General features: G+C 39.2%; 71 protein-coding genes, 1 rRNA gene and 2 other annotated features (1 of these 74 only partly in view). Of the genes, 71 read left to right on the plus strand and 1 reads right to left on the minus strand.

Features of this window, described 5'->3' with window-relative positions:
- The first annotated feature begins 29 nt into the window (after window positions 1–29).
- The 71 genes from rrf to salA all read left to right on the plus strand — a co-directional run bounded on the left by rrf (window position 30) and on the right by salA (window position 55,531).
- Window positions 30–145, plus strand: a 5S ribosomal RNA gene (gene rrf / locus KI369_RS07640).
- Between the two features lie 209 nt (window positions 146–354).
- Window positions 355–816 carry a transcriptional regulator CtsR gene (gene ctsR / locus KI369_RS07645; protein WP_001244563.1) on the plus strand — a complete coding sequence of 154 codons (462 nt, stop codon included), beginning with the start codon at window positions 355–357 and terminating at the stop codon, window positions 814–816.
- 173 nt (window positions 817–989) lie between these two features.
- On the plus strand, window positions 990–1,538 hold the full coding sequence (gene mcsA / locus KI369_RS07650) for a protein-arginine kinase activator protein McsA (RefSeq protein ID WP_144616193.1): 549 nt from the start codon (window positions 990–992) through the stop codon (window positions 1,536–1,538).
- A gap of 4 nt (window positions 1,539–1,542) precedes the next feature.
- Entirely contained in the window at window positions 1,543–2,607 is a 1,065-nt protein-coding gene (gene mcsB, locus KI369_RS07655) for a protein-arginine kinase McsB (protein WP_212955585.1), read from the plus strand.
- Window positions 2,608–2,629: 22 nt separating this feature from the next.
- Window positions 2,630–5,065 carry an ATP-dependent protease ATP-binding subunit ClpC gene (gene clpC, locus KI369_RS07660; protein WP_061678382.1) on the plus strand — a complete coding sequence of 812 codons (2,436 nt, stop codon included), beginning with the start codon at window positions 2,630–2,632 and terminating at the stop codon, window positions 5,063–5,065.
- Window positions 5,066–5,161: 96 nt separating this feature from the next.
- Window positions 5,162–6,538: a DNA repair protein RadA gene (gene radA / locus KI369_RS07665; RefSeq protein WP_212955586.1), complete on the plus strand. Its 1,377-nt coding sequence runs from the start codon at window positions 5,162–5,164 to the stop codon at window positions 6,536–6,538.
- Between the two features lie 3 nt (window positions 6,539–6,541).
- Window positions 6,542–7,615: a DNA integrity scanning diadenylate cyclase DisA gene (gene disA, locus KI369_RS07670; RefSeq protein ID WP_061678380.1), complete on the plus strand. Its 1,074-nt coding sequence runs from the start codon at window positions 6,542–6,544 to the stop codon at window positions 7,613–7,615.
- 160 nt (window positions 7,616–7,775) lie between these two features.
- Window positions 7,776–8,885, plus strand: a complete 1,110-nt coding sequence (locus KI369_RS07675; protein WP_016089677.1) for a PIN/TRAM domain-containing protein — start codon at window positions 7,776–7,778, stop codon at window positions 8,883–8,885.
- Window positions 8,886–8,901: 16 nt separating this feature from the next.
- On the plus strand, window positions 8,902–9,582 hold the full coding sequence (ispD, locus tag KI369_RS07680) for a 2-C-methyl-D-erythritol 4-phosphate cytidylyltransferase (protein ID WP_212955587.1): 681 nt from the start codon (window positions 8,902–8,904) through the stop codon (window positions 9,580–9,582).
- A gap of 115 nt (window positions 9,583–9,697) precedes the next feature.
- Window positions 9,698–10,174, plus strand: a complete 477-nt coding sequence (gene ispF, locus KI369_RS07685) for a 2-C-methyl-D-erythritol 2,4-cyclodiphosphate synthase (RefSeq protein ID WP_000488386.1) — start codon at window positions 9,698–9,700, stop codon at window positions 10,172–10,174.
- An 89-nt stretch (window positions 10,175–10,263) separates the two neighbouring features.
- Window positions 10,264–11,721 carry a glutamate--tRNA ligase gene (gltX, locus tag KI369_RS07690; protein WP_212955588.1) on the plus strand — a complete coding sequence of 486 codons (1,458 nt, stop codon included), beginning with the start codon at window positions 10,264–10,266 and terminating at the stop codon, window positions 11,719–11,721.
- A 47-nt stretch (window positions 11,722–11,768) separates the two neighbouring features.
- Window positions 11,769–12,015, plus strand: a binding site (T-box leader).
- A 138-nt stretch (window positions 12,016–12,153) separates the two neighbouring features.
- On the plus strand, window positions 12,154–12,819 hold the full coding sequence (cysE, locus tag KI369_RS07695; RefSeq protein WP_212955589.1) for a serine O-acetyltransferase: 666 nt from the start codon (window positions 12,154–12,156) through the stop codon (window positions 12,817–12,819).
- Window positions 12,800–14,197: a cysteine--tRNA ligase gene (cysS, locus tag KI369_RS07700; protein WP_212955590.1), complete on the plus strand. Its 1,398-nt coding sequence runs from the start codon at window positions 12,800–12,802 to the stop codon at window positions 14,195–14,197. Before cysE ends, cysS begins: the two co-directional genes overlap by 20 nt.
- Before the next feature lie 2 nt (window positions 14,198–14,199).
- Complete coding sequence (locus KI369_RS07705) at window positions 14,200–14,607, plus strand: Mini-ribonuclease 3 (protein ID WP_087955353.1); 408 nt, start codon at window positions 14,200–14,202, stop codon at window positions 14,605–14,607.
- Window positions 14,604–15,347 (plus strand): 23S rRNA (guanosine(2251)-2'-O)-methyltransferase RlmB, encoded by a 744-nt coding sequence (gene rlmB / locus KI369_RS07710; protein WP_098759797.1) that lies wholly within the window; start codon window positions 14,604–14,606, stop codon window positions 15,345–15,347. Before KI369_RS07705 ends, rlmB begins: the two co-directional genes overlap by 4 nt.
- 3 nt (window positions 15,348–15,350) lie before the next feature.
- On the plus strand, window positions 15,351–15,863 hold the full coding sequence (locus tag KI369_RS07715; protein WP_000997883.1) for an NYN domain-containing protein: 513 nt from the start codon (window positions 15,351–15,353) through the stop codon (window positions 15,861–15,863).
- Window positions 15,864–15,930: 67 nt separating this feature from the next.
- Window positions 15,931–16,590, plus strand: coding sequence for an RNA polymerase factor sigma-70 (locus KI369_RS07720; protein ID WP_000387198.1), 660 nt, complete (start codon window positions 15,931–15,933; stop codon window positions 16,588–16,590).
- Window positions 16,591–16,718: 128 nt separating this feature from the next.
- Window positions 16,719–16,865: a 50S ribosomal protein L33 gene (gene rpmG / locus KI369_RS07725; RefSeq protein WP_002070160.1), complete on the plus strand. Its 147-nt coding sequence runs from the start codon at window positions 16,719–16,721 to the stop codon at window positions 16,863–16,865.
- Window positions 16,866–16,897: 32 nt separating this feature from the next.
- Window positions 16,898–17,077 carry a preprotein translocase subunit SecE gene (gene secE / locus KI369_RS07730; RefSeq protein WP_001241321.1) on the plus strand — a complete coding sequence of 60 codons (180 nt, stop codon included), beginning with the start codon at window positions 16,898–16,900 and terminating at the stop codon, window positions 17,075–17,077.
- A gap of 131 nt (window positions 17,078–17,208) precedes the next feature.
- Window positions 17,209–17,742, plus strand: a complete 534-nt coding sequence (gene nusG / locus KI369_RS07735; protein WP_000415794.1) for a transcription termination/antitermination protein NusG — start codon at window positions 17,209–17,211, stop codon at window positions 17,740–17,742.
- A gap of 167 nt (window positions 17,743–17,909) precedes the next feature.
- Window positions 17,910–18,335, plus strand: coding sequence for a 50S ribosomal protein L11 (gene rplK / locus KI369_RS07740; protein WP_001085872.1), 426 nt, complete (start codon window positions 17,910–17,912; stop codon window positions 18,333–18,335).
- Between the two features lie 177 nt (window positions 18,336–18,512).
- Window positions 18,513–19,205 (plus strand): 50S ribosomal protein L1, encoded by a 693-nt coding sequence (gene rplA / locus KI369_RS07745; protein WP_002070162.1) that lies wholly within the window; start codon window positions 18,513–18,515, stop codon window positions 19,203–19,205.
- A gap of 49 nt (window positions 19,206–19,254) precedes the next feature.
- Window positions 19,255–19,398: a sequence feature (ribosomal protein L10 leader region), on the plus strand.
- A gap of 39 nt (window positions 19,399–19,437) precedes the next feature.
- Window positions 19,438–19,938, plus strand: coding sequence for a 50S ribosomal protein L10 (gene rplJ / locus KI369_RS07750; protein ID WP_144616205.1), 501 nt, complete (start codon window positions 19,438–19,440; stop codon window positions 19,936–19,938).
- 67 nt (window positions 19,939–20,005) lie between these two features.
- A complete protein-coding gene (gene rplL, locus KI369_RS07755; RefSeq protein WP_000159736.1) occupies window positions 20,006–20,365 on the plus strand; it encodes a 50S ribosomal protein L7/L12 in 360 nt (119 codons plus the stop codon).
- A 76-nt stretch (window positions 20,366–20,441) separates the two neighbouring features.
- Window positions 20,442–21,041, plus strand: coding sequence for a class I SAM-dependent methyltransferase (locus KI369_RS07760; protein WP_212955591.1), 600 nt, complete (start codon window positions 20,442–20,444; stop codon window positions 21,039–21,041).
- A gap of 291 nt (window positions 21,042–21,332) precedes the next feature.
- Window positions 21,333–24,866, plus strand: coding sequence for a DNA-directed RNA polymerase subunit beta (rpoB, locus tag KI369_RS07765; protein WP_212955592.1), 3,534 nt, complete (start codon window positions 21,333–21,335; stop codon window positions 24,864–24,866).
- Between the two features lie 37 nt (window positions 24,867–24,903).
- The gene (rpoC, locus tag KI369_RS07770) at window positions 24,904–28,515 is read left to right on the plus strand and encodes a DNA-directed RNA polymerase subunit beta' (RefSeq protein WP_212955593.1); all 3,612 of its coding nucleotides are present in this window, start codon (window positions 24,904–24,906) and stop codon (window positions 28,513–28,515) included.
- A 113-nt stretch (window positions 28,516–28,628) separates the two neighbouring features.
- Window positions 28,629–28,877, plus strand: a complete 249-nt coding sequence (locus tag KI369_RS07775) for a ribosomal L7Ae/L30e/S12e/Gadd45 family protein (RefSeq protein WP_144616209.1) — start codon at window positions 28,629–28,631, stop codon at window positions 28,875–28,877.
- Between the two features lie 114 nt (window positions 28,878–28,991).
- A complete protein-coding gene (rpsL, locus tag KI369_RS07780) occupies window positions 28,992–29,414 on the plus strand; it encodes a 30S ribosomal protein S12 (RefSeq protein WP_001142341.1) in 423 nt (140 codons plus the stop codon).
- A gap of 29 nt (window positions 29,415–29,443) precedes the next feature.
- Window positions 29,444–29,914: a 30S ribosomal protein S7 gene (gene rpsG, locus KI369_RS07785; protein ID WP_001137491.1), complete on the plus strand. Its 471-nt coding sequence runs from the start codon at window positions 29,444–29,446 to the stop codon at window positions 29,912–29,914.
- Window positions 29,915–30,122: 208 nt separating this feature from the next.
- Window positions 30,123–32,201, plus strand: coding sequence for an elongation factor G (gene fusA, locus KI369_RS07790; protein WP_000090370.1), 2,079 nt, complete (start codon window positions 30,123–30,125; stop codon window positions 32,199–32,201).
- Window positions 32,202–32,318: 117 nt separating this feature from the next.
- The gene (tuf, locus tag KI369_RS07795) at window positions 32,319–33,509 is read left to right on the plus strand and encodes an elongation factor Tu (protein WP_001029613.1); all 1,191 of its coding nucleotides are present in this window, start codon (window positions 32,319–32,321) and stop codon (window positions 33,507–33,509) included.
- Between the two features lie 401 nt (window positions 33,510–33,910).
- Window positions 33,911–34,219 carry a 30S ribosomal protein S10 gene (gene rpsJ, locus KI369_RS07800; protein WP_001040596.1) on the plus strand — a complete coding sequence of 103 codons (309 nt, stop codon included), beginning with the start codon at window positions 33,911–33,913 and terminating at the stop codon, window positions 34,217–34,219.
- Window positions 34,220–34,253: 34 nt separating this feature from the next.
- A complete protein-coding gene (gene rplC / locus KI369_RS07805) occupies window positions 34,254–34,886 on the plus strand; it encodes a 50S ribosomal protein L3 (protein WP_048526367.1) in 633 nt (210 codons plus the stop codon).
- Between the two features lie 25 nt (window positions 34,887–34,911).
- Window positions 34,912–35,535 carry a 50S ribosomal protein L4 gene (gene rplD / locus KI369_RS07810; protein ID WP_001127258.1) on the plus strand — a complete coding sequence of 208 codons (624 nt, stop codon included), beginning with the start codon at window positions 34,912–34,914 and terminating at the stop codon, window positions 35,533–35,535.
- Window positions 35,535–35,825: a 50S ribosomal protein L23 gene (gene rplW / locus KI369_RS07815; protein ID WP_001205558.1), complete on the plus strand. Its 291-nt coding sequence runs from the start codon at window positions 35,535–35,537 to the stop codon at window positions 35,823–35,825. Before rplD ends, rplW begins: the two co-directional genes overlap by 1 nt.
- 28 nt (window positions 35,826–35,853) lie before the next feature.
- Entirely contained in the window at window positions 35,854–36,684 is an 831-nt protein-coding gene (gene rplB / locus KI369_RS07820; protein WP_000511582.1) for a 50S ribosomal protein L2, read from the plus strand.
- Between the two features lie 60 nt (window positions 36,685–36,744).
- Window positions 36,745–37,023: a 30S ribosomal protein S19 gene (gene rpsS / locus KI369_RS07825; protein ID WP_000124454.1), complete on the plus strand. Its 279-nt coding sequence runs from the start codon at window positions 36,745–36,747 to the stop codon at window positions 37,021–37,023.
- A gap of 17 nt (window positions 37,024–37,040) precedes the next feature.
- Window positions 37,041–37,382: a 50S ribosomal protein L22 gene (gene rplV, locus KI369_RS07830; protein WP_001148024.1), complete on the plus strand. Its 342-nt coding sequence runs from the start codon at window positions 37,041–37,043 to the stop codon at window positions 37,380–37,382.
- A 3-nt stretch (window positions 37,383–37,385) separates the two neighbouring features.
- Entirely contained in the window at window positions 37,386–38,045 is a 660-nt protein-coding gene (gene rpsC, locus KI369_RS07835) for a 30S ribosomal protein S3 (protein ID WP_000529956.1), read from the plus strand.
- A gap of 1 nt (window position 38,046) precedes the next feature.
- A complete protein-coding gene (gene rplP, locus KI369_RS07840; protein WP_000928969.1) occupies window positions 38,047–38,481 on the plus strand; it encodes a 50S ribosomal protein L16 in 435 nt (144 codons plus the stop codon).
- Window positions 38,471–38,671 carry a 50S ribosomal protein L29 gene (rpmC, locus tag KI369_RS07845; RefSeq protein WP_000855718.1) on the plus strand — a complete coding sequence of 67 codons (201 nt, stop codon included), beginning with the start codon at window positions 38,471–38,473 and terminating at the stop codon, window positions 38,669–38,671. Before rplP ends, rpmC begins: the two co-directional genes overlap by 11 nt.
- Before the next feature lie 20 nt (window positions 38,672–38,691).
- On the plus strand, window positions 38,692–38,955 hold the full coding sequence (gene rpsQ / locus KI369_RS07850; protein ID WP_000004106.1) for a 30S ribosomal protein S17: 264 nt from the start codon (window positions 38,692–38,694) through the stop codon (window positions 38,953–38,955).
- A 43-nt stretch (window positions 38,956–38,998) separates the two neighbouring features.
- Window positions 38,999–39,367, plus strand: coding sequence for a 50S ribosomal protein L14 (gene rplN / locus KI369_RS07855; RefSeq protein ID WP_000615912.1), 369 nt, complete (start codon window positions 38,999–39,001; stop codon window positions 39,365–39,367).
- Window positions 39,368–39,405: 38 nt separating this feature from the next.
- Window positions 39,406–39,717, plus strand: coding sequence for a 50S ribosomal protein L24 (rplX, locus tag KI369_RS07860; RefSeq protein ID WP_000558200.1), 312 nt, complete (start codon window positions 39,406–39,408; stop codon window positions 39,715–39,717).
- A gap of 26 nt (window positions 39,718–39,743) precedes the next feature.
- The gene (gene rplE, locus KI369_RS07865) at window positions 39,744–40,283 is read left to right on the plus strand and encodes a 50S ribosomal protein L5 (RefSeq protein WP_001080829.1); all 540 of its coding nucleotides are present in this window, start codon (window positions 39,744–39,746) and stop codon (window positions 40,281–40,283) included.
- Window positions 40,284–40,316: 33 nt separating this feature from the next.
- Window positions 40,317–40,502 (plus strand): 30S ribosomal protein S14, encoded by a 186-nt coding sequence (gene rpsN / locus KI369_RS07870; RefSeq protein ID WP_001085700.1) that lies wholly within the window; start codon window positions 40,317–40,319, stop codon window positions 40,500–40,502.
- Window positions 40,503–40,531: 29 nt separating this feature from the next.
- On the plus strand, window positions 40,532–40,930 hold the full coding sequence (gene rpsH, locus KI369_RS07875; protein WP_000245511.1) for a 30S ribosomal protein S8: 399 nt from the start codon (window positions 40,532–40,534) through the stop codon (window positions 40,928–40,930).
- Window positions 40,931–40,962: 32 nt separating this feature from the next.
- Complete coding sequence (gene rplF, locus KI369_RS07880) at window positions 40,963–41,502, plus strand: 50S ribosomal protein L6 (RefSeq protein WP_000086556.1); 540 nt, start codon at window positions 40,963–40,965, stop codon at window positions 41,500–41,502.
- Window positions 41,503–41,535: 33 nt separating this feature from the next.
- Entirely contained in the window at window positions 41,536–41,898 is a 363-nt protein-coding gene (gene rplR / locus KI369_RS07885; protein WP_000628818.1) for a 50S ribosomal protein L18, read from the plus strand.
- Between the two features lie 21 nt (window positions 41,899–41,919).
- On the plus strand, window positions 41,920–42,420 hold the full coding sequence (gene rpsE / locus KI369_RS07890) for a 30S ribosomal protein S5 (protein ID WP_000554646.1): 501 nt from the start codon (window positions 41,920–41,922) through the stop codon (window positions 42,418–42,420).
- Between the two features lie 13 nt (window positions 42,421–42,433).
- Window positions 42,434–42,616 (plus strand): 50S ribosomal protein L30, encoded by a 183-nt coding sequence (gene rpmD, locus KI369_RS07895; protein ID WP_001085231.1) that lies wholly within the window; start codon window positions 42,434–42,436, stop codon window positions 42,614–42,616.
- Between the two features lie 33 nt (window positions 42,617–42,649).
- On the plus strand, window positions 42,650–43,090 hold the full coding sequence (gene rplO, locus KI369_RS07900) for a 50S ribosomal protein L15 (RefSeq protein ID WP_212955594.1): 441 nt from the start codon (window positions 42,650–42,652) through the stop codon (window positions 43,088–43,090).
- The gene (secY, locus tag KI369_RS07905) at window positions 43,090–44,391 is read left to right on the plus strand and encodes a preprotein translocase subunit SecY (protein WP_000490117.1); all 1,302 of its coding nucleotides are present in this window, start codon (window positions 43,090–43,092) and stop codon (window positions 44,389–44,391) included. Before rplO ends, secY begins: the two co-directional genes overlap by 1 nt.
- A 56-nt stretch (window positions 44,392–44,447) precedes the next feature.
- The gene (locus tag KI369_RS07910; RefSeq protein ID WP_048526368.1) at window positions 44,448–45,098 is read left to right on the plus strand and encodes an adenylate kinase; all 651 of its coding nucleotides are present in this window, start codon (window positions 44,448–44,450) and stop codon (window positions 45,096–45,098) included.
- The gene (gene map, locus KI369_RS07915) at window positions 45,098–45,844 is read left to right on the plus strand and encodes a type I methionyl aminopeptidase (RefSeq protein WP_000582539.1); all 747 of its coding nucleotides are present in this window, start codon (window positions 45,098–45,100) and stop codon (window positions 45,842–45,844) included. The genes KI369_RS07910 and map overlap by 1 nt, the downstream gene beginning before the upstream one ends.
- A 68-nt stretch (window positions 45,845–45,912) precedes the next feature.
- The gene (infA, locus tag KI369_RS07920) at window positions 45,913–46,131 is read left to right on the plus strand and encodes a translation initiation factor IF-1 (RefSeq protein WP_001029884.1); all 219 of its coding nucleotides are present in this window, start codon (window positions 45,913–45,915) and stop codon (window positions 46,129–46,131) included.
- A 35-nt stretch (window positions 46,132–46,166) separates the two neighbouring features.
- Window positions 46,167–46,280: a 50S ribosomal protein L36 gene (gene rpmJ / locus KI369_RS07925; protein ID WP_000868344.1), complete on the plus strand. Its 114-nt coding sequence runs from the start codon at window positions 46,167–46,169 to the stop codon at window positions 46,278–46,280.
- Window positions 46,281–46,301: 21 nt separating this feature from the next.
- Window positions 46,302–46,667, plus strand: a complete 366-nt coding sequence (gene rpsM / locus KI369_RS07930) for a 30S ribosomal protein S13 (RefSeq protein WP_000090788.1) — start codon at window positions 46,302–46,304, stop codon at window positions 46,665–46,667.
- A 24-nt stretch (window positions 46,668–46,691) separates the two neighbouring features.
- The gene (gene rpsK, locus KI369_RS07935; protein ID WP_000101798.1) at window positions 46,692–47,081 is read left to right on the plus strand and encodes a 30S ribosomal protein S11; all 390 of its coding nucleotides are present in this window, start codon (window positions 46,692–46,694) and stop codon (window positions 47,079–47,081) included.
- 180 nt (window positions 47,082–47,261) lie between these two features.
- On the plus strand, window positions 47,262–48,206 hold the full coding sequence (locus tag KI369_RS07940) for a DNA-directed RNA polymerase subunit alpha (protein ID WP_000569643.1): 945 nt from the start codon (window positions 47,262–47,264) through the stop codon (window positions 48,204–48,206).
- A gap of 35 nt (window positions 48,207–48,241) precedes the next feature.
- On the plus strand, window positions 48,242–48,604 hold the full coding sequence (gene rplQ / locus KI369_RS07945; RefSeq protein ID WP_000331490.1) for a 50S ribosomal protein L17: 363 nt from the start codon (window positions 48,242–48,244) through the stop codon (window positions 48,602–48,604).
- A gap of 103 nt (window positions 48,605–48,707) precedes the next feature.
- Window positions 48,708–49,550, plus strand: a complete 843-nt coding sequence (locus KI369_RS07950; RefSeq protein ID WP_212955595.1) for an energy-coupling factor ABC transporter ATP-binding protein — start codon at window positions 48,708–48,710, stop codon at window positions 49,548–49,550.
- On the plus strand, window positions 49,526–50,407 hold the full coding sequence (locus KI369_RS07955) for an energy-coupling factor ABC transporter ATP-binding protein (RefSeq protein ID WP_212955596.1): 882 nt from the start codon (window positions 49,526–49,528) through the stop codon (window positions 50,405–50,407). The genes KI369_RS07950 and KI369_RS07955 overlap by 25 nt, the downstream gene beginning before the upstream one ends.
- Window positions 50,395–51,189: an energy-coupling factor transporter transmembrane component T family protein gene (locus KI369_RS07960; protein ID WP_212955597.1), complete on the plus strand. Its 795-nt coding sequence runs from the start codon at window positions 50,395–50,397 to the stop codon at window positions 51,187–51,189. Before KI369_RS07955 ends, KI369_RS07960 begins: the two co-directional genes overlap by 13 nt.
- Window positions 51,190–51,203: 14 nt before the next feature.
- Window positions 51,204–51,947, plus strand: coding sequence for a tRNA pseudouridine(38-40) synthase TruA (gene truA, locus KI369_RS07965; RefSeq protein ID WP_060633077.1), 744 nt, complete (start codon window positions 51,204–51,206; stop codon window positions 51,945–51,947).
- 152 nt (window positions 51,948–52,099) lie between these two features.
- The gene (gene rplM, locus KI369_RS07970; protein ID WP_001260795.1) at window positions 52,100–52,537 is read left to right on the plus strand and encodes a 50S ribosomal protein L13; all 438 of its coding nucleotides are present in this window, start codon (window positions 52,100–52,102) and stop codon (window positions 52,535–52,537) included.
- Window positions 52,538–52,558: 21 nt separating this feature from the next.
- Window positions 52,559–52,951 carry a 30S ribosomal protein S9 gene (rpsI, locus tag KI369_RS07975; RefSeq protein ID WP_000079986.1) on the plus strand — a complete coding sequence of 131 codons (393 nt, stop codon included), beginning with the start codon at window positions 52,559–52,561 and terminating at the stop codon, window positions 52,949–52,951.
- Between the two features lie 162 nt (window positions 52,952–53,113).
- Window positions 53,114–53,542, plus strand: coding sequence for a DUF2521 family protein (locus KI369_RS07980; RefSeq protein ID WP_048526371.1), 429 nt, complete (start codon window positions 53,114–53,116; stop codon window positions 53,540–53,542).
- Between the two features lie 66 nt (window positions 53,543–53,608).
- On the plus strand, window positions 53,609–54,322 hold the full coding sequence (gene cwlD, locus KI369_RS07985; protein ID WP_000822445.1) for an N-acetylmuramoyl-L-alanine amidase CwlD: 714 nt from the start codon (window positions 53,609–53,611) through the stop codon (window positions 54,320–54,322).
- 141 nt (window positions 54,323–54,463) lie between these two features.
- Window positions 54,464–55,531 carry an iron-sulfur carrier protein/transcriptional regulator SalA gene (gene salA, locus KI369_RS07990; protein ID WP_212955599.1) on the plus strand — a complete coding sequence of 356 codons (1,068 nt, stop codon included), beginning with the start codon at window positions 54,464–54,466 and terminating at the stop codon, window positions 55,529–55,531.
- 56 nt (window positions 55,532–55,587) lie between these two features.
- On the opposite strand, the gene gerD is transcribed toward salA, so the two are convergent.
- Window positions 55,588–55,983, minus strand: the 3' portion of a protein-coding gene (gene gerD / locus KI369_RS07995) for a spore germination protein GerD (RefSeq protein ID WP_166705278.1). The gene runs 222 nt beyond the window's last position; the window shows 396 of its 618 coding nt (coding positions 223–618); its start codon lies beyond the right edge, outside the window — the gene reads right to left on this strand; it ends in the stop codon at window positions 55,588–55,590.

Below are 55,983 nucleotides of genomic sequence, written 5' to 3' on the forward strand. Positions count from 1 at the left end.
TCTAGTTTTGAAGGAATATGCCTTCATAGTTTGGTGATGATGGCAGAGAGGTCACACCCGTTCCCATACCGAACACGGAAGTTAAGCTCTCTAGCGCCGATGGTAGTTGGGACCTTGTCCCTGTGAGAGTAGGACGTCGCCAAGCAACCTAAACACGAGTCAAATGACTCGTGTTTTTTTGTGTTTTCTTTTATAAGCCATAGTAATTAAAAAAATGTGTTTAAATAATTATTATTTTGATTAAATACAGGGTAATGTGGCTAGGATAGTGAATAAGCAAAAGAGTTGCAAATTTTATTAATACGTATATAATTAAAGTCAAAGATAGTCAAAGTCAATAAAGGTGGCGGATAAATGAGAAATATATCTGATATCATTGAGCAATATCTAAAGCAAGTTATTGACTTAAGTAATAATAATGTGATTGAAATCAAAAGAAATGAGATTGCGGATCGATTCGAGTGCGTACCATCTCAAATCAATTATGTAATCAATACCCGTTTTACGTTAGAAAGAGGATTTGTAGTAGAAAGTAAACGTGGTGGAGGAGGTTACATTCGCATTATAAAAGTCAAACTGCATGACGATATAGACATTATTGATCAAATGCTTCATATGATTGATCATAGCGTTGCGCAAGGGAATGCAGAGAGTATGATTATACGTTTAATAGAAGAGGGAATCATAACAAATCGTGAGGCTAAACTTATGTTAAGTGTACTAGATCGTTCTGTATTATCAATGGATGTTCCTTCTCGAGATGAACTTAGGGCTCGAATATTATGCGCAATGTTAAGAACACTGAAATATAAATAAATACAGCTTTTGTAAAAGAATAATAACTAAGAGATAGGGCAGTTCAGTATTGTAGAGGTTTTGAAAAAAGAACACGCACTTTTATTTAAACGAATAAAGGAAAGCGAACAATCTAGTAATGTATGAAAAGTACTATGAGATAGATCGTTCCTGTTGTAAAGGTGGGGATAGTGATGACTTGTCAAAACTGTAATATAAGACCAGCAACTTTACATTATACAAAAGTAATCAACGAAAAGAAGACGGAAGTTCATCTTTGTGAGCATTGTGCAGAACAAAGTGGCTACACGTCTTTCTTTCAATCATCGCAGTCTAACTTTTCATTCCATGATTTATTTGCTGGGTTATTACACGGTGAATCAACAATGTTTGAAGAAGGACAAAGCGGGCTTTCGAATACAAGCATATTAAGGTGTCCAGATTGTAAGATGACATACGAGCAATTTACAAAGGTGGGACGCTTTGGATGTGCTTCTTGTTACGATACATTTAAGGAACATTTAAAGCCATTGTTAAAACGTCTTCACGGCGGGCATACAGATCATTGTGGAAAAATTCCGGAACGTATAGAAGGAAATATTCACTTAAAGAAAGAATTAGATGAACTAAAACTCATTCTGAAACAATACGTACAGAAAGAGGAGTTTGAGAAAGCTGCTGAAGTAAGGGATAAAATTCGAGGTCTTGAAAATCAGCTTAGTGAGCATAGAGAGGGGGAATAGTTCTATGTCACTGGACAAAATTATGAATGAAGCGATTAGTCCATGGATGAAGGGGGATGGCCCTGATTCTGATATTGTTTTAAGTAGTCGAATTCGTTTGGCTCGTAATTTTAAAAAATATCAATTCTCTACTATGCAAAACGAAGAAGAAGCTAAACAGATTCATGAATTATTTAAAAAGGAATTTATAAATAAAACAGTAGAACCTTTTGGAGAGTTTGGACTATTAAAAATGAATGAATTGACGCCTCTTCAAAGGAGAGTATTAGTTGAAAAGCATTTAATAAGCCCCAACCTTGCAGGCACAGAATATGGAGCATGTCTATTGTCAGAAAGCGAACATATTAGTGTTATGCTGAATGAAGAAGACCACATTAGGATTCAGTGCTTATTTTCAGGGTTGCAGTTATCAGAGGCCCTTCAAAGTGCCAATCAAATAGATAATTGGATAGAGGAAGAGGTTGAATATGCTTTTGATGAATCACTTGGATATATAACGAGCTGTCCTACTAACGTTGGTACAGGATTGAGGGCTTCCGTAATGATTCACTTGCCGGGACTCGTTTTAACGAAAAGAATTAGCCGTATTATACAAGTAATTCAAAAATTAGGGTTAGTAGTAAGAGGAATATACGGTGAAGGTAGCGAAGCGTTAGGTAATATATTTCAAGTGTCAAACCAAATGACGCTAGGAAAATCTGAAGAAGATATTATTTCAGATTTAAAGAGTGTCATTCAACAAATCATACAGCAAGAAAAAATGGCTAGAGAATTAATTGTACAAAATTCAAGTATTGAGCTTGAAGATAAAGTTTATCGCTCTTATGGCATACTAGCAAACAGTCGGTTAATTCAATCTGCGGAAGCGGCCACTTGCTTATCCGATGTACGACTTGGTATTGATTTAGGATATATAAAAGGTGTATCGAGAAATATTTTGACTGAGCTAATGGTTCTTACACAACCGGGCATTTTACAACAATATGCCGGTGGACCTTTAGGACCAGAAGAAAGAGATTATCGAAGAGCAACCTTAATCCGTGAGCGATTACGTATTGAAAAAAACTAAGCGCAAGTAGGAGGCGATTTCTATGATGTTTGGAAGATTTACAGAAAGAGCACAGAAAGTATTAGCTTTATCTCAAGAGGAAGCAATTCGTATTGGGCATAATAATATTGGAACAGAACATATTTTACTTGGGCTTGTACGCGAAGGGGAAGGAATTGCAGCAAAAGCGTTAATTGCTCTTGGATTAAGCCCAGAGAAAGTGCAAAAAGAGGTAGAAGCGTTAATTGGACGCGGAACAGAAGCTTCTCAAACTGTACATTATACACCGCGTGCTAAAAAAGTTATTGAGTTGTCTATGGATGAAGCGCGTAAATTAGGTCATTCTTACGTTGGAACAGAACATATCTTACTTGGTTTAATCCGTGAAGGTGAAGGCGTAGCAGCACGTGTTTTAAATAACTTAGGTGTTAGCCTAAATAAGGCAAGACAACAAGTATTGCAACTTCTTGGAAGTAATGAAGCAAGTTCAGGTCACCAAGGTGGTTCTTCAACAAATGCAAATACACCGACACTGGATAGCTTAGCACGTGATTTAACAGTTGTTGCACGTGAAAACCGTCTAGATCCTGTTATTGGGCGTGGTAAAGAAATTCAACGTGTAATTGAAGTGTTAAGCCGTAGAACAAAAAACAATCCTGTATTAATTGGAGAGCCTGGTGTAGGTAAAACAGCAATTGCTGAAGGATTGGCACAACAAATCGTAAATAATGAAGTTCCCGAAACTTTAAGAGATAAGCGCGTTATGACACTAGATATGGGTACAGTGGTAGCTGGAACGAAGTATCGTGGTGAATTTGAAGATCGTTTAAAGAAAGTAATGGATGAGATTCGTCAAGCTGGCAACATTATTCTATTTATTGATGAACTTCATACATTAATTGGTGCAGGTGGAGCAGAAGGTGCCATTGATGCATCGAACATTTTAAAACCATCTTTAGCACGCGGAGAGTTACAATGTATTGGGGCGACAACTTTAGATGAATATCGTAAATATATTGAAAAAGACGCGGCTTTAGAGAGACGTTTCCAACCAATTCACGTTGATGAGCCAAGTTTAGACGAATCAACTCAAATCTTGAAAGGTTTACGTGATCGTTACGAGGCACATCACCGTGTATCTATTACAGATGATGCAATTGATGCAGCTGTAAAGCTTTCAGACCGTTATATTACAGATCGTTTCTTACCAGATAAAGCAATTGACTTAATTGATGAAGCTGCTTCAAAGGTTCGCTTACGTTCTTATACAACACCACCAAATCTAAAAGAGCTTGAAGTGAAGCTTGAGGAAATTAGAAAAGAAAAAGATGCAGCTGTACAAAGTCAAGAATTTGAAAAAGCTGCTTCCTTACGTGATATGGAACAACGCTTACGTGAGAAGTTAGAAGATACGAAGCGTCAATGGAAAGAGCAACAAGGAAAAGAAAACTCAGAAGTGACAGTAGAAGATATTGCAAATGTCGTTTCTACGTGGACTCGTATACCGGTTTCTAAACTTGCACAAACAGAGACTGATAAATTATTAAACTTAGAATCCATTCTTCACGATCGTGTTATTGGTCAAGATGAAGCCGTAGTGGCTGTAGCGAAAGCGGTTCGTCGTGCTAGAGCAGGATTGAAAGATCCGAAACGTCCGATTGGTTCATTTATTTTCTTAGGACCAACAGGTGTAGGTAAAACCGAACTAGCAAGAGCACTAGCAGAATCTATGTTCGGTGATGAGGATGCAATGATTCGCATCGATATGTCTGAGTACATGGAGAAGCATTCTACTTCTCGTTTAGTTGGATCTCCTCCAGGATATGTTGGATATGAAGAAGGTGGACAATTAACAGAAAAGGTTCGCCGTAAGCCGTATTCAGTTGTCCTATTAGATGAAGTAGAGAAAGCTCACCCTGATGTGTTTAACATTTTACTACAAGTATTAGAAGATGGTCGCTTAACTGATTCTAAAGGGCGTACAGTTGATTTCCGTAATACAATTGTTATTATGACATCTAACGTTGGTGCAGACGCGTTAAAACGTAATAAACATCTTGGATTTAACGTACAAGATGAGAGCCGCGATTATTCAGATATGAAAGGTAAAGTAATGGATGAACTGAAAAAGGCGTTTCGTCCAGAATTCTTAAACCGTATTGATGAAATTATCGTGTTCCATATGCTTGAGAAAAAACATATTCAAGAGATTGTAACACTTATGGTAAATCAGTTAGTGAATCGCTTAAAAGAGCAAGAAATTGAATTGCATTTAACAGAAGGAGCAATTTCAGCCATTGCTGATAAAGGATTTGACCGAGAATACGGTGCTCGTCCGCTTCGTAGAGCAATTCAGAAACATGTAGAAGATAGACTATCGGAAGAACTTTTAAAAGGTGCTATTGAGAAAGGACAAAAAGTTATCTTTGATGTTGAAGGGGAAACATTTGTCATTCATAGTGCTGAAAAGGTAAAATAAGTATAGACAAACTAAGAGGGCTACGAGATAGCCCTCTTTCTTGTACGAGAAGGATAAACTGTTTATAGATGAAAGTGAAGTGAAATATAAAACGATATGGCTAAAAAGAAAACAAAATTCACATGTCAAGAGTGTGGTTATCAGTCACCAAAATATATGGGGAAATGCCCTGGTTGTGGTCAATGGAATACGCTTGTTGAAGAGATGGAACCTGTTGTATCATCAAGACGCCTTAATTATGCCAATGCAATTCAATCGGAAGTAACAAAACCAAGACGCCTAACAGAAGTAGAAACAAAATCTGAGGCGCGTATTGAAGCAAAATTCCAAGAGTTTAACCGTGTGCTCGGTGGTGGGATTGTAGATGGATCCTTAGTACTTATTGGTGGAGATCCTGGTATTGGAAAATCAACATTGCTATTACAGATTTCATCGCAATTAGCAGATTCTTCATATGATGTACTATATATATCCGGTGAAGAGTCGGCAAAACAGATTAAACTTCGTGCAGATCGTTTACATGTAAATGGTAGTAATCTATTTGTAGTATCAGAGACGGACTTGCAACGAATTGCAGCACACATTGAAGAGATGAATCCAGCTTTTGTTGTTATTGATTCCATTCAAACGATACATTTACCTGAGGTAACATCAGCGCCGGGAAGTGTGGCACAAGTACGTGAATGTACAGCAGAATTAATGAAACTTGCAAAAACAAAAGGAATCCCTATTTTTATCGTCGGACATGTAACTAAAGAGGGGGCAATTGCAGGACCTCGTATGCTAGAACATATGGTCGATGCAGTGCTTTACTTTGAAGGAGATCGTCATCATACATATCGTATTTTACGAGCTGTGAAGAATCGTTTTGGTTCCACGAATGAAATGGGTATTTTTGAAATGAAAGAGCTTGGTCTTGCGGAAGTTTTAAATCCTTCTGAAATTTTTCTTGAGGAAAGACCCGTTGGAGTCGCAGGATCAACAGTAGTTGCCTCAATGGAAGGAACAAGACCTGTTTTAGTAGAAATACAAGCATTAATCTCCCCTACTAGTTTTGGAAATCCTCGAAGAATGGCGACGGGAATTGATCATAACCGTGTATCACTTATTATGGCAGTGTTAGAAAAAAGAACAGGTTTATTATTACAAAATCAAGATGCATATTTAAAAGTAGCAGGTGGTTTGAAATTAGATGAACCAGCAATTGATTTAGCTGTGGCTTTAAGTATCGCTTCAAGTTTTAGGGATAAATCTACGGCACCAACTGATGCAGTAATAGGAGAAGTAGGACTAACTGGAGAAATAAGAAGAGTATCAAGAATTGAACAACGTGTACAAGAAGCAGCTAAATTAGGATTTCAACGTGCTATTATTCCTAGAAAAAACTTGGGAGGATGGACAATTCCGGATGGGATTGAGGTAGTAGGTGTATCTAATTTAGGGGAAGCGCTTCGTTTGACATTAGGAGGCTAGGCTATGGAAGAAAACAAGCAACGTGTCAAAAGTATGATTAATATTTTACAACTCGTGGCCCCAGGAACACCACTGCGCGAAGGGATAGATAATGTGCTTCGCGCACAAACAGGGGGATTAATTGTTCTTGGATATAATGAACAAATTAAAAGTATTGTAGATGGAGGCTTTCATATTAATTGCGCATTCTCTCCTGCTAGTTTATACGAATTAGCAAAAATGGATGGGGCACTTATTTTAAATGAAACTGGAAGTAAAATTTTAATTGCAAATGCACAGTTAGTTCCAGAGGCATCTATTGATTCTATTGAAACAGGTATGCGCCACCGGACGGCAGAGCGTGTAGCAAAGCAGACAGGTAGTCTCGTTGTGGCTATTTCACAAAGACGTAACGTAATTACACTATATCAAGGGAATTTACGTTATACACTAAAGGATATAGGTGTTATTTTAACAAAGGCAAACCAAGCTATTCAAACGTTAGAAAAATATAAGGCTGTATGGAATGATGGTATTACGAATTTGGGCATTCTAGAATTTGAAGAAGTCGTTACAATGTCCGAGGTGGTTCATGTGTTACATAGTGTTGAAATGGTACTGCGTATTAAAAATGAAATATTGAGTTATATTCATGAGCTAGGAACAGAAGGTAGGTTAATTCGTTTACAACTTACAGAGCTACTAGCTGATTTAGAGGCAGAGGCAGCGTTATTAATTAAAGATTATTACCAAGAAAAAACACAAGACCATCATCAAATTTTGAAAAAGTTACAAGATCTTGCGAACACACAACTTCTAGAGGATAGCGATTTAGTTAAATTGCTTGGTTACCCAGGACAAACGAGTTTAGAAGAAAGTGTGACGCCGAGAGGATACCGAATCACAAGCAAAATTTCGCGCGTTCCGCCACTTATCATTGAAAATTTAATTAATCGATTTAAGACTTTGCAAGGTGTTTGTCGAGCAACTATTAATGAATTGGATGATGTGGAAGGAATTGGAGAAGTCAGAGCGAAGAAAATACGTGAAGGTCTAAAAAGAATTCAAGAGCATCTCTATATGAGTAGACACAATTAAGAATATTACATTGATTCTATAATATAACGACACTAGAACATTTTTGGTATATGATATGGTATATTGGTAAATAAAACTATTTATAAAAAAACACGTCCGCTTTTGCATTCGGCGTTTTGATTAGCGAAACAATGGTTAATAATGAGTAGGAGGTGGTTGGATGTTAAAACGGATTGTACAGCTCTTCTTTCTAGTAATTGGGGGAGCGTTAGGGATTTACTTAATCCCAAAGGTTATTAATGTATTAGACATCGGTGCCGTTCCTTTATTGGAAGGATCGTATGTTCGTGCAATTATTGGTGCAATTATTTTATTCCTAACAACATTTTGGCTTGTAGATTATATTGTTCAACTTATTAAGCATATTGAAGAGGCTCTTGTAAAGGCGCCTGTAGCGGATGTTTTATTTGGTACATTAGGTTTAATCTCTGGGCTTATTGTTGCATATTTAATTTTAATACCAATTCGTGAATTTACAATTCCAGTTATTAGTACAGTGTTGCAAGTGTTCTTTACTCTTTTACTTGGATACTTAGGATTCCAAGTAGGGTTTAAAAAGAGGAATGAATTACTAGGATTATTTACATTACCACAACGTGGGAAGAAGAAAAATAATAATAGTGAGAATGAAGAAACTGAAACAGAGGTAGAAGAATCTACAACACATTGGAAAATTCTCGATACGAGTGTAATTATTGATGGACGTATTGCTGATATTTGCCAAACAAAGTTTTTAGAAGGAACAATTGTGATACCACAATTCGTGTTAGAAGAACTTCAGCACATTGCCGATTCTTCTGATGCTTTAAAACGTAATCGTGGTCGCAGAGGATTAGATATTTTAAATCGTATTCAAAAAGAGATGCCGATACCGGTAGAAATTTATGAAGGCGATTTCGATGATATTCAAGAAGTGGATAGCAAGCTTGTAAAGTTGGCGAAAATCACTGGTGGAACGGTAGTAACGAATGATTTCAACTTAAATAAAGTTTCTGAATTACAAGGGGTAACGGTGTTAAACATTAACGATTTAGCTAATGCAATTAAACCTGTTGTACTCCCAGGGGAAGAACTAAGTGTTTATGTTGTAAAAGATGGAAAAGAACAAAATCAAGGTGTTGCATATTTAGATGACGGCACGATGATTGTAGTAGAAGATGGTAGAGAATATGTCGGTTCACAACTCGATGTACTTGTTACGAGTGTGTTGCAAACATCGGCTGGTCGTATGATTTTCGCCAAACGTAAATTATTAGAAAAAGCATTATAAGTAGAGGATTATTAATATGTATACATTGATTATTCCAGCAGCTGGTCAAGGGAAGCGGATGGGTGCTGGCAAAAATAAGTTGTTCTTACTTATTAATGAAGTGCCGATTATTGTGCATACGTTACGTGCTTTTGAAAAGGATAAAGCGTGCAAAAGTATTATTATGGCAATTAACGAAGAAGAGCGCTTATATTTTGAAGAGCTAATGCAGAAGTATCCAATTAAAAAGCCAGTACAATTTATTCAAGGTGGAGCTGAAAGACAAGATAGTGTGTATAACGCGATTCAGCATACGAGTGAGGTTGAGTATGTTCTTGTACATGACGGTGCACGCCCGTTCGTAACGAATAAAGTGATTCAAGATGTATTAACTGCAGCAGAAAAACATGGGGCTTCCATTTGTGCAGTGCCAGTGAAAGATACCGTTAAGAAAGTAGAGCAGGGTGTTGTTGTCGAAACGGTAGAAAGATCTCAGCTTAAAGCTGTACAAACACCGCAAGGGTTTGCTGTTTCTCTTTTATTAGAAGCTCATAGAAGCGCGAAGCAGAGCTGTTTCCTTGGTACAGATGATGCAAGTCTTGTAGAACGTATCGGGAAGCAAGTAGGTGTAGTAGAGGGTAGTTACTATAATATTAAAGTGACGACTCCAGAGGATTTACTAATTGCTGAAAGTTTTCTTCAAGTTCAAAAGAAATGATAGCAATGATTATAGCGAAGAAAAGCTCGGCAACGGCCGGGCTTTTCTTTATAAGGATAGCAATATAATATAGAATCATAAAGCTCAGTAGTTTAGCTCGAGGAGGATGTAAAGAATGTTTCGAATTGGACAAGGTTTTGATGTGCATGAATTCGCGGAAGGTAGACCGTTAATTATTGGCGGGATTACAATTCCTCATGAGAAAGGATTAATTGGTCACTCTGATGCAGACGTATTGTTACATACGATCGCGGACGCATGTTTAGGTGCAATTGCAGCAGGAGATATCGGAAAACATTTCCCTGATACAGATCCTGCCTTTAAGGATGCTGATTCAGCTGTATTGCTGCAAAAGGTTTGGGAATTTGTACGTGAACAAGGTTACGAGTTAGGGAATCTAGATTGTACAATTATTGCTCAAAAGCCAAAGATGGCACCACATATTGAAAGTATGCGTAAACGCATTAGTGAGCTATTAGAAACGTCTATTGATAATATCAATGTAAAGGCAACAACAACAGAAAAATTAGGATTTACAGGTAGAGAAGAAGGAATTGCTTCTCAAGCAGTTGTTTTATTACAGAAAAAATAATGGTTTTTAATTCGTAAGATGGATAATCACATTTGTTTGGTGTACAATTATAGAATGTGTTGACATTAAGAATGGAAGGTGTACCAATTATGGAAAAGCAAGTGAGAGTGCGCTATGCGCCAAGTCCAACAGGACACTTACATATCGGAAATGCGCGTACGGCATTATTTAATTATTTATTTGCTCGTCATCAAGATGGTAAGTTTATTATTCGTATTGAAGATACTGATGTAAAACGTAATGTTGCTGGTGGAGAAGAAAGCCAATTAAAATACTTGAAATGGCTCGGTATGGACTGGGATGAAGGTGTTGATGTTGGTGGTGAATTTGGACCATATCGTCAAACAGAGCGTTTAGATATTTATAGAAAGTTATATGAAGATTTACTAGAGCGTGGTTTAGCTTACAAATGTTATATGACAGAAGAAGAGCTAGAAGCAGAACGTGAAGGACAAATCTCTCGTGGTGAAACACCTCGTTACGCAGGTAACCACCGTGATTTAACTGAAGCACAAGTGAAAGAATTTGAAGCTGAGGGACGTATTCCAAGTATTCGTTTCCGTGTACCAGCTGACCGTGATTACACATTTAAAGATATCGTAAAAGATGAAGTAGCATTCCATTCAAATGATTTTGGTGATTTCGTTATCGTGAAAAAAGATGGAATTCCAACTTATAACTTTGCGGTAGCAGTAGATGATCACTTAATGGAAATTACACACGTACTTCGTGGTGATGATCATATTTCAAATACGCCAAAACAAATGATGATTTATGAAGCTTTCGGTTGGGATATTCCGCAATTTGGTCATATGACTTTAATTGTAAATGAAAGCCGTAAAAAATTAAGTAAGCGTGATGAGTCTATTATTCAATTTATTGAGCAATATAAAGAGCTTGGATATCTTCCAGAAGCAATCTTTAACTTTATTGCACTACTAGGTTGGTCACCGGTAGGAGAAGAAGAAATCTTCTCTCAAGAAGAGTTTATCAAAATGTTCGATGCAGCTCGTTTATCAAAATCACCTGCATTATTTGATTCTCAAAAATTAAAATGGATGAACAACCAATATATGAAAAAGCAAGATTTAGATACGGTGGTAGAATTAAGCTTACCGCATTTAGTGAAAGCTGGACGTATAGGTGAAACTTTAAGTGAACAAGAGCAAGATTGGATTCGTGATGTAATTGCGTTATATCATGAACAAATGAGTTTTGGAGCTGAAATTGTAGAGCTTTCTGAAATGTTCTTCAAAGATCATGTTGATCATGAAGAAGAAGGACAAGAAGTATTAAAAGGTGAACAAGTACCAGAAGTACTTCGTGCGTTTGCTGGTCAAGTAGAAGCACTAGAAGCGATGGAACCAGCAGCAATTAAGGCGGCTATTAAAGCAGTCCAAAAGGAAACAGGTCATAAAGGTAAAAACTTATTTATGCCAATCCGTGTTGCAACTACTGGTCAAACACATGGCCCAGAGCTTCCTAATGCTATTGCGCTTCTTGGGAAAGAAAAAGTTTTAAATCGTCTTCAAAAAGTAATTGGTTAACATTTTCTAGGTTTAGAAATATAATAAGTATACTTAAAACCTAATAAGGAAAAGCGACGAGAAGGAGAAGTAGAAAATCAGGCTTTTTACAGAGAGAACCACCTTTAGGCTGGAAGTGGTTTATAAGCGGGTTTTTGAAATGCCCCTTCGAGTCTTCTGCTGAACAGCAAAATGTTTTGTGAAACGTCTTAGGGCGTTAAAGTAAGCAGAAGCGGTGTACACCGTTATCAGAGATGAGTTTGAGGCTTTTTTAGCCTAAACAGAGTGGAACCGCGCTTATAAGGCGTCTCTGTCAATATGACAGAGGCGTCTTTTTTTATACCGTAAAACTGGGTGTGAGTATAAGTTTTATCTACGTGTATAAAGATTTAGGGAGATAAGTAGGGAGTTAGTTCACTCGAAAAAGCAGCCCATAAAGGGGAGGGAACGTCGATGTTTAAGAGGCTTCGGGAAGATATTGAAGTCGTTTTTGAACAGGATCCAGCGGCAAGAAGTTATTTCGAAGTCATTTTGACTTACTCTGGATTACATGCAGTTTGGGCCCATCGAATTGCACATGCTTTTTATAAAAAGAATTTCTTCTTTATTGCACGTTGGATCTCACAAGTTAGTCGTTTCTTTACTGGCATCGAGATTCATCCAGGAGCAACAATTGGTCGTCGTTTTTTCATAGACCATGGAATGGGGGTTGTAATTGGAGAAACGTGCGAAATTGGTGATAATGTAACGATCTATCAAGGGGTTACATTAGGTGGTACGGGTAAAGAAAAGGGAAAGAGGCACCCTACAATTCAGGATAATGTATTAATTGCTACAGGTGCGAAAGTACTAGGTTCTATTACAGTTGGAGAGAATTCTAAAATTGGAGCAGGGTCTGTCGTATTAAAAGAAGTCCCTGCACATTCTACAGTTGTAGGTATACCTGGCCGAGTCGTTATTCAAAATGGAGTAAAGATCGGTCAAGAATTAAATCACTCTGATCTTCCAGACCCGATTTTTGATAAATTAAAGGTTATGGAATTAGAACTTGATAAATTGAAAAAACAACTTGAAGTAAAGGTAGAAAGGAAGGATAAAAATGACTATTCACATTTATAATACGTTAACGCGTCAAAAGGAAGAGTTTATTCCATTAGAAGAAAATAAGGTAAAGATGTATGTGTGTGGACCTACAGTTTATAACTACATTCACATTGGGAATGCAAGACCACCTATGGTATTTGATACGGTACGCCGTTATTTAGAATATAAAGGGTATGATGTGCAGTATGTATCCAACTTTACTGACGTAGATGATAAATTAATTAAAGCAGCGAATGAATTAGGTGAAGATGTGCCGACAATTGCTGACCGTTTCGTTGAAGCGTACTTTGAGGATGTAACGGCACTAGGTTGCAAACATGCAACAGTACATCCGCGTGTAACGGAAAATATGGATATCATTATTGAATTTATTCAAGAACTTGTGAATAAAGGATATGCATATGAATCAGAAGGAGATGTATACTTTAGAACGAAGGAATTCGAAGGGTACGGTAAATTATCTCATCAACCAATCGCAGACTTACGTCACGGTGCGCGCATTGAAGTGGGAGAGAAGAAACAAGATCCGCTTGATTTTGCTTTATGGAAAGCTGCGAAAGAAGGAGAAATCTTCTGGGAGAGCCCTTGGGGGCAAGGTCGTCCAGGCTGGCATATCGAATGCTCGGCAATGGCGCGTAAATACTTAGGAGATACAATCGATATTCATGCTGGTGGTCAAGACTTGGCATTTCCTCATCATGAGAATGAAATTGCGCAGTCTGAGGCGTTAACGGGAAAAACATTTGCACGTTATTGGATGCACAATGGATATATTAATATTAATAATGAGAAGATGTCTAAGTCACTAGGGAACTTCATTTTAGTTCACGATATCATTAAGCAATATGATCCACAGTTAATCAGATTCTTTATGCTATCGGTGCATTACCGTCACCCAATTAATTTCAGTGAAGAGTTATTACAAAGCACAAATAACGGACTGGAAAGAATTAAAACGGCTTACGGTAACTTAAAACATCGTATGGAAAGCAGTACCGATTTAACAGACCATAATGAGAATTGGTTAGCGGAACTGGAAAAATTCCAGACTGCATTTGAAGAAGCAATGAATGATGACTTCAACACCGCTAATGCAATCACTGAGTTATATAATGTAGCAAATCATGCGAATCAATATTTACTGGAAGAACACACGTCTAAAGTGGTAATTGAAGCATACATGAAACAACTCGAAACATTATTTGATATTTTAGGGTTAGAATTAGCACAAGATGAGTTGCTTGATGAAGAGATTGAGGCACTTATTCAAAAACGTATTGAAGCTCGTAAAAATCGTGATTTTGCATTGTCAGATCAAATTCGCGATGATTTAAAAGACCGTAATATTATTTTAGAAGATACCGCTCAAGGTACAAGATGGAAAAGAGGATAAGAATGATTGATGCAAAGCAATTAAACAGCTTAGCGTTAGCATACATGGGTGATGCGGTATATGAACAATATATCCGCTATCACCTACTTCAAAAAGGGAAAGTTCGTCCTAACCAATTACATCGATTAGGGACAAGCTTTGTTTCGGCAAAAGCACAGGCGAAAGTTGTTTATCATTTATTAGAGACAGCATTTTTAACTGAGGAAGAAGAAGCGGTACTAAGAAGAGGGCGCAATGCAAATTCAGGTACTGTTCCGAAAAATACGGATGTACAAACATATCGACATAGCACAGCTTTTGAAGCGCTAATTGGCTATCATTACTTATTAAATAATCGCGAAAGATTAGACGAAATTGTATATAAAGCAATTGCTGTTTTAGAAGAAAAGGAAGGGGGCACATCATCATGAGTAGTGAATATATTATCGGACGTAACCCTGTAATTGAAGCGTTACGATCAGGAAGAGATATTAATAAAATTTGGATCGCGGAAGGTGCTGCCAAAGGACAAGTACAAATTGTACTAGCACTAGCGAAAGAAAATAAGATTATTTTACAACACGCACCAAAGAAGAAGTTAGATCAATTAGTTGAGGGTAACCATCAAGGTGTAATTGCTCAAGTGGCAGCATATCAATATGCTGAGCTAGAAGATTTATTTAAAGTAGCAGAGGAGCGTAACGAAGATCCGTTCTTCTTAATTTTAGATGAAATTGAAGACCCGCATAACCTAGGTTCTATTATGCGTACTGCGGATGCAACAGGAGCTCATGGAATTATTATTCCGAAAAGAAGAGCTGTAGGACTTACAGCGTCAGTTGCAAAAGCGTCTACAGGAGCAATTGAATACATTCCTGTTGCGCGCGTAACGAATTTATCTCGTACAATCGATGAATTAAAAGAACGTGGACTTTGGATTGCTGGTACAGATGCGAAAGGGAAAACGGATTACCGTAATTTAGATGGTAAAATGCCAATTGGACTAGTAATTGGCAGTGAAGGAAAAGGTATGAGTCGTATTATTGGTGAAAAATGTGATTTCCTAATTACTTTACCGATGGTTGGTAAAGTTACATCCTTAAATGCTTCAGTAGCCGCAAGTTTGTTAATGTATGAGGTATATCGTAAACGTAACGAAATTGGTAAATAAAAAATGAACGATATTTTAATCGTTGACGGTTACAACATTATTGGGGCTTGGGGAGACTTGAAGAAACTACGGGATGTAGATTTACAATCATCAAGAGATGCACTGATTGATAAGATGGCGGATTACCAAGGTTACACAGGTACAAAGGTAATGATAGTCTTTGATGCTTATACAGTCCACGGTATTGAAAAAAAGATGAAACAATCGCGTGTGGAAGTCATATTCACAAGGAAGAATCAAACTGCAGATGAAAAGATAGAGCAGCTTGCGATTGAGCTTAGAAATATAAATACGCAAATATATGTTGCGACTTCTGATTATACGGAACAATGGGTTATATTTGCGCAAGGTGCTCTTCGGAAATCTGCGCGTGAATTAGAGTTGGAAGTACAGGCGATGGAACAACAAGTAAGAAGGCGTACACAAGACACGAAAGAAAAGCAACCCGCCATGCGAAAGATATTTAGTAAAGATATTACAGAAAAATTAGAAAAATTAAGAAGAGGAGAGCGTTGAAGCATTGACGCTCTTTATCTTTTTACTGTATAATATTGCTAAATAAATAGCGGTCGGAGGGATCAAGGTGGAAGCAGGCTTCGTAAGTGTAGGCGACGTTACATTTCGTGATTTAGAGGATGAGGCAATCGTTGAGTTAGTTCGAAAAGGTAATACTGACGCTCTAGAATATTTGATTCACAAATATAAGAACTTTGTTCGCGCGAAATCAAGATCTTATTTCTTAGTGGGTGCCGATCGAGAAGATATTGTTCAAGAAGGTATGATTGGATTGTTTAAGGCAATTCGTGATTATAAAGAGGACAAGCTGTCTTCATTCAAAGCATTTGCTGAACTATGTATCACTCGACAAATTATTACCGCTATTAAAACAGCAACAAGGCAAAAACATATTCCGTTAAATTCGTATGTGTCCTTAGATAAACCGATTTATGATGAGGAATCTGATCGGACATTATTAGATGTTATTTCGGAAGCTAAGGTAACGGATCCTGAAGAAATGATTATAAGTCAGGAAGAATATACAGACATAGAATCTAAAATATCTGAATTATTAAGCGATTTAGAAAGAAAAGTGCTTTCTTTATATCTAGACGGTCGTTCTTATCAAGAGATTTCGGAACAGTTAAATAGGCATGTGAAATCTATTGATAACGCTTTACAGAGGGTGAAGCGAAAATTGGAACGATATATGGAAATGAGAGAGAGTACCACTTTAAATTCATAACAAATGCTACAGGTGTAAAAAATCACCTGTTTTCTTTTTGTAGAGCGTGCAAAAGGCATGTCATTGACATTGTCTTTTGTTGTATGATACATTTTTAGGGACATAATGTTACAAGGTTGGTGTAACTAATGAGGAAAAAAGTTGTACTCTCATGTGAAGAGTGTAAAAATCGAAACTACTCTACAATGAAAGATACGAGCTCAGTAGAGCGACTTGAAATAAAGAAGTTTTGTAAAACATGCAATCAGCATACAGTTCACAAGGAAACAAAATAAATAATTGAAATAATACACTGGAGGTCCCGTAAATGCGTTTAACGAACTTTTTCGGCGATGTAGGTCGCGAAATGAAAAAAGTAAGTTGGCCTAAAAAAGATGAATTACTCCGTTCAACAGCGACTGTTATCGCTACAGTTGTCTTCTTTGCGATTTTCTTCGCAGTGGTTGATATGGGCATTTCTTCTTTAATTCGGTTAATTCTTGGTTAATTCTTGAATAAGAAGCACTTATCCATGATATAATGTTATTTATAAGAACTGTGTAAAAGCCCGGTGAACGGGTTTTTTCATTTGCGCAAAAAAATGTACGTCAGGGAGGGAAGGACGCTCGTCCTAAATGAATGGAAAAAAGTTGGTATGTTGTCCATACTTATTCTGGATATGAAAATAAAGTAAAAGCAAACCTAGAGAAACGTGTAGAATCAATGGGTATGCAAGATAAAATTTTCCGTGTTGTTGTCCCGGAAGAAGTAGAAGTAGAAATGAAAAACGGTAAAGAAAAATTAATGAAAAGAAAAGTGTTCCCAGGTTATGTATTAGTAGAATTAATCATGACTGATGACTCTTGGTATGTTGTACGTAACACGCCGGGTGTAACTGGGTTCGTTGGTTCTTCTGGTTCTGGATCTAAACCATCACCTCTATTAGAAGAGGAAGTTGTTACCATTATGAAGCATATGGGAATGGATAACGAAGTGGTTGATTTCGACTTTGAACTTCATGAGACAGTGCGTGTAAATGAGGGACCATTCGCAGATTATACAGGTGCTATTGAAGAAATTGATGTGGAGAAGAAGAAGGTTAGCGTGCTTGTGGACATGTTCGGTCGCGAGACTCCAGTTGAGCTTGACTTCCATCAAATTGAAAAATTATAAAATGAAACTTGAAATGAATTGTAAAAAGTGATAATATCTTTTAAGTCAGTACGTCTTCGTTATCGGAGACGTTTTTTGAAAGATTTTATCCTTACAGATAAAATATGACGTGGGAGGGCAAATCACTGTCCAATTGACCACATCACGGACTTAAGGAGGTGTGTCTCGTGGCTAAAAAGGTAATTAAAATGGTAAAACTTCAAATTCCTGCAGGTAAAGCTAACCCAGCTCCACCAGTTGGTCCAGCATTAGGACAAGCAGGTGTTAACATCATGGGCTTCTGTAAAGAGTTTAACGCTCGTACAGCTGATCAAGCTGGTCTTATCATCCCTGTTGAAATTACGGTATTTGAGGACCGTTCATTCACTTTCATTACTAAAACTCCTCCTGCTGCTGTTCTTCTTAAGAAAGTAGCTGGTATTGAGTCTGGTTCTGGTGAACCAAACCGTAATAAAGTGGCAACTGTTAAGCGTGATAAAGTACGCGAAATCGCTGAAACTAAAATGCCTGACCTAAACGCTGCTAGCGTAGAAGCTGCAATGCGTATGGTTGAAGGTACTGCACGCAGTATGGGCATCGTTATCGAAGACTAATTCGATTTGTTTTTTTAAAAAGGTTGCGGGTCTGGAATTCCAATTCGCAACCTTTATTATCGTAAATGATTATCGTTTTTAAATAAATGGATGGCGCGCATCCTCAGGTTATACCTGAAAATAAGCGTAAACGTGGGAGGTTATTCCGCTAAAACCACATTCGAGGAGGAAATAAAAATGGCTAAAAGAGGTAAAAAGTACGTAGAAGCTGCAAAGCTTGTTGATCGTGCAACTGCTTACTCTGCAACAGAAGCAGTAGAATTAGTAAAGAAAACAAACACAGCTAAATTTGATGCGACTGTAGAAGTTGCATTCCGTTTAGGTGTTGACCCTAAGAAAGCTGACCAACAAATCCGTGGTGCAGTTGTTCTTCCACACGGTACTGGTAAAGTACAACGTGTATTAGTATTCGCTAAAGGTGAAAAGGCTAAAGAAGCTGAAGCTGCTGGAGCTGACTTCGTAGGCGATGCTGATTACATCGGTAAAATCCAACAAGGTTGGTTCGATTTCGATGTAGTAGTAGCAACTCCTGACATGATGGGTGAAGTTGGTAAACTTGGTCGCGTATTAGGACCTAAAGGTTTAATGCCAAACCCTAAAACTGGAACAGTTACTTTCGATGTAACTAAAGCTGTTAACGAAATCAAAGCTGGTAAAGTTGAATACCGCGTTGATAAAGCTGGTAACATCCACGTTCCAATCGGTAAAGTATCTTTCGAAGATGCTAAATTAGTAGAAAACTTCAGCACAATTGCTGACACTTTACAAAAAGTTAAGCCAGCTGCTGCAAAAGGTACTTACATGAAGAACGTAACAGTTGCTTCTACAATGGGACCTGGCGTACGTGTAGACGTTTCTACGTTAGCGTAAATTTTGGAAGTTGACTTCATAAAGAAGTTTTTATATAATCATTTATGTTGTGAATTTAATTAGTGTACCGTAGACAGTAGGTGTCGATAGACTTAATTTCCTACCTAGGTGTTAATATACGAAACGGAATTTTTTTCTGTGACTATATGCCTCCATGTCTACAAGTTGGGCATGGAGGTTTTTAGTGCACTTTCGGTACATCTTCTATATAATCTACAGGAGGTGTAATAACATGAGCAAAGTAATCGAAACTAAACAACAAGTTGTAACTGAAATCGCGGACAAACTTCGCGCTAGTAAATCTACAATCGTTGTTGACTACCGTGGTTTAACAGTTTCTGAAGCAACAGAATTACGTAAGCAATTACGTGAAGCTGGCGTTGAGTTCAAAGTTTACAAAAACTCTCTAACTCGTCGTGCTGCAGAGTCTGCTGAAATGGCTGAGTTAAATGAATTCTTAACAGGACCAAACGCAATCGCGTTCAGTAACGAGGATGTAGTTGCTCCTGCGAAAGTATTAAACGACTTCGCTAAAGATCATGAAGCTTTAGAAATTAAAGCGGGCGTAATCGAAGGTAAACTTGTAACACTTGATGAGGTTAAAGCTATCGCTACTCTTCCATCACGTGAAGGCTTACTTTCTATGCTTCTTAGCGTTCTTCAAGCTCCAATCCGTAACCTTGCACTTGCTACTAAAGCAGTTGCAGAACAAAAGGAAGAGCAAGGCGCTTAATTTTTTAAAAGATAATTACGTATTATCGATAAAACAATACAAACCTATTTAAGGGAGGATATTTACAATGACTAAAGAACAAATCATTGAAGCAGTTAAATCTATGACTGTATTAGAACTTAACGACTTAGTAAAAGCTATCGAGGAAGAATTCGGCGTAACTGCTGCTGCTCCTGTAGCTGTTGCTGGTGGCGCTGGAGAAGCTGCTGCTGAGAAAACTGAATTTGATGTGGAACTAACTAGCGCTGGTGCACAAAAAATCAAAGTTATCAAAGTTGTTCGTGAAATCACTGGTCTTGGCTTAAAAGAAGCTAAAGAATTAGTTGACAACACTCCAAAAGTAATCAAAGAAGCTGCTGCTAAAGAAGAAGCTGAAGAAATCAAAGCTAAACTTGAAGAAGTTGGCGCTGCTGTAGAAGTTAAGTAATTAACTTTTGATGCTTTAAAAAAAGCTCGCTCTCATGCGAGCTTTTTTTTTAACTGTAAAGAAAAGAGGTGGCCATATGGCAGACCATTATTTTTCTAACGACCCTTCTAGTAAAAGTGATCGTAAGCGTTGGGAATTTGCACTTCGTGGATCTCAATTTACTTTCTTATCTGACCGTGGGGTGTTCTCGAAAAACGAAGTGGACTTTGGTTCTCGTCTTTTAATTGAAGCGTTTCAAGTGCCGGATATTAAAGGTGATATATTAGACGTAGGTTGTGGATATGGACCGATTGGTTTATCGTTGGCGAAAGAGTTTCAAGACCGTAAAGTTCACATGGTGGATGTGAATGAAAGGGCGCTTGAGCTTGCAAAAGAAAATGCCGCTAACAATAGAATTGGAAATGTACACATTTTTCAAAGTAGCGTCTATGAAAATGTAGATGGTACGTATGCTGCTATTCTATCTAATCCTCCAATTCGTGCAGGTAAAGATATCGTGCATGAGATTTTAGAAAAGGCTGTAGAGTATTTAGTTCCAGGTGGAGAGTTGTGGATTGTTATTCAAAAGAAGCAAGGTGCACCATCTGCGCTGAAGAAATTAGAAGAAGTATTTTCCGAAGTCGAAGTTGTAGAAAAGAAAAAAGGATATTATATCATAAAATCAAAAAAACGTTGACGGTTATTTTTGGCTATGTTAACATTATACAATGCCAATATATGATTTTCTGCGTTGAGAAAGATGTATATTTTTGTTTCTCTTGGAAAAGATAGTAAAATCAGCAGATTATGAAACAGAATGATGGTTTTCTTATAGAAGCCATTTTTCTTTTTTGAGCAGGTAGAAAGACTCAACGTATTTATCTTTAAGAGAAAAAGACTACGCTAATAGCAGTAGTTGTATTTATTTGTGATTTTGCACAAATTTTTTTGTGCATTTATAATACTCATGATTTGAGGGGTGAAGCAGTTGACAGGTCAACTAGTTCAATACGGACGCCACCGCCAACGAAGAAGTTATGCCCGTATTAGTGAAGTATTAGAGTTACCAAATCTTATCGAAATTCAAACCTCTTCTTATCAGTGGTTTCTTGATGAGGGTTTGCGAGAAATGTTCCAAGACATTTCTCCGATTGAAGACTTTACGGGAAATCTATCGCTTGAATTTATCGACTACAGCTTAGGTGAACCTAAATACTCTGTAGACGAATGCAAAGAGCGTGATGTGACGTATGCAGCACCACTTCGTGTAAAAGTGCGTCTAATCAACAAGGAAACTGGTGAAGTAAAAGAACAAGATGTGTTCATGGGAGATTTCCCACTCATGACAGAGACTGGAACATTCGTAATTAACGGTGCAGAACGTGTTATCGTTTCCCAGTTAGTTCGCTCTCCAAGCGTATACTATAGTGGCAAAGTGGATAAAAACGGAAAACGTGGTTTTACTGCTACTGTAATTCCAAACCGCGGAGCTTGGTTAGAGTATGAGACAGATGCTAAGGATGTTGTATATGTGCGTATTGACCGTACGCGTAAACTTCCTGTAACTGTTTTGTTACGCGCATTAGGGTTTGGCTCTGATCAAGAAATCACCGAGCTTTTAGGTGATAACGAATACTTAAGCAACACATTAGAAAAAGACAACACAGATAGCACAGAAAAAGCATTGCTTGAAATTTATGAGCGTCTACGTCCTGGTGAACCACCAACAGTAGAAAATGCTAAGAGCTTACTTGTGTCTCGTTTCTTCGATCCAAAGCGCTACGATTTAGCAAATGTAGGTCGCTACAAGATCAACAAGAAGTTACACATTAAAAACAGATTGTTTAATCAACGTTTAGCTGAAACATTAGTGGATCCAGAAACTGGTGAAATTTTAGCGGCAGAAGGAACAATCTTAGATCGTCGTACACTTGATCGCATTTTACCTTACTTAGAGAAGAACATTGGATTCAAAACAGCGAAACCAATGGGTGGAGTGGTAGAAGGCGATGTTGAGCTGCAATCTATTAAGATTTATGCTCCTGAGTCAGAAGGCGAGCGCGTAATTAACGTAATTGGTAATGCGAATATTACTCGTGATGTAAAACACATCACACCAGGTGATATCCTTGCTTCTATCAGTTACTTCTTCAACCTACTATACAAAGTAGGGGATACAGATGATATCGACCACTTAGGAAACCGTCGTCTGCGTTCTGTTGGAGAACTATTACAAAATCAATTCCGTATCGGTCTTTCTCGTATGGAACGTGTTGTTCGTGAGAGAATGTCGATCCAAGATACAAATGCAATTACACCACAGGCACTAATTAATATTCGTCCTGTTATTGCATCTATTAAAGAGTTCTTCGGAAGTTCTCAGTTATCTCAGTTCATGGACCAAACAAACCCATTAGCAGAGTTAACTCACAAACGAAGACTATCTGCATTAGGACCCGGTGGTTTAACGCGTGAGCGCGCAGGCTTTGAAGTGCGTGACGTTCATTACTCTCACTATGGTCGTATGTGTCCGATTGAAACGCCAGAGGGACCAAACATCGGTTTGATTAACTCATTATCTTCGTTCGCGAAAGTAAATGAGTTTGGTTTCATTGAAACACCATACCGTCGTGTTGACCCAGAAACTGGTCTTGTAACAGGGCAGGTTGATTACTTAACGGCAGATGAAGAAGATAACTATGTTGTAGCCCAAGCGAATATGAAATTATCTGATGAAGGTGAATTCCTAAGTGAAGATATCGTAGCTCGTTTCCGTGGTGAAAACATTGTCACAAATAAAGAACGCATCGACTACATGGATGTATCTCCAAAGCAAGTAGTATCGGCAGCGACAGCTTGTATTCCGTTCTTAGAAAACGATGACTCTAACCGCGCACTTATGGGAGCGAACATGCAACGTCAGGCGGTTCCGTTAATGAATCCGGAATCTCCGATTGTAGGTACAGGTATGGAGTACGTATCAGCAAAAGATTCAGGTGCTGCAGTAATCTGTAAACACCCTGGTGTTGTTGAACGCGTAGAAGCACGTGAAGTTTGGGTACGTCGCTATGTAGAAGTTGACGGTCAAACAGTAAAAGGCGATTTAGATCGCTACAAAATGCAAAAATTCATTCGTTCTAACCAAGGAACTTGTTACAACCAACGTCCAATCGTAAGTGTTGGAAATGAAGTTGTAAAAGGTGAAATCCTTGCGGATGGTCCTTCTATGGAATTAGGTGAACTAGCACTTGGACGTAACGTGCTTGTTGGCTTCATGACTTGGGACGGTTATAACTACGAGGATGCGATTATCATGAGTGAGCGCCTTGTAAAAGATGATGTGTACACTTCTATTCATATTGAAGAATATGAGTCAGAAGCTCGTGATACGAAGCTTGGACCAGAAGAAATTACACGTGACATTCCAAACGTTGGGGAAGACGCATTACGTAACCTTGACGAGCGCGGTATCATTCGCGTTGGTGCAGAAGTAAAAGATGGAGATTTACTTGTTGGTAAAGTAACACCTAAAGGTGTAACAGAATTAACAGCTGAAGAACGTCTATTACATGCTATCTTTGGCGAAAAAGCACGTGAAGTACGTGATACATCACTACGTGTACCACATGGTGGTGGCGGTATTATCTTAGACGTAAAAGTATTCAACCGTGAAGATGGCGATGAATTGCCACCAGGCGTGAATCAACTTGTACGTGCATATATCGTTCAAAAACGTAAAATTTCTGAAGGTGACAAAATGGCCGGACGTCACGGTAACAAAGGTGTTATCTCTCGTATTTTACCAGAAGAAGATATGCCTTACTTACCAGACGGTACGCCAATCGATATCATGTTAAACCCATTAGGGGTACCATCTCGTATGAATATCGGTCAGGTATTAGAGCTTCATCTTGGTATGGCAGCAAGATACCTTGGCATTCACATTGCAACACCAGTATTCGATGGTGCTCGTGAGGAAGATGTTTGGGGCACGATTGAAGAAGCTGGTATGGCAAATGACGCGAAAACAATCCTGTATGACGGACGTACTGGTGAACCATTCGATAACCGCGTATCTGTTGGTGTCATGTATATGATTAAACTTGCGCACATGGTTGACGATAAACTTCATGCTCGTTCTACTGGACCATACTCACTTGTAACGCAGCAGCCTCTTGGAGGTAAAGCTCAGTTCGGTGGACAGCGTTTCGGTGAGATGGAGGTTTGGGCACTTGAAGCTTACGGTGCTGCTTATACTCTTCAAGAAATCTTAACAGTGAAGTCTGATGATGTTGTTGGACGTGTTAAGACGTATGAAGCAATTGTTAAAGGCGAAAATGTTCCAGAACCAGGCGTTCCTGAATCATTCAAAGTATTGATTAAAGAGCTGCAAAGTTTAGGTATGGACGTTAAAATGATGTCTAGCGACGATACAGAAATTGAAATGCGTGATACGGAAGATGACGATGATCATCAATCAGCAGATAAATTGAATGTCGAAGTTGAGACAACTAAGGAATAATTGGGATAACCTGTAGACTAAAAGGGAGGTAGGCCCCTTGATAGATGTAAATAACTTTGAATATATGAAGATTGGACTTGCTTCACCTGACAAGATTCGTTCTTGGTCATACGGTGAAGTTAAGAAACCAGAAACAATTAACTATCGTACGTTAAAGCCTGAAAAAGATGGCTTGTTCTGTGAGCGTATTTTCGGACCACAAAAGGACTGGGAATGTCATTGCGGAAAATACAAACGTGTACGTTATAAAGGTGTAGTTTGTGATCGATGTGGCGTTGAAGTAACGCGTGCAAAAGTACGTCGTGAACGTATGGGTCATATCGAATTAGCTGCTCCTGTATCTCATATTTGGTATTTCAAAGGTATCCCGAGCCGCATGGGACTTGTCTTAGACATGTCCCCTCGCGCGCTTGAAGAAGTAATTTATTTCGCTTCTTATGTTGTAACAGAAAGTGGAGATACACCACTTGATAAGAAGCAATTACTTTCTGAAAAAGAATACCGTGCATATCGTGATCGATATGGTAGCACATTCCAAGCTGCTATGGGTGCAGAGGCGATTAAAAAGCTATTACAAGACATCGATTTAGATAAAGAAGTAGACTTCTTAAAAGAAGAATTAAAAACAGCACAAGGACAACGCCGTACTCGTGCTATTAAACGTCTAGAAGTATTAGAAGCATTCCGTAACTCTGGAAATGAGCCATCTTGGATGATCTTAGATGTTCTACCAGTAATCCCACCAGAACTACGCCCAATGGTACAGTTAGATGGTGGACGTTTTGCTACTTCTGACTTAAACGACTTATACCGTCGTGTAATTAACCGTAACAACCGTTTAAAACGTCTATTGGACTTAGGTGCACCAAGCATCATCGTTCAAAACGAAAAACGTATGTTACAAGAAGCTGTAGACGCATTAATCGATAATGGTCGTCGTGGCCGTCCAGTAACTGGACCAGGTAACCGTCCATTAAAATCACTATCTCACATGCTTAAAGGTAAACAAGGACGTTTCCGTCAAAACTTATTAGGTAAACGTGTTGACTACTCTGGCCGTTCTGTAATCGTTGTAGGACCGAACTTAAAGATGTATCAATGTGGATTACCGAAAGAGATGGCGCTTGAACTGTTCAAACCTTTCGTAATGAAAGAGTTAGTTGAAAAAGGATTAGCACACAACATTAAGAGTGCGAAACGTAAAATCGAGCGTGTACAACCTGAAGTTTGGGACGTTTTAGAATCTGTGATTAAAGAACATCCAGTACTTCTAAACCGCGCACCAACACTTCACCGTCTTGGTATCCAGGCGTTTGAACCTACATTAGTAGAAGGTCGCGCAATCCGTCTTCACCCACTTGTATGTACTGCATACAACGCGGACTTTGACGGTGACCAAATGGCGGTTCACGTTCCGTTATCATCAGAGGCACAAGCAGAAGCTCGTATTCTAATGTTAGCGGCACAAAACATCTTGAACCCGAAAGACGGTAAACCAGTTGTTACTCCATCTCAGGATATGGTATTAGGTAACTACTACTTAACACTTGAGCGTGAGGGTGCAATCGGTGAAGGTATGGTCTTCAAAGATGCAAACGAAGCAATACTTGCATACCAAAATGGATATGTACATCTGCACACACGTGTGGCAGTTGCTGCAAGTTCAGTAAATAATGTAACGTTTACTGAAGAGCAAAAGGGTAAGCTTCTATTAACAACAGTTGGTAAATTAATATTTAACGAAATCTTACCAGAGTCGTTCCCTTATATTAATGAACCAACAAACTCAAACCTTGAAAAAGAAACACCAGCGAAATATTTCGTTGAAAAAGGTGCGAACATTAAAGAAATTATTGCTAGTCGCGAAGAAGTGGCGCCATTTAGTAAGAAAATCCTTGGTAACATCATTGCGGAAGTGTTTAAACGTTTCAAAATTACAGAAACGTCTCGCATGCTTGACCGTATGAAAAACTTAGGATTCAAATACTCTACAAAAGCTGGTATTACAGTTGGGGTATCTGACATTCTTGTATTAGGCGAAAAAGATGAAATTCTCCACGAAGCACAAGCAAAAGTAGATAATGTAATTAAACAATTCCGTCGCGGTTTAATCACGGAAGAAGAACGTTACGATCGCGTTATCTCTATTTGGAGTAATGCAAAAGATGTTATTCAAGGAAAACTGATGAAGTCCCTGAATAAGCGCAATCCAATCTTCATGATGAGTGATTCCGGTGCCCGTGGTAACGCATCGAACTTTACTCAGCTTGCTGGTATGCGTGGTCTGATGGCCAATCCATCTGGTCGTATCATCGAACTTCCAATCAAATCAAGTTTCCGTGAAGGTTTAACAGTACTTGAGTACTTCATCTCTACGCATGGTGCGCGTAAAGGTCTTGCCGATACAGCACTGAAAACTGCCGATTCTGGTTACTTAACACGTCGTCTTGTTGACGTTGCACAAGATGTAATTGTTCGTGAAGATGATTGTGGAACAGATCGTGGTTTATTAATTGGTGCGATTAAAGAGGGTAATGAAGTTATCGAGTCATTATATGATCGTCTTGTTGGACGTTTTGCACGAAAAACTGTAAAACATCCTGAAACAGGTGAAGTATTAGTTGCTGAAAATCAATTAATTACTGAAGATATCGCTCATATCGTTGAAAATTCGGGTGTTGAAACTGTAAACATTCGTTCAGCATTCACGTGTAACACTCGCCACGGTGTATGTAAGAAGTGTTACGGTCGTAACTTAGCAACTGGAACAGACGTAGAAGTAGGAGAAGCGGTAGGTATTATCGCAGCTCAATCTATCGGTGAGCCAGGTACACAGTTAACGATGCGTACATTCCATACAGGTGGGGTTGCCGGAGACGATATCACACAAGGTTTACCTCGTATCCAAGAGATCTTCGAAGCTCGTAATCCGAAAGGTCAGGCAGTTATCAGTGAAATCGACGGTGTTATCGCAGCGATCAACGATGTTAAAGATCGCCAGGAAGTAGTAGTACAAGGTGAAGTTGAAGCTCGTACGTATGCTATTCCTTACGGTGCTCGTCTGAAAGTAATTCCAGGACAGCAAATTAGCCACGGTAAAGAGTTAACAGAAGGTTCTATTGATCCGAAAGAATTATTAAAAGTAACGGACATTACGGCAGTTCAAGAATACTTATTACGTGAAGTTCAAAAAGTATACCGTATGCAAGGGGTAGAAATTGGTGACAAACACGTAGAAGTAATGGTACGCCAAATGTTACGTAAAGTTCGTGTGAGTGATGCGGGTGAAACAGATGTATTACCAGGAACATTACTAGATATCCATCAGTTTACTGATGCGAATGCGAAGGTGTTACTGCAAGGTAAACAACCAGCAACAGCTAGACCTGTTCTACTTGGTATTACAAAAGCTTCACTTGAAACAGATTCATTCTTATCTGCAGCATCGTTCCAAGAAACAACTCGTGTCTTAACTGATGCAGCAATTAAGGGTAAACGCGATGAGCTTCTAGGATTGAAAGAAAATGTTATTATCGGTAAGCTTGTTCCAGCCGGAACAGGTATGAATCGTTATCGCAAAGTGGATCTTGTAAAAACAACACAAGATGACATGAATGTAGAAAACGATGAAGTTTATGTGGAACAGTAAAATTTTCCGTCGTAAATTTTGTATAAAAACAGTTAATCCTAGTTGACATTGTATGAGTCAAAATGTTACTATAAGCAAGGTTGCTCCTGAACGATGCTTTGGAGGATATTTATATGTCTTATCAAAAAGTGTCAAATGCTGAAAATGTAGTCGTTGGTCATAAACGCACATTGGAGGCAATCAAAAATGGTATAGTTAAAGAAGTTGTCATTGCGGAAGATGCTGATATGCGGTTAACCCATATTATCATTCGTACTGCATTGCAACATAACATACCCATAACCAAAGTTGAATCAGTTCGTGAACTTGGAAAAGTTTCGGGGATTCAAGTGGGAGCTTCAGCAATAGGAATAATAAGTTAAAACTGTTTTTGTGAGGAGAGAGCATTTGCTCTCCCTTGCAAAAACTTTGTTTTCAACTAATAATGAACCACCTGGATATGTGGTCATACAAACATGCGAAGGGAGGATAATCAAATGCCTACTATTAACCAATTAGTGAGAAATGGTCGTACTGATAAAGTATGGAAATCTAAATCACCTGCGTTAAACAAAGGGTTCAACTCTTTAAAGAAAAAATCAACTGATATCTCTGCACCTCAAAAACGTGGTGTATGTACTCGTGTTGGTACAATGACTCCAAAGAAACCTAACTCAGCGTTACGTAAATACGCTCGTGTACGTTTAACAAACGGTATCGAGGTTACAGCTTACATCCCAGGTATCGGTCATAACCTACAAGAGCATAGCGTAGTATTAATTCGCGGTGGTCGTGTAAAGGATTTACCGGGGGTACGTTACCACATCGTTCGTGGTGCGCTTGACACAGCTGGTGTTGACAAACGTATGCAAGGACGTTCTAAATATGGTACTAAGAGACCAAAACCTGCTAAAAAATAATAACTTTAAAATGAAAGGAGGAACTCAATATGCCTCGTAAAGGACCTGTTGCGAAACGTGACGTGTTACCAGATCCAATGTACAATTCGAAGCTAGTAACACGCCTTATCAACAAAATGATGGTTGACGGTAAAAAAGGTAAATCTCAAACAATTCTTTATAATGCGTTCGATATCGTAAACGAACGTACTGGTAAAGAGCCAATGGAAGTATTCGAGCAAGCTCTTAAGAACATTATGCCTGTTCTTGAAGTACGCGCTCGTCGTGTTGGTGGTGCTAACTACCAAGTTCCAGTTGAGGTTCGTCCAGAACGCCGTACAACTTTAGGTCTTCGTTGGTTAGTAAACTACGCTCGTCTTCGTGGTGAAAAAACTATGGAAGAGCGTCTTGCTAACGAAATCTTAGATGCAGCTAACAACGCTGGTGCATCAGTTAAGAAACGTGAAGACACTCATAAAATGGCAGAAGCTAACAAAGCATTTGCTCATTACCGTTGGTAGGATTCAACGTAAAATAAATGTAAGCATAAACCGCTTTATTTGTCGCTTATGGAAGTGTGGAGAGGGAGAATGCCTCTCCCTTTCGTTGGGCGCTCGTTTTACATAATGAGAGTACTGGACATACTGACATGTGTAACAATATAAAGTGGCTTTTTTGCTACTTAAAATAAAAAAATCCAATCCATATATGGAAGGAGCAAGACACCAAATGGCAAGAGAGTTCTCTTTAGAAAACACTCGTAATATTGGTATCATGGCTCACATCGATGCTGGTAAAACAACAGCTACTGAGCGTATTCTGTACTACACAGGACGTATTCACAAAATCGGTGAAACTCACGAAGGTGCATCTCAGATGGACTGGATGGAGCAAGAGCAAGAGCGTGGTATCACAATTACTTCTGCTGCAACTACAGCACAATGGAAAGGTCACCGTGTAAACATCATTGACACTCCAGGTCACGTAGACTTCACAGTAGAAGTAGAACGTTCTTTACGCGTACTTGATGGCGCGGTAGCAGTACTTGATGCACAATCTGGTGTAGAACCACAAACAGAAACTGTTTGGCGTCAGGCTACTACTTACGGCGTGCCTCGTATCGTATTCGTTAACAAAATGGATAAAATTGGTGCGGACTTCTTATACTCTGTAGGAACAATCCACGATCGTTTACAAGCAAACGCACACCCAATTCAGTTACCAATCGGTGCTGAAGATGAGTTCAATGGTATCATTGACCTTGTTGAAGAATGTGCTTACATGTACGGTAACGATTTAGGAACAGACATTCAACGTGTTGAAATTCCTGAAGAGCACAAAGAACTAGCTGAAGAATACCGCGGAAAACTTATTGAAGCGGTAGCTGAGCTTGATGAAGAAATGATGATGAAGTACCTAGAAGGTGAAGAAATCACTGTAGAAGAGCTTAAAGCTGGTATCCGTAAGGCTACAACTTCTGTAGAATTCTTCCCAGTAATCTGTGGTTCTGCATTCAAAAACAAAGGTGTTCAAATTCTGTTAGACGCAGTTATCGACTACCTACCATCTCCATTAGATGTACCAGCTATTAAAGGTACTCTTCCGGATACAGATGAAGAAGTAGAACGTAAGTCTAGCGATGAAGAACCATTCGCAGCTTTAGCATTCAAAATCATGACTGACCCTTATGTTGGTAAGTTAACGTTCTTCCGTGTGTACTCTGGTGTGTTAAACTCTGGATCATACGTGAAAAACTCAACTAAAGGTAAGCGTGAGCGTGTAGGTCGTATCCTACAAATGCACGCTAACAGCCGTGAAGAGATTTCAACAGTTTACGCTGGTGATATCGCTGCTGCTGTAGGTTTAAAAGATACTACTACTGGTGATACTCTTTGTGACGAGAAGAGCCTTGTTATCCTTGAGTCTATGGAATTCCCAGAGCCAGTTATCTCTGTAGCTATCGAACCAAAATCAAAAGCTGACCAAGATAAAATGGGTACAGCATTATCTAAGCTTTCTGAAGAAGATCCAACATTCCGTGCTCACACTGACCAAGAAACTGGCCAAACAATCATCGCTGGTATGGGTGAACTTCACCTTGATATCATCGTTGACCGTATGCGCCGTGAATTCAAAGTTGAAGCAAACGTTGGTGCTCCTCAGGTAGCATACCGTGAAACTTTCCGCGCTGCTGCGAAAGTTGAAGGTAAGTTCGCTCGTCAATCTGGTGGACGTGGACAATTCGGTCACGTTTGGATTGAGTTTGAACCTAACGAAGAAGGTAAAGGATTCGAATTCGAAAACAAGATCGTCGGTGGTGTAGTTCCTCGTGAATACATCCCAGCTGTTGGAGCAGGTCTTGAAGATGCACTTAAAAATGGTGTACTAGCTGGTTATCCACTAGTTGACATTAAAGCTGCATTAGTTGACGGATCTTACCATGATGTCGATTCATCTGAGATGGCGTTCAAAATCGCTGCATCTATGGCACTTAAAGCTGCGGTTTCTAAATGTAGCCCAGTAATTCTTGAGCCAATGATGAAAGTTGAAGTTGTAATTCCTGAAGAGTACATGGGTGACATTATGGGTGACGTAACATCTCGTCGTGGACGTGTAGAAGGTATGGAAGCTCGCGGTAACGCTCAAGTTGTTCGCGCTATGGTTCCACTTTCTGAAATGTTCGGTTATGCAACGTCATTACGTTCTAACACTCAAGGACGCGGAACATTCTCTATGGTGTTTGACCACTATGAAGAGGTACCAAAGTCTGTTTCTGAAGAAATTATCAAAAAAAATAAAGGTGAATAATTGATTTTTATCGATTCTTCACGTATAACTACTTATGTAAGCTTAGAAAGTGGGGCACAAGTTTCACTTTCTAGCCTAAATATAAAATAACCTATATAAACTAAGGAGGAATTTAGAATGGCTAAAGCTAAATTCGAACGTTCTAAACCCCATGTTAACATCGGTACAATCGGCCACGTTGACCATGGTAAAACTACATTAACTGCTGCGATCACTACAGTTCTTGCAAAAGCTGGTGGTGCTGAAGCACGCGGATACGATCAAATCGATGCTGCTCCAGAAGAAAGAGAGCGCGGTATCACAATCTCAACTGCACACGTTGAGTACGAAACTGAAACTCGTCACTATGCACACGTTGACTGCCCAGGTCACGCTGACTATGTTAAAAACATGATCACTGGTGCTGCTCAAATGGACGGCGGTATCTTAGTAGTATCTGCTGCTGATGGCCCAATGCCTCAAACACGTGAGCACATCCTTCTTTCTCGTCAAGTAGGTGTTCCTTACATCGTTGTATTCTTAAACAAATGCGACATGGTAGACGACGAAGAATTATTAGAATTAGTAGAAATGGAAGTTCGCGACCTATTATCTGAATACGGATTCCCAGGCGACGACATTCCTGTAATCAAAGGTTCTGCTCTTAAAGCTCTTCAAGGAGAAGCTGATTGGGAAGCAAAAATCATTGAATTAATGGCTGAAGTTGATGCTTACATCCCAACTCCAGAACGTGAAACTGACAAACCATTCTTAATGCCTGTAGAGGATGTATTCTCTATCACAGGTCGTGGTACAGTTGCTACTGGTCGTGTTGAGCGCGGTATCGTTAAAGTTGGTGACGTAGTAGAAATCATCGGTCTTGCTGAAGAAAATGCTTCTACAACTGTAACTGGTGTAGAGATGTTCCGTAAACTTCTTGACCAAGCTCAAGCTGGAGACAACATCGGTGCTTTACTTCGTGGGGTTGCTCGTGAAGACATCCAACGTGGACAAGTACTTGCAAAAAGCGGTTCTGTAAAAGCTCACGCTAAATTCAAAGCTGAAGTTTTCGTATTATCTAAAGAAGAAGGTGGACGTCACACTCCATTCTTCGCTAACTACCGTCCTCAGTTCTACTTCCGTACAACTGACGTAACTGGTATCATCCAATTACCAGAAGGTACTGAAATGGTAATGCCTGGTGACAACATCGAAATGACTATCGAACTTATCGCTCCAATCGCTATCGAAGAGGGAACTAAATTCTCTATTCGTGAAGGTGGACGTACAGTAGGTTACGGTGTAGTTGCTACTATCGTTGCTGAGTAATCTTTAAATAGATTATTAAAAACTCAAGGGATTCTCCCTTGAGTTTTTTTATTGCTTATTAATATAGAAGAAAGAGGCATGTTTTTTATATTTGAGTGAGTTTCTTCTATAGTATATGAAATAAGAAGTGAAATCCAAAAACTGTAAGTTGAATAAGAACAGATGAAAACTTGAAATTCTTTAAAGTGCCATGTATAATAGCAAAAGTAGAGAAAAGCAGATGCAAACAAAAAGATGCTTGCATCTAGACGAATAACATTGTATAATAGACAATGTTGGTCTTTGACTGCGATGAAGTGGAAGGTTGCTGACACACCCGGCCGCTTTGCCATGGCATGGTGTGGGGAAATTTCCATGGAGAAGGTCTATTTTAGAAATAGGCGAACGAAGGAGGGAAAATAATGGCAAAAGAAAAAATTCGTATCCGTTTAAAAGCTTACGATCACCGTATTCTTGATCAGTCAGCTGAGAAAATTGTAGAAACAGCTAAGCGTTCTGGGGCAACAGTTTCTGGTCCGATCCCATTACCAACTGAAAAGACTGTTTACACAATTCTTCGTGCTGTTCATAAGTACAAAGATTCTCGTGAGCAATTCGAAATGCGCACGCACAAACGTCTAATCGACATCGTGAGTCCTACTCCACAAACAGTAGATTCATTAATGCGTTTAGACTTACCATCTGGTGTAGATATCGAAATCAAACTATAATTTATATAACTTAAAAATGTAGGAGGTGTAACTCATGACCAAAGGAATCTTAGGAAGAAAGATCGGTATGACTCAAGTATTTGCTGAGAACGGTGAGTTAATCCCAGTAACAGTTATCGCTGCTAATCCAAACGTTGTTCTTCAAAAGAAAACAACTGAAACTGATGGCTACAATGCAATCCAGTTAGGATTTGAAGATAAACGTGAAAAGTTAACTAACAAACCTGAACAAGGCCACACTGCTAAAGCATCTACAACTCCTAAGCGCTTCATTCGCGAAATCCGCGATGCAGACGTGGACGGATTAGAGGTTGGTCAAGAGCTAAAAGTTGACGTATTCGCTGCAGGTGAAATCGTTGATGTAACAGGAATTTCTAAAGGTAAAGGTTTCCAAGGTGTTATCAAACGCCACGGACAATCTCGCGGACCTATGTCTCATGGTTCTCGTTATCACCGTCGTCCAGGTTCAATGGGCCCAGTTGCTCCGAACCGTGTATTCAAAGGCAAAAAACTTGCTGGACGTATGGGTGGAGACCAAGTTACTATCCAAAACTTAGAAATCGTTCAAGTTGACACTGAGCGCAACTTATTATTAGTAAAAGGTAACGTTCCAGGTGCTAAGAAATCTCTTGTAGTTGTTCAAGGCGCTGTGAAGGTTAGCAAATAATTCACAATAGGAAGGAGGAATTCCAATGCCAAAAGTTACTGTATATAACCAAACTGGTTCACAGGTTGGTGAAATCGAATTAGCTGAAGCTATTTTCGGTATCGAACCAAATGAAGCTGTACTTTTCGAAGCTGTAATGATGCAACGTGCATCTTTACGTCAAGGTACACACAAAGTAAAAACTCGCTCTGAAGTTCGCGGTGGTGGTCGTAAACCATGGCGTCAAAAAGGAACTGGACGTGCTCGTCAAGGGTCTATCCGCTCTCCTCAATGGCGTGGTGGTGGTACGGTATTCGGACCTACACCAAGAAGCTATGCGTACAAACTTCCTAAGAAAGTTCGTCGTTTAGCAATCAAATCTGCATTAGCTACTAAAGTAGTTGAGAACAACATTGTAGTTCTTGAAGACCTAGTGTTAAATGCACCAAAAACAAAAGACATGCTAGCAGTACTTAAAGGATTAACTGTTGAGAAGAAAGCTCTTATCGTAACTGCTGATGCAAACGAATCTGTAGAGTTATCTGCTCGCAATATCCCTGGAGTAACAGTAATCACTGCTGATGGCGTAAACGTTTTAGACGTGCTTCATCATGATAAGCTAATCATGACAAAAGCGGCAGTGGAAAAAGTAGAGGAGGTGCTTGCATAATGAGAGATCCTCGTGATATCATTAAGCGCCCAGTTATCACTGAACGTTCTATGGAAATGATGGCTGAAAAAAAATACACGTTCGATGTGGACGTTAAATCTAATAAAACAGAAGTTAAAGATGCTCTTGAAGCGATCTTTGGTGTTAAAGTAGAAAAAGTGAACATCATGAACTACAAGCCGAAAGCAAAACGCGTTGGTCGTCACGCTGGTTTTACTAGCCGTCGTCGTAAAGCAATCGTTAAGCTAACTGCTGACAGCAAAGAAATCGAAATCTTCCAAGGCGTTTAATTCTTACTAAAGAAGGAGGGAAATTGAGATGGGAATTAAAAAGTATAATCCAACTACTAACGGTCGTCGTAATATGACTACGAATGATTTCGCTGAAATCACGACTGACAGACCCGAAAAGTCATTACTTGCTCCTTTAAGCAAGAAGGCTGGTCGTAATAACCAAGGTAAAATTACTGTACGTCATCAAGGTGGCGGACATAAGCGTCAATACCGTATCATCGACTTTAAGCGTAACAAAGATGGAATTCCAGGACGCGTTGCTACGATCGAATACGATCCAAACCGCTCTGCGAATATCGCATTAATTAACTACGTTGACGGTGAAAAACGTTACATTCTTGCTCCTAAAAACTTAGAAGTAGGCATGGAAGTTATGTCTGGCCCAGAAGCTGACATTAAAATCGGTAACGCATTACCATTAATCAACATTCCAGTAGGTACTGTTGTTCATAACATCGAGCTTAAGCCTGGTCGTGGCGGACAATTAGTTCGTTCTGCTGGTACATCTGCTCAAGTACTTGGTAAAGAAGGTAAATACGTACTTGTACGTTTAACTTCTGGTGAAGTACGTCTTGTATTATCTGCTTGTCGCGCTTCAATCGGTCAAGTAGGTAACGAACAACACGAACTTATCAAAATCGGTAAAGCAGGTCGCTCTCGCTGGTTAGGTAAACGCCCAACAGTTCGTGGTTCTGTAATGAACCCGGTTGATCACCCACACGGTGGTGGTGAAGGACGTTCTCCAATCGGACGTAAGTCTCCAATGTCTCCATGGGGTAAACCAACTCTTGGATTCAAGACTCGTAAGAAAAACAAAGCGTCTGACAAATTCATCGTTCGTCGTCGCAAAAAATAATGGGATTGTAGTACGGTTCATTTCTAGAACCGTACGCCAATCACGAAGGGAGGCACCAAAATGGCTCGTAGCTTAAAAAAAGGACCATTTGTCGATGATCACTTAATGAGCAAAATGGAAAAATTAGTTGCATCTGAGCAAAAACAAGTTGTTAAAACTTGGTCTCGCCGTTCAACAATCTTCCCTCAGTTCATCGGACACACAATCGCTGTATATGATGGTCGTAAACACGTACCTGTGTACATCACTGAGGATATGGTTGGCCATAAGTTAGGTGAATTCGCACCAACTCGTACGTATAAAGGTCACCTTGCTGACGATAAGAAAACTAGAAGATAATGAGAGGAGGCACTTCAATGCAAGCTAAAGCAGTAGCGAGAACAGTTCGTATTGCTCCTCGTAAAGTTCGTTTAGTAGTAGACTTAATCCGAGGTAAGCAAGTGGGTGAAGCGATTGCTATCCTTAACCACACACCAAAAACTGCTTCTCCAGTTGTAGAAAAAGTTTTAAAATCTGCAATCGCAAATGCAGAGCACAATTATGAGATGGATATTAACAACCTAGTTGTAGAAAAAGTTTTCGTTGACGAAGGTCCAACGTTAAAACGTTTCCGTCCACGTGCAATGGGTCGTGCAAGCCAAATTAACAAACGCACAAGCCACATCACAGTTGTGGTATCAGAAAAGAAGGAGGGATAATCGATGGGTCAAAAGGTTAATCCAATTGGTCTTCGTGTCGGCGTTATCCGTGACTGGGAATCTCGTTGGTTCGCAGAGAAAGATTATGCTACATTATTACATGAAGACATCAAAATCCGTGAGTACATTAATGTACGCTTAAAAGATTCTGCTGTTGCTAAAGTAGAAATCGAACGTGCAGCAAATCGTGTAAATGTTACAATTCACACTGCAAAACCTGGTATGGTAATTGGTAAAGGTGGTACTGAAGTTGAAGCACTTCGTAAAGCTCTTAACCAATTAACAGGCAAGCGTGTACACATCAACATTTTAGAAGTTAAGAGAGCTGATCTTAACGCTAAATTAGTAGGCGAAAACATCGCTCGTCAATTAGAAAACCGTGTATCATTCCGTCGTGCACAAAAGCAAGTTATTCAACGTGCTATGCGTGCAGGTGCTAAAGGTATTAAAACACAGGTTTCTGGTCGTCTTGGCGGAGCTGATATCGCTCGTGCAGAATCTTACAGTGAAGGAACTGTTCCACTTCATACACTTCGCGCTGATATTGACTATGCAGCAGTTGAAGCTGATACAACATACGGTAAATTAGGCGTAAAAGTATGGATCTACCGTGGAGAAGTCCTTCCTACAAAAAAGAAAGCTTCTGAGGAAGGAGGAAAATAATATGTTAATGCCAAAACGCGTAAAATATCGTAGAGAGCATCGTGGTAAAATGCGTGGTCGTGCAAAAGGTGGAACTGAAATTGCTTTCGGTGAATTCGGTTTACAAGCACAAGCTGCTTCATGGATTACAAACCGTCAAATCGAAGCTGCTCGTCGTGCAATGACTCGTTACATGAAACGTGGCGGTAAAGTATGGATTAAAATTTTCCCTTCTAAGCCTTACACTGCAAAACCTCTAGAAGTACGTATGGGTTCCGGTAAAGGGGCACCAGAAGGCTGGGTAGCAGTAGTAAAACCTGGGAAAATTATGTTCGAAATCGCGGGTGTATCTGAAGAGGTAGCACGCGAAGCATTACGTCTTGCAGCTCACAAGTTACCTGTGAAATGTAAATTCGTAAAACGTGAAGAAAATGGTGGTGAATCTAATGAAAACTAATGATATTCGTGAATTAACCACTGCCGAAATCGAAACAAAAGTTAAAGCTTTAAAGGAAGAGTTGTTTAATCTTCGCTTCCAACTTGCTACAGGACAATTAGAGAATCCAACTCGCATTCGTGAAGTGCGTAAAGCAATTGCTCGTATGAAAACTGTAGTTCGTGAAAGAGAGATCGGAATTAATCGATAAATTGAGGGGAGGTTTGCATAGTGAGCGAACGTAACCAACGCAAAGTTTATACTGGTCGTGTTGTGTCTGACAAAATGGACAAAACGATTACAGTTTTAGTTGAAACTTACAAAACTCATTCCTTGTACGGAAAACGTGTTAAGTATTCTAAGAAGTACAAAGCCCATGATGAGCAAAACCAAGCGAAACTTGGCGATATCGTTAAAATCATGGAAACTCGCCCGCTTTCTGCTACTAAGCGTTTCCGTTTAGTTGAAATCGTTGAAGAAGCGGTTATTATCTAAATAGACGAATCGGAATTTTTAGTCCGAAGGGAGGTTTCATAACATGATCCAACAAGAATCTCGTTTGAAAGTTGCTGACAACTCTGGTGCACGTGAACTTTTAACAATTAAAGTATTAGGCGGCTCTGGTCGTAAATATGCTAACATTGGTGATATTATCGTTGCTACGGTAAAACAAGCAACACCAGGTGGCGTTGTTAAAAAAGGTGACGTTGTTAAAGCAGTAGTAGTACGTACGAAGAGCGGAGCTCGTCGTCCGGACGGTTCTTACATCAAATTTGATGAAAACGCAGCGGTTATCATTAAAGACGATAAGAGCCCACGTGGTACTCGTATCTTCGGACCAGTAGCTCGTGAATTACGTGATAGCAACTTCATGAAGATCGTTTCTTTAGCTCCAGAAGTTCTATAATTTAAGGTATTGCCTTGCTAAGGAGGTGCAGAATTAAGATGCATGTAAAAAAAGGTGATAAAGTACAGGTAATCACTGGTAAAGACAAAGGAAAACAAGGCGTTATCCTTGTGGCTTTCCCAAAGCAAAACCGTGTTATCGTTGAGGGTGTCAATATCGTTAAGAAGCACTCTAAGCCATCTCAATTAAATCCACAAGGTGGAATTATTACTAAAGAAGCACCTATTCACGTTTCTAACGTTATGATTTTAGATCCGAAAACAGGTGAACCTACTCGCGTAGGCTTCAAAGTAGAAGATGGTAAAAAAGTTCGTATTGCAAAAAAATCTGGTGAATTATTAGATAAATAATTTTCTTAAGAAAGGAGGTCACTTCATTGAATCGCCTTAAAGAGAAGTTCCAAAAGGAAATTACTCCTGCTCTAGTGAGCAAGTTTAACTATAAATCTGTGATGGAAGTACCGAAAATCGAAAAGATCGTAATCAACACTGGTGTTGGTGACGCGGTATCTAACTCAAAAGCTTTAGACAATGCAGTAGAAGAATTAACACAAATCGCAGGTCAAAAACCTGTTGTAACTCGTGCTAAAAAATCAATCGCTGGTTTCCGTCTTCGTGAAGGTATGCCAATCGGTGCGAAAGTAACTTTACGCGGCGAGCAAATGTATGAGTTCTTCGACAAATTAGTATCAGTTTCTTTACCACGTGTACGTGATTTCCGTGGTGTTTCTAAGAAATCATTCGATGGTCGTGGAAACTATACATTAGGTGTTAAAGAGCAACTTATTTTCCCTGAGATTGATTATGATAAAGTAAGCAAAGTCCGCGGTATGGACATCGTAATCGTTACTACAGCGAAAACTGATGAAGAAGCTCGTGAACTGTTAACACAATTCGGTATGCCATTCCAAAAATAATGGAAGCCAACGCTAAGTAGAGGAGGCGAAAACGTGGCTAAAAAATCTATGATAGCGAAACAAAAGCGTACTCCTAAGTTTAAAGTACAAGAGTATACACGTTGCGAACGCTGCGGTCGTCCGCATTCTGTATACCGCAAATTTAAACTTTGCCGTATTTGTTTCCGTGAACTTGCATATAAAGGTCAAATTCCTGGTGTTAAAAAAGCTAGTTGGTAAAACCCACAAATGGGAAGGAGGTAAAACACATGGTGATGACAGATCCAATTGCAGACATGCTTACTCGCATCCGTAATGCGAACATGGTACGTCATGAGAAATTAGAGGTTCCTGCTTCTAAAATCAAAAAAGAGATCGCTGAACTTTTAAAACGTGAAGGTTTCATTCGTGATGTAGAATACATCGAGGATAACAAACAAGGTATCCTTCGTATTTTCCTGAAATATGGTGCAAACAATGAACGTGTAATCACTGGATTAAAACGTATCAGTAAACCTGGCTTACGCGTTTACGCTAAAGCTGATGAAGTACCACGTGTACTTAACGGATTAGGTATCGCTCTTGTTTCTACATCTAAGGGAGTAATGACAGACAAAGACGCTCGTCAATTACAAACTGGTGGAGAAGTAGTAGCATACGTTTGGTAATATATATTTAAAACGAACGGAGGTGTGACCACATGTCTCGTATTGGTAAAAAGATTCTTGAAATCCCTGCAGGTGTTACTATTACAGTTGCAGAAGACAATACTGTAACAGTAAAAGGCCCTAAAGGTGAATTAACTCGTACTTTCAATGCTGATATGCTTATCAAAATTGAAGAGAATACATTAACAGTTGAGCGTCCATCTGAACAGAAGGAACACCGTGCATTACACGGTACAACTCGTGCTTTAATCGGAAACATGGTTGAAGGTGTAACTGCAGGTTTCGCACGCGGACTTGAATTAGTCGGTGTTGGTTACCGTGCTCAAAAACAAGGTGATAAACTTGTATTAAGCGTAGGTTATTCTCATCCAGTAGAAATGACTCCGGAAGCAGGTCTTGAAGTTGAAGTACCTGCACCAACTAAAATCGTAATCAAAGGTATCGACAAGCAACGTGTTGGCGAATTTGCTGCTAACATCCGTGCTGTACGTGCTCCTGAGCCTTACAAAGGTAAAGGTATTCGTTACGAAGGCGAAGTTGTTCGTCGTAAAGAAGGTAAAACTGCTAAGTAAACCCGTTAGGTGAGAGAAAGGAGTGACAAGAAAATGATCACTAAAGCTGATAAAAATGCGACTCGTAAGAAAAGACATGCACGTGTACGTGCTAAACTTACTGGTACTGCAGAGCGTCCACGTTTAAACGTGTTCCGTTCTAACCAACATATTTACGCTCAAGTTATTGATGATGTGAATGGTGTAACGTTAGTAAGTGCATCTACTCTTGATAAAGACCTTGCTCTTAACGGTACTAGCAATACTGAAGCTGCTACGAAAGTAGGAGAGTCAGTTGCTAAGCGTGCTGTAGAGAAAGGCGTTAAAGAAGTAGTATTCGATCGCGGTGGTTACTTATACCATGGCCGTGTTAAAGCTCTAGCTGAAGCTGCTCGTGAGGCTGGATTACAATTTTAATGGTCAAAGGAGGGAAAATTGATGCATCGCATTGACCCAAGTAAATTAGAACTTGAAGAACGTGTAGTTACGATAAATCGTGTCGCGAAAGTTGTTAAGGGTGGTCGTCGTTTCCGCTTTGCTGCACTAGTTGTAGTTGGCGATAAAAACGGTCATGTTGGATTCGGTACTGGTAAAGCACAAGAGGTACCAGACGCAATCCGCAAAGCTATCGAAGACGCTAAGAAAAACTTAATCGCTGTACCATTAGTTGGTACAACAATTCCACACACAATCAACGGTCACTTTGGAGCTGGTGAAGTATTCTTAAAACCTGCTGCTGAAGGTACTGGTGTTATTGCTGGTGGACCTGTTCGTGCGGTCCTTGAATTAGCTGGTGTACAAGATATTCTTTCGAAATCTCTTGGTTCTAACACACCAATCAACATGATTCGCGCTACTGTGAACGGATTAAGCGAACTTAAGCGCGCTGAAGATGTTGCAAAATTACGCGGTAAATCTGTAGAAGAGCTACTAGGTTAAGGAGGGAAAACAAATGGCGAAAAAGTTAGAAATTACCCTCACTCGTAGTGTAATTGGTCGTCCACAAGATCAACGTGCGACGGTAGAAGCTTTAGGTCTTAAAAAGTTGAATTCAACTGTAGTTAAGGAAGAAACTCCTGCTATTCTTGGTATGATCAACAAAGTTTCTCACCTTATAACTGTAAAAGAAGCTTAAGGATAACTCATTAATATAAGGAGGTGCCTGGGAATGAAACTTCATGAATTAAAACCTGCAGAAGGTTCTCGTAAAGTACGTAACCGTGTCGGTCGTGGTATCGGTTCTGGTAACGGTAAAACTGCTGGTAAAGGTCATAAAGGACAAAACGCACGTTCTGGTGGCGGTGTTCGTCTTGGCTTCGAAGGTGGTCAAACTCCATTATTCCGTCGTTTACCAAAACGCGGCTTCACAAACATTAACCGTAAAGAGTTTGCTATTGTAAACTTATCAACGTTAAATCGTTTTGAAGATGGTACAGAAGTAACACCTGAATTATTGCTGGAAACTGGCGTTATCAGCAAGTTAAACGACGGTGTTAATATTCTTGCAAGCGGCGCAGTAGAGAAAAAACTAACTGTTAAAGCGCACAAGTTCTCTTCAAGTGCTAAAGAAGCAATTGAAGCAGCTGGCGGATCAGTTGAGGTGATCTAATGTTTCGTACAATCTCCAACTTTATGCGCGTTGCTGAGATAAGACGTAAAATATTATTCACTTTAGCGATGTTAATCGTATTCAGGATTGGCACGTTTATCCCCGTGCCATTTACAAATGGAGACGTACTGAAAGCACAAGATCAATTAAATGCCTTAGGTATCCTAAATACATTTGGCGGTGGCGCCTTGAAAAACTTCTCCATCTTTGCGATGGGAATCATGCCGTATATTACAGCATCCATCATCGTGCAATTATTGCAGATGGATGTTGTTCCTAAATTTTCGGAATGGTCGAAGCAAGGTGAAATGGGCCGTCGTAAACTAACGCAATTCACGCGTTACTTTACAATTGTTCTTGCGTTTATTCAGGGGTTTGGTATGTCAATCGGTTTTAACGGTATGGTAGGTGGGCAATTAATTTTGAATCCAGGTTGGAGCACTTATTTATACATTGCTACGGTACTGACTGCTGGTACTGCATTTTTAATGTGGTTAGGTGAACAGATTACAGCTAAAGGTGTAGGTAATGGTATTTCCATCCTTATCTTTGGTGGTATTGCCGCAGCGATCCCAAGTGTTATATCTCAAGTGTATCAGCAACAGTTTCAAAATATCGGAGATCAATTGTTCATGAGTATCGTTAAAGTTGCATTGATCTTACTAGCTGTGCTAGCAGTTATTGTGGGTGTTATTTTCATTCAACAAGCTGTTAGAAAGATCCCAATTCAATATGCGAAGCGTGTAACAGGAGGAAATGGTGGTTATGCTGGAGCACAAAACACGCATTTACCCCTTAAGGTAAATAGTGCTGGTGTTATTCCAGTAATTTTTGCTGTTTCATTCTTAATTACGCCTCCGACTATTGCACAGTTCTTCCCGAAACATGATGTATCGCAGTGGATTATTGCAAACTTTAACTATTCTCACCCAGTGGGAATGATCATATATGTTGCGCTCATTGTAGCCTTCACATATTTCTATGCGTTTGTTCAGGTTAATCCAGAGCAAATGTCAGAGAATCTAAACAAACAAGGTGGATATGTTCCAGGTATTCGTCCGGGTAAGAATACGGAACAATATCTAACAAAAATCTTGTATCGTTTGACCTTTGTAGGATCAATTTTCCTAGCAGCGATTGCAATCTTACCAGTTATCTTTACGAAGCTGGGAAATCTTCCTCCATCTGCACAGATTGGTGGAACGAGTATGTTAATCGTTGTCGGCGTTGCTTTAGAAACAATGAAGCAGCTAGAAAGCCAACTGGTAAAACGCCATTACAAAGGGTTTATCAAGCAGTGAGTAAGTGGGAAGTATTATCTTCCCTACATGCTCATGTACTCTGAGGGGGAACAAGGATGAACTTAATTTTAATGGGGCTTCCTGGTGCTGGTAAAGGTACACAAGCCGAACAGATTGTTGCCAAGTATAACATCCCTCACATCTCAACAGGAGATATGTTCCGTGCAGCTATGAAGGCTGAAACTGAAATGGGTTTACAAGCAAAATCTTTTATTGATAAAGGTGCACTTGTTCCAGATGAAGTTACAATCGGAATCGTTCGTGAACGTTTAAGTCAAGAAGACTGTGCAAAAGGCTTCTTACTAGACGGTTTCCCACGAACTGTTGCACAAGCATCAGCTCTTGAAGAGATTATGAAAGATCTTGGCAAAAAAATCGACTATGTTTTAAACATTAATGTGGATTCAGGGTTGTTATTAAAACGTCTTACAGGCCGTCGCATTTGTAAAGAGTGCGGTGCGACTTACCACTTAGAATTCAACGCGCCAGCAAAAGCTGACGTGTGCGATAAATGTGGTGGCGAATTATATCAACGCTCTGATGACAATGAAGAAACTGTAGCAAATCGTTTAGATGTAAATATTAAGCAAACAAAACCTTTGCTTGATTTCTACGAGGAGCTTGGTTACCTACAAAGCATTAATGGTGAGCAAGATATCAATAAAGTATTTGCTGATATCGATGTTCTCATCGGAGGCTTAGCGTAATGATAATCTGCAAAACTCCTCGCGAGATAGAAATCATGCGAGAAGCTGGCAGGATCGTTGCTTTAACTCATCAAGAGTTGAAACAGCACATTACTCCAGGAATTACAACGAAAGAGCTCGATCAAATAGCGGAAAAGACGATTCAAAAATATGGTGCTACGCCATCTTTTAAAGGATACAACGGATTTCCGGGGAGCATATGTGCTTCTGTAAATGAAGAGCTTGTACACGGAATTCCAGGGAAGCGCAAACTCAAAGAGGGCGATATCATCAGTATCGATATTGGTGCGAAATACAATGGGTACCATGGCGATTCTGCATGGACGTATCCAGTTGGAAACATTTCTGAATCTGTTCAAAAGCTACTTGATGTCACAGAAAAATCGTTGTATCTTGGTCTAGAACAAGTAAAACCAGGCGAAAGATTATCAAATATCTCACATGCGGTTCAAACCCATGCTGAAGAGAATGGATTCTCGATCGTTAGGGAGTATGTTGGTCACGGAATCGGGCAAGACTTACATGAGGACCCTCAAATCCCGCACTATGGTCCACCAAATAGAGGCCCTAGATTAAAGCCGGGAATGGTCATCTGTGTTGAGCCGATGGTGAATCAAGGAAGACGATATGTAAAAACACTATCTGATGACTGGACAGTGGTAACGGTAGATGGTAAATGGTGTGCCCATTTTGAGCACACGATTGCTCTTACAGAAGCAGGATACGAAATCCTTACCACTTTATAAGTAGCTGGCTCTCCGGGATTTCAGAGCAGTGTAAAATGTTACTGATTTGAAGAAGGGAGAACTATTGAATGGCTAAAGATGATGTAATTGAAGTCGAAGGTACCGTTCTTGAAACGTTGCCAAATGCTATGTTCAAAGTAGAATTAGAGAATGGGCATGTCGTATTGGCTCACGTTTCTGGTAAAATCCGTATGAACTTCATTCGTATTTTACCAGGAGACAAAGTTACGGTAGAATTATCTCCGTACGATTTAAATCGTGGTCGTATTACGTACCGTTTTAAATAATATAGCACTCCGTAATCTTTAAGGAGGTTCGAGACATGAAAGTAAGACCGTCAGTTAAACCAATCTGCGAAAAATGTAAAGTTATTCGTAGACGTGGAAAAGTAATGGTTATTTGTGAAAACCCTAAACATAAACAAAAACAAGGTTAATCAGAAGGAGGTGCATTCGTAATGGCACGTATCGCAGGTGTAGATATTCCTCGAGACAAACGCGTTGTTATTTCTTTAACTTACGTATTCGGCATTGGTCGCACAACTGCTGAAAAAATTCTTGCTGAAGCAGGTATTTCTGAAGAAACACGAGTTCGTGATTTAACGGAAGACGAATTAGGACGTATCCGTGATATCATCGATCGTATTAAAGTTGAGGGAGACCTTCGTCGTGAAGTATCTCTTAACATTAAACGTCTAATGGAGATCGGTTCTTACCGTGGTCTTCGTCACCGTCGTGGCTTACCAGTTCGTGGTCAAAATTCTAAAAACAATGCTCGTACACGTAAAGGTCCACGTCGTACAGTAGCAAATAAAAAGAAATAATAAGTAAAGGAGGTTGAACTAACAATGGCACGTAAAACAAACACTCGTAAAAAACGTGTGAAAAAGAATATTGAAGCTGGTATAGCTCATATTCGTTCTACTTTCAACAACACAATCGTAACTCTTACAGATACTCACGGTAACGCACTTTCTTGGTCTAGTGCTGGTGCACTTGGTTTCCGTGGATCTCGTAAATCTACTCCATTCGCTGCGCAAATGGCTGCTGAAACTGCTGCTAAAGCTGCAATGGAACACGGTTTAAAAACTTTAGAGGTTACTGTTAAGGGTCCTGGTGCTGGTCGTGAAGCTGCAATTCGTGCTCTTCAAGCTGCAGGTCTAGAAGTAACAGCAATTAGAGATGTTACTCCAGTTCCTCATAATGGATGTCGTCCACCAAAACGTCGTCGTGTGTAATTTTTCTGTATAGAATTTTCCCTTTTGTCTATAATGGATATGATGCATTATCGAGAAATTTCGTACAGAAACATCGCTTGTTGTGCACAATCGGGAACTGCCTAAGGGGGACTTTCGGTTAGACAGGGGTTGTACCTTTGTTTAACCGGGGTTTCGACGTTTTGAAGGAGGGTTTAGTTAATGATTGAAATCGAAAAGCCGAAAATCGAAACGGTTGAACTTAACGAAGATGCTAAATATGGTAAATTCGTAATTGAACCGCTTGAGCGTGGATATGGTACTACTTTGGGTAACTCCTTACGTCGTATTCTTTTATCCTCACTCCCTGGTGCCGCTGTTACTGCTATCCAAATCGATGGCGTATTACATGAATTTTCAACAGTTGAGGGCGTAGTAGAAGACGTTACGACGATCATCTTAAACTTGAAAAAGTTAGCTCTTAAAATCTACTCTGAAGAAGAGAAGACGTTGGAAATTGATGTGCAGGGCGAAGGTATTGTCACAGCTGCTGATATTACTCACGATAGTGATGTAGAAATCTTAAATCCAGATTTACACATTGCAACGTTAGCAAAGGATGCGCATTTCCGCGTGCGTTTAACTGCAAAGCGTGGCCGTGGGTATACGCCAGCTGATGCAAATAAAAGCGAAGATCAACCAATAGGAGTAATTCCTATTGATTCTATTTATACTCCAGTATCACGTGTGACTTACCAAGTGGAAAAGACACGTGTCGGACAAGTGGCTAATTATGATAAGCTTACGCTTGATGTATGGACGGATGGAAGCATCGGGCCAAAAGAAGCTATCTCTTTAGGTGCCAAAATCTTAACTGAGCATTTAAATATCTTTGTTGGTTTAACTGATGAAGCACAAAATGCTGAGATTATGGTCGAGAAGGAAGAAGATCAAAAAGAGAAAGTTCTTGAGATGACTATCGAGGAACTAGATCTTTCTGTTCGTTCTTATAATTGCCTTAAACGTGCAGGAATTAATACTGTACAAGAGCTTGCGAACAAAACAGAAGAAGATATGATGAAAGTTCGTAACTTAGGACGTAAATCCTTAGAAGAAGTTAAACATAAACTTGAGGAATTAGGTTTAGGTTTACGTAAAGACGACTGAGGATTTAAACCCATCAACAAAGGAGGGAACTACGAATGGCATACAGAAAATTAGGCCGTACAAGTGCGCAACGTAAAGCTATGTTACGTGACTTAGCTACTGATTTAATTATCAACGAGCGCATCCAAACGACAGAAACTCGTGCAAAAGAACTTCGTTCTGTAGTGGAAAAAATGATCACTTTAGGTAAACGCGGAGATCTTCATGCTCGCCGTCAAGCAGCAGCTTTCATTCGCAATGAAGTAGCTAACGCTGAGACTGGTCAAGATGCACTTCAAAAATTATTCGCTGATGTAGCTCCACGCTATGCTGAGCGCCAAGGCGGATACACTCGTATTGCAAAAATTGGTCCACGTCGCGGAGACGCAGCACCAATGGTAATTATCGAGTTAGTATAATGATAATTAAAAGGGCAGGACAGTTCTTTTCAAGAAACTGGTCATGGCCCTTTTTTTTAAATATAAAAATAGGCTAACTTGGCGAAGGAAAGGGTGCCTTGTATTGAAAAAAGAGAAACTTCGGTCAGAAAATATATCATTTCAATATCCTGGGGCAGCCACTTATGCATTAAAAGATGTTTCATTTTCCTTATATGAGGGAGAATGGGTATCGGTTATTGGACAAAACGGTTCAGGGAAGTCTACACTTGCAAAATTATTGAATGGTTTGTTTTTGCCAGAAGCGGGGACTATTACAGTAAATGATACAATGGTTTTATCAGAGGAAACGGTGTGGGATGTTCGAAAACAAATTGGGATGGTATTTCAAAATCCAGATAATCAATTTGTTGGAACGACAGTACAAGACGACGTTGTTTTTGGCTTAGAGAATATCGGAATGCCAAGAGAACAGATGGTAGAAAGATTAGATCAGGCTCTCAAACTTGTCCGTATGGAAGATTTTCTTAATGATGAACCTCATTCGTTATCTGGCGGGCAAAAGCAGCGAGTGGCAATAGCAGGCGTTTTAGCACTTCAGCCATCTATTTTGATATTAGATGAAGCAACGTCAATGCTAGATCCTCAAGGAAGACGTGAAGTAGTAGAAACGGTTAGACAACTTGTTAATCAAAAAGGTATTACCGTGTTATCAATTACGCACGACTTAGAAGAAGCGGCACAATCAGACCGTGTCATTATTTTAAATAAGGGAGAAATATTAGAGGAAGGGACTCCAGAGCAAATTTTCAAATCCTCTCATATGCTCCAAGAAATTGGATTAGATGTACCATTTTCAGTGAAAATAGCAGAATTATTAAAAAGAAATGAAATTATCTTGCAAAATACGCATCTTACAATGGAAAGCTTGGTGAACGAACTTTGGAGATTACATTCCAAAAAGTAGAACATCGTTATCAATATAAAACTCCATTTGAAAGACGCGCACTTTATGATGTAGACGTGTCGTTTCCAAGTGGGGGCTATTATGCCATTATCGGTCATACTGGTTCAGGTAAGTCGACGATGATTCAACATTTAAATGGTTTATTGCAGCCGACAAATGGCACAGTTCAAATTGGTGAACATTTCATTTCGGCAGGAAAGAAAGAAAAAAAGCTAAAGCCACTACGTAAAAAGGTAGGGGTTGTCTTTCAATTCCCAGAACATCAGTTATTTGAAGAGACTGTGGAGAAAGATATTTGTTTCGGCCCTACTAATTTTGGGGTATCTGTAGAAGAAGCGAAGCAAAAGGCAAGAGAGGCAATTGAACTTGTAGGGTTAGAACCAGAACTGTTAACACGTTCACCGTTTGAGTTAAGTGGTGGACAAATGAGGCGTGTTGCTATAGCGGGCGTATTGGCGATGGAACCCGAAGTGCTTGTATTAGATGAACCTACAGCAGGACTAGATCCAAAAGGGCAGAATGAACTTATGGAGATGTTTTATAAGCTACATAAGGAGAAAGGCCTTACAGTGATCCTTGTAACGCATAATATGGAGGATGCTGCTAAGTATGCGGAGCAGATTGTAGTCATGCATAAAGGAACGGTCTTTTTGCAAGGAAGTGCAGAGGAAGTATATTCACATGCTGATGAACTAGAGGAAATTGGCGTGGATCTTCCTATGTCTTTAAAGTATAAACGTGCAATTGAAGAGAAGTTTGGCATTTCAATCCCAAAGGCTACCTTATCTTTAGAGGATCTTACTCATGAAGTTGTGCAGGTGTTACGAAAAGGTGGTCATGAATCATGCAGCAGTTGATTATTGGAAGGTATATTCCAGGGAATTCCCTTATTCATCAACTTGATCCACGTACGAAGCTGCTGATTGTCTTTTTATATGTATTTGTTGTTTTCTTAGCAAATAATGCGATTTCATATGGATTTTTATTTTTATATGCACTCATTGCTTTATTTTTTGCAAAAGTGCCGATTCGTTATGTACTTTCGGGCTTAAAACCAATTCTATGGATTTTTCTTTTTACATTTTTCCTGCATATTTTTACAAATAAAGAAGGGGAAGTACTATTCCAGCTTGGTTGGTTTTCGATACATGAAAAAGGATTAGAGCAAGGGATATACATTTCTATACGATTCTTCGTTATTATTTTAATGACGACATTATTAACGTTAACGACGACACCTATTGAGATTACGGATGGTTTGGAGACGTTATTAAAGCCGTTGAAGCGTATAAAAGTTCCTGTTCATGAAATCGCATTAATGATGTCAATTTCTCTTCGTTTTATTCCGACATTAATGGATGAAACGAGTAAAATAATGAAAGCACAAGCGTCACGTGGTATTGATTTCGCAGGAGGACCGATAAAAGATAGGATGAAAGCTATTATTTCACTACTTGTTCCTCTATTTATCAGTGCTTTTAAGCGTGCTGAGGACTTAGCAATTGCTATGGAAGCACGTGGGTATCAAAGTGGCGAAGGACGTACTAAATTTAGGCAACTACGCTGGAAAACAAGCGATACAGTAACGATTGTAAGCTTACTTTGTTTAGCTTGTATTTTGGCATGGGTGCGATCGTAATGGAGAATAGAGAAATGGATAGAATAAAATGTACGGTTGCATATGATGGCATGCATTTTTGTGGTTATCAAATTCAGCCGCAGCATCGTACTGTTCAACAAGAGATTGAGAAAGCTTTGCAGAAATTGCATAAAGGAGAACTTGTTCGTGTTCAGGCATCGGGCAGAACGGATTCTACTGTTCACGCCAAAGGACAAGTAATACACTTTGATACACCGTTGTCCCTTGAAGAGTGGCAATGGAGTAATGCATTAAACACAATGTTGCCAGATGATATTGTTATCAGGCAGGTAGAGAAAAAAACAGAAGAATTTCATGCGCGTTACGGTGTCGAGAGAAAAGAATATCGTTATCGTGTATTATTATCAAAGACTGCGGATGTATTCCGTAGAAATTACGTATATCAATATCCATATCCGCTCGAAATAAACTCTATAAGAAAAGCGATTCCTTATTTTATTGGAACGCATGATTTCACTTCTTTTTGTTCGGCAAAAACTGACAAAAAAGATAAGGTGCGAACAATTTATGAAATTGAGCTAATTGAGCAAGACGATGAATTAATTTTTCGTTTTGTAGGTAATGGATTTTTATATAATATGGTCAGAATTATTGTTGGTACGTTACTGAGCGTAGGGCAAGGAAAGCTTGATCCAGATAGCATTCCAGAGATTCTAGCGAAACAAAATCGTCAGTTTGCTGGAAAGATGGCTCCTGGTCATGGGCTTTACTTATGGCAGGTAAACTATAACAACTAATCCTGGTGTAACATTTGCTTGACATTAGAAACTCAAAAGTATATCATAACATATGGTATTGTTTCTAAAACCACGATTAGCCCCGGAAGGAAATCGTGTTTAAGATAAACAATAGATTTTTTCTATGGAAAAGATAACGAGGAGGGAAACACATGCGTACGACTTTTATGGCAAAAGCTAACGAAGTTGAGCGTAAATGGTATGTGGTTGATGCTGAAGGTCAAACTTTAGGTCGCCTATCTACGGAAGTAGCATCTATTTTACGCGGTAAAAACAAACCTACATTTACACCACACGTTGACACGGGTGATCATGTAATTATTATTAACGCTGAGAAAATTCATTTAACAGGTAATAAATTAAACGATAAAATTTACTACCGTCACACTAACCACCCAGGTGGACTTAAACAAAGAACAGCTCTAGAAATGCGTACAAACTACCCTGTACAAATGTTAGAGCTTGCAATTAAAGGCATGCTTCCAAAAGGACGCTTAGGCCGTCAAGTTTCTAAGAAACTAAACGTGTATGCTGGAGCAGAGCATCCACACCAAGCACAAAAACCAGAAGTTTACGAACTTCGCGGATAATTAATTAAAGGAGGGCTTACTTTGGCACAGGTTCAATACTATGGCACTGGACGTCGTAAGAGTTCAGTAGCGCGCGTACGCCTAGTTCCAGGCGAAGGACGCGTTATCATTAACGGTCGTGATTTTGAAAACTATATCCCATTTGCTGCATTACGTGAAGTAGTGAAACAACCTCTAGTTGCAACAGAAACTTTAGGTAACTACGATGTACTTGTAAACGTAAATGGTGGTGGATACACTGGTCAAGCTGGTGCTATTCGTCACGGTATTTCTCGCGCTTTATTAAAAGCTGATCCAGAATACCGTCTAACACTAAAACGTGCAGGTCTATTAACTCGTGACGCACGTATGAAAGAGCGTAAAAAATACGGTCTTAAAGGCGCACGTCGTGCACCTCAGTTCTCAAAACGTTAATTTTTGCGAACTACAAACCCCAACCATTTTGGTTGGGGTTTTTTTATGTTTCATTCCTCTTTTGTAATTTTTGTAGTTTGGAATATTTTAGTGCTATCCTCTCGCGTATGCTTCTTCTTTAGAAGTTTAGACTAATACGTATTAGGGAGGTTTATAAGTACTATGAATGTCATTGTCAGCTTACAAGAAAAACAAAAAGAAAAGCAGTTGAAATATGAACGGAAGATGCTGCGAGAATTATCATTAAAAACGTTACGTTCAAATATTAGGGATGCCTTTCAGATGCAGGAACTTCATCGTCAGTATGAAGATTATTGTATTGAATTAGGGATAGAATCGTATTTATTAGGAGCGAGATACAGTAAGTTTGGTTATTATGGTGAATCATTCTTTGATGTGAAATATAGAGCCTTAGAAGAAGAGCAACAATTAACGGAAACGCTATTTCAATTTTTAGCGAGCATGACCATGAGGGAAATTAAGTTACAAGATGAGGAATTACTTTTTGAATCTTGTCAGCAGTTCATCGGCTTATGGTGGCAGGAAGGATATGAAAAAGGTGAAAGAAGATATCGATTAAAGCTTCATTAAGACAAGCATAAACTTTCCTCTTGTCCCATATAAGTAATTAGAGGGACTAGCTGGAGGAGGAAAGGTATGAAGAGAATTCGAATTATCTCTTTTGCACTCGCTGCGGTTGTTTTGTTTTTTTTAGTCAAACAAGAATTTCAAATTACAAAATCGTGGCGAGCTTGGAATTTACCCTTATCGGGGAAAGTGATTGTGCTAGATGCTGGGCATGGTGGGCCAGACGGAGGGGCTGTTGGTGGAAAAGATATTATAGAAAAAGATATTACGCTTGAGATTACAAAGAAGGTACAAGATTATTTGCAAGAACAAGGTGCGCTAGTTATTTTAACACGTGAGGGAGATTATGATTTAGCTCAGAAAGATACAAAATCATATAGTAGACGTAAAGCAGAGGATTTAAAAAAGCGTGTAGAGATTATTAATAAACCTGATGTAGACTTTTTTGCGAGTATTCATTTAAATGCTTTAACTAGTAGTGGATCGAAAGGCGCACAAACGTTCTACTACCGTTCTTCGATTGAAAATGAACGTGCCGCGAAATTTATACAAGCTGAATTGAGAACGAGTTTAGAGAATACGAATCGTTCTGCTAAAACAATTTCTCATGTGTATTTATTAAAGTATGCGAAAACACCAGGTGCTTTAATTGAAGCTGGCTTTTTATCGAATGTAAATGAAAGGTATATGTTAAATTCGGAGAAATATCAGCAAAAGGTAGCGGCTGCAGTATATCGTGGTATATTACGTTATTTCACCGAAAAAGGAAATCCTCCAGAATAAGGAGGATTTTTTGCGTTTCTCTCGTTAACGAAGTTTTCCGAAAATATGTTATACTGGAAATGTAAACGCATTTATTTTGAGAATAAAGAGAGACATTAAATTAACATTACGTTATTTTTCATACAGGGGGCTGGGCTAATTATGGTAACGAAAGAGCAAGTAGTAGAAGCGTTAGAAGGGATTGTAGATCCGTTTTTACATAAAACGTTAAAAGAAACAGGGGCAATTAAAGAGGTAACAGTTAAGCCTGAGAAGGAACATGTAAGTGTTAAAATTGCAATTGTAAAAACCGGTACAGCGGAACAAATGCAATTGCAATCTGGAATTGTAAAGTTAGTAAAAGAACTAGGAGCAGCAACAGTAGGGCTTCGCTTTGCAGAATTTACAGAAGAGGAATTATCTCAGTTTGCACCAGAACAGGAAGAAGAGCAAACGGAATCTTTATTGTCACCAAATTCAAAAACGATATTTTTAGCAGTGGCGAGTGGAAAAGGTGGAGTCGGAAAATCAACAGTTTCTGTTAACCTTGCTATTGCTTTAGCTCGTCTAGGGAAAAAGGTTGGTATCATTGATGCCGATATTTATGGTTTTAGTGTACCGGATATGATGGGGATAGAAAAGCGCCCTGTTGTAAGAGGAGATAGAATCATCCCAGTGGAACGTCTAGGTGTAAAGGTAATCTCAATGGGGTTCTTTGTAGAAGATAACGCACCGGTTATTTGGAGAGGACCTATGCTTGGGAAAATGTTAAATCATTTCTTTACAGAAGTAGAGTGGGGAGATTTAGACTATTTAGTTTTAGATTTACCACCGGGTACAGGTGATGTTGCGCTAGACTTACATTCGATGTTGCCGGCTTGTAAAGAGATTATTGTAACAACGCCACATCCAACAGCGGCATTTGTAGCAGCACGTGCTGGAGCTATGGCTTTACGTACAGAACATAGTATTCTTGGCGTTGTTGAAAATATGGCGTATTTTGAAAGTAAAACAACTGGTGAAAAAGAATATGTGTTTGGAAGAGGTGGGGGAGATAAATTAGCTACAGAACTTCAAACGGAAGTACTTGGCCGAATCCCACTTCAACAACCTGATTGGAATAAAGAAGACTTTGCGCCGTCAGTATACGAGGATACACATACGACAGGTCTTATTTATCGTACGATAGCTGAGACAGTAATTGATAAAACAGCTGTTGCGCAAAAATAAAATAATAATGAGTGGACGATACACATATTGTCCACTCATTATTATCGTTATTATTTTTACTGCTGTTCCTTTTTACCGTCTTGAGAACCACCTTCACCGCCTGCTTCTTTTTTATCAGAACCACTTTTTTCAGCCTTTTGTACACCTTTACTAATAATATCAATCATCTTAGCTTGGAAGAGTGGGCTTTCGGCAGTTTCTGTTAGTACTTGTTGTAAATATTGGCGGTATTCTTTGCTCTTCATCGTTTGTAGCATCATTTTTTCTACTTCAGGGTTTTTCATAATTTCTATAACGCCTGCTTGGTATTCAGGGTCTTTTAGTAATGTTTTCATTAAGGTTGTTTGTTCTTTTCCCATACTTTTAGCAAATTTTGATGAGAACTCAGGGTCTTTAAAGAGCTTTTCCCAAAATTGTTGCCCTTTATCGGATACCATTGCATCTTCAATCGT

The organism is Bacillus sanguinis (assembly GCF_018332475.1).
Classification (GTDB): Bacteria; Bacillota; Bacilli; order Bacillales; family Bacillaceae_G; genus Bacillus_A; species Bacillus_A sanguinis.

Bases quoted from the DNA above. Each gene is read 5' to 3' on its own strand.
- ctsR (WP_001244563.1), top strand. From the start codon at position 355: ATGAGAAATATATCTGATATCATTGAGCAATATCTAAAGCAAGTTATT.
- mcsA (WP_144616193.1), top strand. From the start codon at position 990: ATGACTTGTCAAAACTGTAATATAAGACCAGCAACTTTACATTATACA.
- mcsB (WP_212955585.1), top strand. From the start codon at position 1,543: ATGTCACTGGACAAAATTATGAATGAAGCGATTAGTCCATGGATGAAG.
- clpC (WP_061678382.1), top strand. From the start codon at position 2,630: ATGATGTTTGGAAGATTTACAGAAAGAGCACAGAAAGTATTAGCTTTA.
- radA (WP_212955586.1), top strand. From the start codon at position 5,162: ATGGCTAAAAAGAAAACAAAATTCACATGTCAAGAGTGTGGTTATCAG.
- disA (WP_061678380.1), top strand. From the start codon at position 6,542: ATGGAAGAAAACAAGCAACGTGTCAAAAGTATGATTAATATTTTACAA.
- KI369_RS07675 (WP_016089677.1), top strand. From the start codon at position 7,776: ATGTTAAAACGGATTGTACAGCTCTTCTTTCTAGTAATTGGGGGAGCG.
- ispD (WP_212955587.1), top strand. From the start codon at position 8,902: ATGTATACATTGATTATTCCAGCAGCTGGTCAAGGGAAGCGGATGGGT.
- ispF (WP_000488386.1), top strand. From the start codon at position 9,698: ATGTTTCGAATTGGACAAGGTTTTGATGTGCATGAATTCGCGGAAGGT.
- gltX (WP_212955588.1), top strand. From the start codon at position 10,264: ATGGAAAAGCAAGTGAGAGTGCGCTATGCGCCAAGTCCAACAGGACAC.
- cysE (WP_212955589.1), top strand. From the start codon at position 12,154: ATGTTTAAGAGGCTTCGGGAAGATATTGAAGTCGTTTTTGAACAGGAT.
- cysS (WP_212955590.1), top strand. From the start codon at position 12,800: ATGACTATTCACATTTATAATACGTTAACGCGTCAAAAGGAAGAGTTT.
- KI369_RS07705 (WP_087955353.1), top strand. From the start codon at position 14,200: ATGATTGATGCAAAGCAATTAAACAGCTTAGCGTTAGCATACATGGGT.
- rlmB (WP_098759797.1), top strand. From the start codon at position 14,604: ATGAGTAGTGAATATATTATCGGACGTAACCCTGTAATTGAAGCGTTA.
- KI369_RS07715 (WP_000997883.1), top strand. From the start codon at position 15,351: ATGAACGATATTTTAATCGTTGACGGTTACAACATTATTGGGGCTTGG.
- rpmG (WP_002070160.1), top strand. From the start codon at position 16,719: ATGAGGAAAAAAGTTGTACTCTCATGTGAAGAGTGTAAAAATCGAAAC.
- secE (WP_001241321.1), top strand. From the start codon at position 16,898: ATGCGTTTAACGAACTTTTTCGGCGATGTAGGTCGCGAAATGAAAAAA.
- nusG (WP_000415794.1), top strand. From the start codon at position 17,209: ATGGAAAAAAGTTGGTATGTTGTCCATACTTATTCTGGATATGAAAAT.
- rplA (WP_002070162.1), top strand. From the start codon at position 18,513: ATGGCTAAAAGAGGTAAAAAGTACGTAGAAGCTGCAAAGCTTGTTGAT.
- rplJ (WP_144616205.1), top strand. From the start codon at position 19,438: ATGAGCAAAGTAATCGAAACTAAACAACAAGTTGTAACTGAAATCGCG.
- rplL (WP_000159736.1), top strand. From the start codon at position 20,006: ATGACTAAAGAACAAATCATTGAAGCAGTTAAATCTATGACTGTATTA.
- KI369_RS07760 (WP_212955591.1), top strand. From the start codon at position 20,442: ATGGCAGACCATTATTTTTCTAACGACCCTTCTAGTAAAAGTGATCGT.
- KI369_RS07775 (WP_144616209.1), top strand. From the start codon at position 28,629: ATGTCTTATCAAAAAGTGTCAAATGCTGAAAATGTAGTCGTTGGTCAT.
- rpsL (WP_001142341.1), top strand. From the start codon at position 28,992: ATGCCTACTATTAACCAATTAGTGAGAAATGGTCGTACTGATAAAGTA.
- rpsG (WP_001137491.1), top strand. From the start codon at position 29,444: ATGCCTCGTAAAGGACCTGTTGCGAAACGTGACGTGTTACCAGATCCA.
- fusA (WP_000090370.1), top strand. From the start codon at position 30,123: ATGGCAAGAGAGTTCTCTTTAGAAAACACTCGTAATATTGGTATCATG.
- tuf (WP_001029613.1), top strand. From the start codon at position 32,319: ATGGCTAAAGCTAAATTCGAACGTTCTAAACCCCATGTTAACATCGGT.
- rpsJ (WP_001040596.1), top strand. From the start codon at position 33,911: ATGGCAAAAGAAAAAATTCGTATCCGTTTAAAAGCTTACGATCACCGT.
- rplC (WP_048526367.1), top strand. From the start codon at position 34,254: ATGACCAAAGGAATCTTAGGAAGAAAGATCGGTATGACTCAAGTATTT.
- rplD (WP_001127258.1), top strand. From the start codon at position 34,912: ATGCCAAAAGTTACTGTATATAACCAAACTGGTTCACAGGTTGGTGAA.
- rplW (WP_001205558.1), top strand. From the start codon at position 35,535: ATGAGAGATCCTCGTGATATCATTAAGCGCCCAGTTATCACTGAACGT.
- rplB (WP_000511582.1), top strand. From the start codon at position 35,854: ATGGGAATTAAAAAGTATAATCCAACTACTAACGGTCGTCGTAATATG.
- rpsS (WP_000124454.1), top strand. From the start codon at position 36,745: ATGGCTCGTAGCTTAAAAAAAGGACCATTTGTCGATGATCACTTAATG.
- rplV (WP_001148024.1), top strand. From the start codon at position 37,041: ATGCAAGCTAAAGCAGTAGCGAGAACAGTTCGTATTGCTCCTCGTAAA.
- rpsC (WP_000529956.1), top strand. From the start codon at position 37,386: ATGGGTCAAAAGGTTAATCCAATTGGTCTTCGTGTCGGCGTTATCCGT.
- rplP (WP_000928969.1), top strand. From the start codon at position 38,047: ATGTTAATGCCAAAACGCGTAAAATATCGTAGAGAGCATCGTGGTAAA.
- rpmC (WP_000855718.1), top strand. From the start codon at position 38,471: ATGAAAACTAATGATATTCGTGAATTAACCACTGCCGAAATCGAAACA.
- rplN (WP_000615912.1), top strand. From the start codon at position 38,999: ATGATCCAACAAGAATCTCGTTTGAAAGTTGCTGACAACTCTGGTGCA.
- rplX (WP_000558200.1), top strand. From the start codon at position 39,406: ATGCATGTAAAAAAAGGTGATAAAGTACAGGTAATCACTGGTAAAGAC.
- rpsH (WP_000245511.1), top strand. From the start codon at position 40,532: ATGGTGATGACAGATCCAATTGCAGACATGCTTACTCGCATCCGTAAT.
- rplF (WP_000086556.1), top strand. From the start codon at position 40,963: ATGTCTCGTATTGGTAAAAAGATTCTTGAAATCCCTGCAGGTGTTACT.
- rplR (WP_000628818.1), top strand. From the start codon at position 41,536: ATGATCACTAAAGCTGATAAAAATGCGACTCGTAAGAAAAGACATGCA.
- rpsE (WP_000554646.1), top strand. From the start codon at position 41,920: ATGCATCGCATTGACCCAAGTAAATTAGAACTTGAAGAACGTGTAGTT.
- rpmD (WP_001085231.1), top strand. From the start codon at position 42,434: ATGGCGAAAAAGTTAGAAATTACCCTCACTCGTAGTGTAATTGGTCGT.
- rplO (WP_212955594.1), top strand. From the start codon at position 42,650: ATGAAACTTCATGAATTAAAACCTGCAGAAGGTTCTCGTAAAGTACGT.
- secY (WP_000490117.1), top strand. From the start codon at position 43,090: ATGTTTCGTACAATCTCCAACTTTATGCGCGTTGCTGAGATAAGACGT.
- KI369_RS07910 (WP_048526368.1), top strand. From the start codon at position 44,448: ATGAACTTAATTTTAATGGGGCTTCCTGGTGCTGGTAAAGGTACACAA.
- map (WP_000582539.1), top strand. From the start codon at position 45,098: ATGATAATCTGCAAAACTCCTCGCGAGATAGAAATCATGCGAGAAGCT.
- infA (WP_001029884.1), top strand. From the start codon at position 45,913: ATGGCTAAAGATGATGTAATTGAAGTCGAAGGTACCGTTCTTGAAACG.
- rpmJ (WP_000868344.1), top strand. From the start codon at position 46,167: ATGAAAGTAAGACCGTCAGTTAAACCAATCTGCGAAAAATGTAAAGTT.
- rpsM (WP_000090788.1), top strand. From the start codon at position 46,302: ATGGCACGTATCGCAGGTGTAGATATTCCTCGAGACAAACGCGTTGTT.
- rpsK (WP_000101798.1), top strand. From the start codon at position 46,692: ATGGCACGTAAAACAAACACTCGTAAAAAACGTGTGAAAAAGAATATT.
- KI369_RS07940 (WP_000569643.1), top strand. From the start codon at position 47,262: ATGATTGAAATCGAAAAGCCGAAAATCGAAACGGTTGAACTTAACGAA.
- rplQ (WP_000331490.1), top strand. From the start codon at position 48,242: ATGGCATACAGAAAATTAGGCCGTACAAGTGCGCAACGTAAAGCTATG.
- KI369_RS07960 (WP_212955597.1), top strand. From the start codon at position 50,395: ATGCAGCAGTTGATTATTGGAAGGTATATTCCAGGGAATTCCCTTATT.
- truA (WP_060633077.1), top strand. From the start codon at position 51,204: ATGGATAGAATAAAATGTACGGTTGCATATGATGGCATGCATTTTTGT.
- rplM (WP_001260795.1), top strand. From the start codon at position 52,100: ATGCGTACGACTTTTATGGCAAAAGCTAACGAAGTTGAGCGTAAATGG.
- KI369_RS07980 (WP_048526371.1), top strand. From the start codon at position 53,114: ATGAATGTCATTGTCAGCTTACAAGAAAAACAAAAAGAAAAGCAGTTG.
- cwlD (WP_000822445.1), top strand. From the start codon at position 53,609: ATGAAGAGAATTCGAATTATCTCTTTTGCACTCGCTGCGGTTGTTTTG.
- salA (WP_212955599.1), top strand. From the start codon at position 54,464: ATGGTAACGAAAGAGCAAGTAGTAGAAGCGTTAGAAGGGATTGTAGAT.